Source organism: Actinoplanes sp. NPDC026619, from assembly GCF_040638295.1.
GTDB lineage: Bacteria > Actinomycetota > Actinomycetes > Mycobacteriales > Micromonosporaceae > Actinoplanes.
In genome coordinates this window covers 787,585-843,722 of sequence record NZ_JBEZYA010000001.1, presented here as the reverse complement: position 1 = coordinate 843,722, position 56,138 = coordinate 787,585, and the positions used below count along the sequence as shown (strand labels likewise).

At 70.8% G+C, this 56,138-nt stretch carries 55 protein-coding genes (2 of these 55 only partly in view); 31 read left to right on the top strand and 24 right to left on the bottom strand.

Features of this window, described 5'->3' with window-relative positions; genetic code table 11:
* Nucleotides 1–22 carry the beginning of a COX15/CtaA family protein gene (locus tag AB0E90_RS04050; protein ID WP_360398756.1) on the bottom strand. 902 nt of this gene lie to the left of the window's left edge, so 22 of the gene's 924 nt are visible here — the first part of the coding sequence; it begins with the start codon at nt 20–22; its stop codon lies beyond the left edge, outside the window.
* A gap of 217 nt (nt 23–239) precedes the next feature.
* Here AB0E90_RS04050 and AB0E90_RS04045 point away from each other — a divergent pair, with 217 nt between their 5' ends.
* The 8 genes from AB0E90_RS04045 to AB0E90_RS04010 all read left to right on the top strand — a co-directional run bounded on the left by AB0E90_RS04045 (nt 240) and on the right by AB0E90_RS04010 (nt 7,000).
* Nucleotides 240–971: a transcriptional regulator gene (locus tag AB0E90_RS04045; protein ID WP_360398753.1), complete on the top strand. Its 732-nt coding sequence runs from the start codon at nt 240–242 to the stop codon at nt 969–971.
* Nucleotides 968–2,389, top strand: coding sequence for a Fe-S cluster assembly protein SufB (sufB, locus tag AB0E90_RS04040; RefSeq protein ID WP_360398750.1), 1,422 nt, complete (start codon nt 968–970; stop codon nt 2,387–2,389). Before AB0E90_RS04045 ends, sufB begins: the two co-directional genes overlap by 4 nt.
* A gap of 49 nt (nt 2,390–2,438) precedes the next feature.
* On the top strand, nt 2,439–3,569 hold the full coding sequence (gene sufD, locus AB0E90_RS04035; protein ID WP_360398747.1) for a Fe-S cluster assembly protein SufD: 1,131 nt from the start codon (nt 2,439–2,441) through the stop codon (nt 3,567–3,569).
* Between the two features lie 85 nt (nt 3,570–3,654).
* Entirely contained in the window at nt 3,655–3,987 is a 333-nt protein-coding gene (locus AB0E90_RS04030) for a non-heme iron oxygenase ferredoxin subunit (RefSeq protein ID WP_360398744.1), read from the top strand.
* Complete coding sequence (gene sufC / locus AB0E90_RS04025; protein WP_360398741.1) at nt 3,984–4,745, top strand: Fe-S cluster assembly ATPase SufC; 762 nt, start codon at nt 3,984–3,986, stop codon at nt 4,743–4,745. The genes AB0E90_RS04030 and sufC overlap by 4 nt, the downstream gene beginning before the upstream one ends.
* A 14-nt stretch (nt 4,746–4,759) precedes the next feature.
* On the top strand, nt 4,760–5,989 hold the full coding sequence (locus AB0E90_RS04020; RefSeq protein ID WP_360398738.1) for a cysteine desulfurase: 1,230 nt from the start codon (nt 4,760–4,762) through the stop codon (nt 5,987–5,989).
* Nucleotides 5,989–6,444 (top strand): Fe-S cluster assembly sulfur transfer protein SufU, encoded by a 456-nt coding sequence (gene sufU / locus AB0E90_RS04015; RefSeq protein ID WP_360398735.1) that lies wholly within the window; start codon nt 5,989–5,991, stop codon nt 6,442–6,444. Before AB0E90_RS04020 ends, sufU begins: the two co-directional genes overlap by 1 nt.
* Nucleotides 6,445–6,529: 85 nt before the next feature.
* On the top strand, nt 6,530–7,000 hold the full coding sequence (locus tag AB0E90_RS04010; protein ID WP_360398732.1) for a metal-sulfur cluster assembly factor: 471 nt from the start codon (nt 6,530–6,532) through the stop codon (nt 6,998–7,000).
* Nucleotides 7,001–7,045: 45 nt separating this feature from the next.
* Here the strand turns inward: AB0E90_RS04010 and AB0E90_RS04005 are convergent, their stop codons facing one another.
* Together AB0E90_RS04005 and AB0E90_RS04000 are read right to left on the bottom strand one after the other, a co-directional pair.
* Nucleotides 7,046–7,429: a hypothetical protein gene (locus AB0E90_RS04005; RefSeq protein WP_360398729.1), complete on the bottom strand. Its 384-nt coding sequence runs from the start codon at nt 7,427–7,429 to the stop codon at nt 7,046–7,048.
* Nucleotides 7,430–7,432: 3 nt separating this feature from the next.
* Nucleotides 7,433–8,167: a hypothetical protein gene (locus tag AB0E90_RS04000; RefSeq protein WP_360398726.1), complete on the bottom strand. Its 735-nt coding sequence runs from the start codon at nt 8,165–8,167 to the stop codon at nt 7,433–7,435.
* An 85-nt stretch (nt 8,168–8,252) separates the two neighbouring features.
* On the opposite strand from AB0E90_RS04000, the gene AB0E90_RS03995 reads away from it, so the two are divergent.
* Entirely contained in the window at nt 8,253–9,008 is a 756-nt protein-coding gene (locus AB0E90_RS03995; protein ID WP_360398723.1) for a maleylpyruvate isomerase family mycothiol-dependent enzyme, read from the top strand.
* Here AB0E90_RS03995 and AB0E90_RS03990 read toward each other — a convergent pair.
* Complete coding sequence (locus AB0E90_RS03990) at nt 9,000–9,695, bottom strand: histidine phosphatase family protein (protein WP_360398720.1); 696 nt, start codon at nt 9,693–9,695, stop codon at nt 9,000–9,002. The two genes, AB0E90_RS03995 and AB0E90_RS03990, sit on opposite strands and share 9 nt — an antisense overlap.
* 119 nt (nt 9,696–9,814) lie before the next feature.
* On the opposite strand from AB0E90_RS03990, the gene AB0E90_RS03985 reads away from it, so the two are divergent.
* Both AB0E90_RS03985 and AB0E90_RS03980 read left to right on the top strand, forming a co-directional pair.
* The gene (locus tag AB0E90_RS03985) at nt 9,815–13,303 is read left to right on the top strand and encodes a hypothetical protein (RefSeq protein ID WP_360398717.1); all 3,489 of its coding nucleotides are present in this window, start codon (nt 9,815–9,817) and stop codon (nt 13,301–13,303) included.
* Between the two features lie 209 nt (nt 13,304–13,512).
* The gene (locus AB0E90_RS03980; RefSeq protein ID WP_360398714.1) at nt 13,513–14,112 is read left to right on the top strand and encodes a LysE family transporter; all 600 of its coding nucleotides are present in this window, start codon (nt 13,513–13,515) and stop codon (nt 14,110–14,112) included.
* 93 nt (nt 14,113–14,205) lie between these two features.
* On the opposite strand, the gene AB0E90_RS03975 is transcribed toward AB0E90_RS03980, so the two are convergent.
* Nucleotides 14,206–14,886 (bottom strand): DNA alkylation repair protein, encoded by a 681-nt coding sequence (locus tag AB0E90_RS03975; RefSeq protein ID WP_360398712.1) that lies wholly within the window; start codon nt 14,884–14,886, stop codon nt 14,206–14,208.
* A gap of 33 nt (nt 14,887–14,919) precedes the next feature.
* On the opposite strand from AB0E90_RS03975, the gene AB0E90_RS03970 reads away from it, so the two are divergent.
* Nucleotides 14,920–15,552 (top strand): acVLRF1 family peptidyl-tRNA hydrolase, encoded by a 633-nt coding sequence (locus AB0E90_RS03970; protein WP_360398710.1) that lies wholly within the window; start codon nt 14,920–14,922, stop codon nt 15,550–15,552.
* On the opposite strand, the gene AB0E90_RS03965 is transcribed toward AB0E90_RS03970, so the two are convergent.
* Complete coding sequence (locus AB0E90_RS03965) at nt 15,549–16,490, bottom strand: neutral zinc metallopeptidase (RefSeq protein WP_360398708.1); 942 nt, start codon at nt 16,488–16,490, stop codon at nt 15,549–15,551. The two genes, AB0E90_RS03970 and AB0E90_RS03965, sit on opposite strands and share 4 nt — an antisense overlap.
* A gap of 211 nt (nt 16,491–16,701) precedes the next feature.
* Between AB0E90_RS03965 and AB0E90_RS03960 the strand changes: the two genes are divergently transcribed.
* The 4 genes from AB0E90_RS03960 to AB0E90_RS03945 all read left to right on the top strand — a co-directional run bounded on the left by AB0E90_RS03960 (nt 16,702) and on the right by AB0E90_RS03945 (nt 21,796).
* Nucleotides 16,702–18,306 carry an ABC-F family ATP-binding cassette domain-containing protein gene (locus AB0E90_RS03960; RefSeq protein ID WP_360398706.1) on the top strand — a complete coding sequence of 535 codons (1,605 nt, stop codon included), beginning with the start codon at nt 16,702–16,704 and terminating at the stop codon, nt 18,304–18,306.
* A gap of 438 nt (nt 18,307–18,744) precedes the next feature.
* Nucleotides 18,745–18,972, top strand: coding sequence for a helix-turn-helix domain-containing protein (locus AB0E90_RS03955; protein WP_014441759.1), 228 nt, complete (start codon nt 18,745–18,747; stop codon nt 18,970–18,972).
* Entirely contained in the window at nt 18,969–19,769 is an 801-nt protein-coding gene (locus tag AB0E90_RS03950; RefSeq protein WP_360398704.1) for an enoyl-CoA hydratase/isomerase family protein, read from the top strand. The genes AB0E90_RS03955 and AB0E90_RS03950 overlap by 4 nt, the downstream gene beginning before the upstream one ends.
* A gap of 104 nt (nt 19,770–19,873) precedes the next feature.
* Complete coding sequence (locus AB0E90_RS03945) at nt 19,874–21,796, top strand: ABC transporter ATP-binding protein (RefSeq protein WP_360399456.1); 1,923 nt, start codon at nt 19,874–19,876, stop codon at nt 21,794–21,796.
* A 138-nt stretch (nt 21,797–21,934) separates the two neighbouring features.
* On the opposite strand, the gene AB0E90_RS03940 is transcribed toward AB0E90_RS03945, so the two are convergent.
* From AB0E90_RS03940 to AB0E90_RS03925, 4 genes are all read right to left on the bottom strand, one after another.
* Complete coding sequence (locus AB0E90_RS03940) at nt 21,935–22,492, bottom strand: TIGR03086 family metal-binding protein (protein WP_360398702.1); 558 nt, start codon at nt 22,490–22,492, stop codon at nt 21,935–21,937.
* Nucleotides 22,493–22,540: 48 nt separating this feature from the next.
* Nucleotides 22,541–23,059: a G/U mismatch-specific DNA glycosylase gene (mug, locus tag AB0E90_RS03935; RefSeq protein WP_360398700.1), complete on the bottom strand. Its 519-nt coding sequence runs from the start codon at nt 23,057–23,059 to the stop codon at nt 22,541–22,543.
* A gap of 106 nt (nt 23,060–23,165) precedes the next feature.
* Nucleotides 23,166–23,927: an SDR family oxidoreductase gene (locus AB0E90_RS03930; RefSeq protein WP_360398698.1), complete on the bottom strand. Its 762-nt coding sequence runs from the start codon at nt 23,925–23,927 to the stop codon at nt 23,166–23,168.
* A 58-nt stretch (nt 23,928–23,985) separates the two neighbouring features.
* Nucleotides 23,986–24,732, bottom strand: a complete 747-nt coding sequence (locus AB0E90_RS03925) for a helix-turn-helix transcriptional regulator (protein ID WP_360398696.1) — start codon at nt 24,730–24,732, stop codon at nt 23,986–23,988.
* Nucleotides 24,733–24,831: 99 nt separating this feature from the next.
* Here AB0E90_RS03925 and AB0E90_RS03920 point away from each other — a divergent pair, with 99 nt between their 5' ends.
* A complete protein-coding gene (locus AB0E90_RS03920) occupies nt 24,832–25,194 on the top strand; it encodes a nuclear transport factor 2 family protein (protein ID WP_360398694.1) in 363 nt (120 codons plus the stop codon).
* A gap of 8 nt (nt 25,195–25,202) precedes the next feature.
* Here the strand turns inward: AB0E90_RS03920 and AB0E90_RS03915 are convergent, their stop codons facing one another.
* Genes AB0E90_RS03915 through AB0E90_RS03900 form a run of 4 tightly spaced genes read right to left on the bottom strand, consistent with a single transcriptional unit; the run spans nt 25,203 to nt 28,023 of the window.
* Complete coding sequence (locus AB0E90_RS03915) at nt 25,203–25,661, bottom strand: hypothetical protein (protein WP_360398692.1); 459 nt, start codon at nt 25,659–25,661, stop codon at nt 25,203–25,205.
* Nucleotides 25,658–26,476, bottom strand: coding sequence for a DUF692 domain-containing protein (locus AB0E90_RS03910; protein WP_360399453.1), 819 nt, complete (start codon nt 26,474–26,476; stop codon nt 25,658–25,660). Before AB0E90_RS03910 ends, AB0E90_RS03915 begins: the two co-directional genes overlap by 4 nt.
* Nucleotides 26,477–26,495: 19 nt before the next feature.
* Nucleotides 26,496–27,413: a TIGR04222 domain-containing membrane protein gene (locus AB0E90_RS03905; RefSeq protein WP_360398690.1), complete on the bottom strand. Its 918-nt coding sequence runs from the start codon at nt 27,411–27,413 to the stop codon at nt 26,496–26,498.
* A gap of 31 nt (nt 27,414–27,444) precedes the next feature.
* Nucleotides 27,445–28,023, bottom strand: a complete 579-nt coding sequence (locus tag AB0E90_RS03900; RefSeq protein ID WP_360398688.1) for a helix-turn-helix domain-containing protein — start codon at nt 28,021–28,023, stop codon at nt 27,445–27,447.
* A gap of 165 nt (nt 28,024–28,188) precedes the next feature.
* Here AB0E90_RS03900 and AB0E90_RS03895 point away from each other — a divergent pair, with 165 nt between their 5' ends.
* Both AB0E90_RS03895 and AB0E90_RS03890 read left to right on the top strand, forming a co-directional pair.
* Entirely contained in the window at nt 28,189–28,836 is a 648-nt protein-coding gene (locus AB0E90_RS03895; RefSeq protein ID WP_360398686.1) for an HAD-IA family hydrolase, read from the top strand.
* A 148-nt stretch (nt 28,837–28,984) separates the two neighbouring features.
* Entirely contained in the window at nt 28,985–29,890 is a 906-nt protein-coding gene (locus AB0E90_RS03890) for an RIO1 family regulatory kinase/ATPase (RefSeq protein WP_360398684.1), read from the top strand.
* A gap of 69 nt (nt 29,891–29,959) precedes the next feature.
* Here AB0E90_RS03890 and AB0E90_RS03885 read toward each other — a convergent pair whose 3' ends face one another.
* Complete coding sequence (locus AB0E90_RS03885; protein WP_360398682.1) at nt 29,960–30,205, bottom strand: DUF2630 family protein; 246 nt, start codon at nt 30,203–30,205, stop codon at nt 29,960–29,962.
* Between the two features lie 61 nt (nt 30,206–30,266).
* Here AB0E90_RS03885 and AB0E90_RS03880 point away from each other — a divergent pair, with 61 nt between their 5' ends.
* The 4 genes from AB0E90_RS03880 to AB0E90_RS03865 are packed head-to-tail and all read left to right on the top strand — an operon-like array spanning nt 30,267 to nt 35,390.
* Complete coding sequence (locus tag AB0E90_RS03880; protein ID WP_360398680.1) at nt 30,267–30,947, top strand: response regulator transcription factor; 681 nt, start codon at nt 30,267–30,269, stop codon at nt 30,945–30,947.
* Nucleotides 30,944–32,281, top strand: a complete 1,338-nt coding sequence (locus tag AB0E90_RS03875) for a HAMP domain-containing sensor histidine kinase (RefSeq protein WP_360398678.1) — start codon at nt 30,944–30,946, stop codon at nt 32,279–32,281. Before AB0E90_RS03880 ends, AB0E90_RS03875 begins: the two co-directional genes overlap by 4 nt.
* Nucleotides 32,282–32,337: 56 nt before the next feature.
* Nucleotides 32,338–33,210, top strand: coding sequence for an LmeA family phospholipid-binding protein (locus AB0E90_RS03870; protein ID WP_360398676.1), 873 nt, complete (start codon nt 32,338–32,340; stop codon nt 33,208–33,210).
* Nucleotides 33,207–35,390, top strand: a complete 2,184-nt coding sequence (locus AB0E90_RS03865; protein WP_360398674.1) for an MMPL family transporter — start codon at nt 33,207–33,209, stop codon at nt 35,388–35,390. The genes AB0E90_RS03870 and AB0E90_RS03865 overlap by 4 nt, the downstream gene beginning before the upstream one ends.
* Before the next feature lie 51 nt (nt 35,391–35,441).
* Here the strand turns inward: AB0E90_RS03865 and acnA are convergent, their stop codons facing one another.
* Entirely contained in the window at nt 35,442–38,240 is a 2,799-nt protein-coding gene (gene acnA, locus AB0E90_RS03860; protein ID WP_360398672.1) for an aconitate hydratase AcnA, read from the bottom strand.
* A 124-nt stretch (nt 38,241–38,364) separates the two neighbouring features.
* Complete coding sequence (locus AB0E90_RS03855; RefSeq protein ID WP_360398670.1) at nt 38,365–40,158, bottom strand: glycosyltransferase; 1,794 nt, start codon at nt 40,156–40,158, stop codon at nt 38,365–38,367.
* A 99-nt stretch (nt 40,159–40,257) separates the two neighbouring features.
* On the opposite strand from AB0E90_RS03855, the gene AB0E90_RS03850 reads away from it, so the two are divergent.
* Together AB0E90_RS03850 and pulA are read left to right on the top strand one after the other, a co-directional pair.
* A complete protein-coding gene (locus tag AB0E90_RS03850) occupies nt 40,258–40,647 on the top strand; it encodes a hypothetical protein (protein ID WP_360398668.1) in 390 nt (129 codons plus the stop codon).
* A 31-nt stretch (nt 40,648–40,678) separates the two neighbouring features.
* Nucleotides 40,679–43,933, top strand: coding sequence for a pullulanase-type alpha-1,6-glucosidase (gene pulA, locus AB0E90_RS03845; RefSeq protein WP_360398666.1), 3,255 nt, complete (start codon nt 40,679–40,681; stop codon nt 43,931–43,933).
* Here pulA and AB0E90_RS03840 read toward each other — a convergent pair.
* Nucleotides 43,930–45,441: an alkaline phosphatase D family protein gene (locus AB0E90_RS03840; RefSeq protein WP_360399450.1), complete on the bottom strand. Its 1,512-nt coding sequence runs from the start codon at nt 45,439–45,441 to the stop codon at nt 43,930–43,932. The genes pulA and AB0E90_RS03840 overlap by 4 nt on opposite strands.
* A 95-nt stretch (nt 45,442–45,536) precedes the next feature.
* Between AB0E90_RS03840 and AB0E90_RS03835 the strand changes: the two genes are divergently transcribed.
* Entirely contained in the window at nt 45,537–46,073 is a 537-nt protein-coding gene (locus AB0E90_RS03835; RefSeq protein WP_360398664.1) for a DUF6174 domain-containing protein, read from the top strand.
* 33 nt (nt 46,074–46,106) lie between these two features.
* Here AB0E90_RS03835 and AB0E90_RS03830 read toward each other — a convergent pair whose 3' ends face one another.
* Entirely contained in the window at nt 46,107–47,570 is a 1,464-nt protein-coding gene (locus AB0E90_RS03830; protein WP_360398662.1) for an aminopeptidase P family protein, read from the bottom strand.
* 286 nt (nt 47,571–47,856) lie between these two features.
* On the opposite strand from AB0E90_RS03830, the gene AB0E90_RS03825 reads away from it, so the two are divergent.
* Nucleotides 47,857–49,113, top strand: coding sequence for a VanW family protein (locus AB0E90_RS03825; protein ID WP_360398660.1), 1,257 nt, complete (start codon nt 47,857–47,859; stop codon nt 49,111–49,113).
* Between the two features lie 35 nt (nt 49,114–49,148).
* Here the strand turns inward: AB0E90_RS03825 and AB0E90_RS03820 are convergent, their stop codons facing one another.
* Nucleotides 49,149–49,706, bottom strand: coding sequence for a superoxide dismutase family protein (locus AB0E90_RS03820; protein WP_360398658.1), 558 nt, complete (start codon nt 49,704–49,706; stop codon nt 49,149–49,151).
* Nucleotides 49,707–49,803: 97 nt separating this feature from the next.
* Between AB0E90_RS03820 and AB0E90_RS03815 the strand changes: the two genes are divergently transcribed.
* On the top strand, nt 49,804–50,742 hold the full coding sequence (locus tag AB0E90_RS03815) for a carbohydrate kinase (protein WP_360398656.1): 939 nt from the start codon (nt 49,804–49,806) through the stop codon (nt 50,740–50,742).
* On the opposite strand, the gene AB0E90_RS03810 is transcribed toward AB0E90_RS03815, so the two are convergent.
* The 4 genes from AB0E90_RS03810 to AB0E90_RS03795 are packed head-to-tail and all read right to left on the bottom strand — an operon-like array spanning nt 50,739 to nt 53,224.
* Nucleotides 50,739–51,134, bottom strand: a complete 396-nt coding sequence (locus AB0E90_RS03810; protein WP_360398654.1) for a hotdog domain-containing protein — start codon at nt 51,132–51,134, stop codon at nt 50,739–50,741. The genes AB0E90_RS03815 and AB0E90_RS03810 overlap by 4 nt on opposite strands.
* 9 nt (nt 51,135–51,143) lie before the next feature.
* Nucleotides 51,144–52,502 carry a PH domain-containing protein gene (locus tag AB0E90_RS03805; protein WP_360398652.1) on the bottom strand — a complete coding sequence of 453 codons (1,359 nt, stop codon included), beginning with the start codon at nt 52,500–52,502 and terminating at the stop codon, nt 51,144–51,146.
* Complete coding sequence (locus AB0E90_RS03800; RefSeq protein ID WP_360398650.1) at nt 52,499–53,005, bottom strand: PH domain-containing protein; 507 nt, start codon at nt 53,003–53,005, stop codon at nt 52,499–52,501. Before AB0E90_RS03800 ends, AB0E90_RS03805 begins: the two co-directional genes overlap by 4 nt.
* A 9-nt stretch (nt 53,006–53,014) precedes the next feature.
* Nucleotides 53,015–53,224 (bottom strand): hypothetical protein, encoded by a 210-nt coding sequence (locus tag AB0E90_RS03795; protein ID WP_360398648.1) that lies wholly within the window; start codon nt 53,222–53,224, stop codon nt 53,015–53,017.
* Between the two features lie 572 nt (nt 53,225–53,796).
* On the opposite strand from AB0E90_RS03795, the gene AB0E90_RS03790 reads away from it, so the two are divergent.
* The 3 genes in view from AB0E90_RS03790 to AB0E90_RS03780 are tightly spaced (at most 8 nt apart) and all read left to right on the top strand, a layout consistent with a single transcriptional unit that may run on beyond the window.
* On the top strand, nt 53,797–54,894 hold the full coding sequence (locus tag AB0E90_RS03790; protein ID WP_360399447.1) for a MoxR family ATPase: 1,098 nt from the start codon (nt 53,797–53,799) through the stop codon (nt 54,892–54,894).
* Between the two features lie 8 nt (nt 54,895–54,902).
* Nucleotides 54,903–55,871: a DUF58 domain-containing protein gene (locus AB0E90_RS03785; protein ID WP_360399444.1), complete on the top strand. Its 969-nt coding sequence runs from the start codon at nt 54,903–54,905 to the stop codon at nt 55,869–55,871.
* On the top strand, nt 55,868–56,138 hold the 5' portion of the coding sequence (locus tag AB0E90_RS03780) for a VWA domain-containing protein (protein ID WP_360398646.1). The gene runs 680 nt beyond the window's last position; the window shows 271 of its 951 coding nt (coding positions 1–271); its start codon is at nt 55,868–55,870; its stop codon lies beyond the right edge, outside the window. Before AB0E90_RS03785 ends, AB0E90_RS03780 begins: the two co-directional genes overlap by 4 nt.

The window sequence follows — 56,138 nt, the reverse complement described above, 5'->3', positions numbered from 1 at the left end:
GGCGCAACGCGGGAAGCTTCACCTTTGGCATGCTACGCAGCGATTCCGGAGGCGGGTGAGCCGGGATTCCGGAGGCGGGTGAGCCGGGATTCCGGAGGCGGGTGAGCCGGGATTCCGGAGGCGGGTGAGCCGGGATTCCGGAGGCGAGCGAGCTGGGATTTCGGAGGCGGGCGAGCCGTGGTCCGGATCACCGGGGGGTTGGTTTGCAGCGGCCGCCGGAATTACGTAACGTTGGCGTAGTGAAAACCGAGGTGTTGATCCAGATCGGGGCGCCGGCGTCGGCCAGCGCCTCCGACGGTCGCACCCGTGACCGGGTCGCTCAATTGTTGCTCGAGCGGGGCGCGGCAACCGCCGCCGACCTCGGCGCTGAGCTGGGCCTGAGCCCGGCGGCGATCCGCAAGCACCTGGACGCCATGCTCAGCGAGCATCTCGTGGAGACCCGTGAGGTGCGCCACCAGGGTCCGCGCGGGCGTGGCCGGCCGGCCAAGGCGTTCGTGCTGACCGCCGCGGCGCGCGAGACGTTCCCGCATTTCTACGACGGCATCGCGATGGCGGCGCTGCGCTGGATCGCCCAGCGGCACGGGCCGGACGCGGTGAGCGAGTTCGCCGCCGCGCAGGTCGCCGCGCTCGAGGAGCGTTGCGAGGCGGCGATGCGTGAGGCCGGCGACGACCCGATCGCCCGGGCGGAGGCGCTCGCCGAGGTGCTGACCGCCGAGGGTTACGCTGCCAACGCTTCCACGATCGCGTCCGGCGGGCAGCTGTGCCAGCACCACTGCCCGGTGGCCCACGTGGCTGCCGAGTTTCCCCAGCTGTGCGACGCCGAGACCGCGGTCATCTCGCGGCTCATCGGCACCCACGTGCAGCGTCTCGCCACCATCGCGCACGGCGACGAGGTGTGCACCACGCACATTCCCGGCCCGGCGCGGTCCGCTGCAACCACCGCTGCAACCACGGTTAGGACAGATACATGACCGACCAAATCGTCACTCAGGAAGAGCACCTCGCCGCCCTGGGTAAGTACGAGTACGGCTGGGCCGACACGGACACCGCCGGGGCGCTCGCCCAGCGCGGCCTGTCCGAGGCTGTGGTGCGCAACATCTCCGCGCTGAAGAGCGAACCGCAGTGGATGCTCGACCTGCGGCTCAAGGGCCTGCGGCTGTTCGACCGCAAGCCGATGCCGTCGTGGGGCGCCGACCTCACCGGGATCGACTTCCAGAACATCAAGTACTTCGTGCGCTCGACCGAGAAGCAGGCGGCCAGCTGGGACGACCTGCCCGACGACATCAAGAGCACGTACGACAAGCTGGGCATCCCCGAGGCGGAGAAGCAGCGTCTCGTCTCGGGTGTCGCCGCTCAGTACGAGTCCGAGGTGGTCTACCACAAGATCCGTGAGGACCTCGAGGAGCAGGGTGTCATCTTCGTCGACACCGACACCGCCCTCAAGGAGCACGAGGAGCTCTTCCGGGAGTACTTCGGCACGATCATCCCGGTCGGCGACAACAAGTTCGCCGCGCTGAACACGTCGGTCTGGTCGGGTGGCTCCTTCATCTACGTGCCCAAGAACGTCAAGGTGGACATCCCGCTGCAGGCGTACTTCCGGATCAACACGGAGAACATGGGCCAGTTCGAGCGGACCCTGATCATCGTGGACGAGGGTGCCTACGTGCATTACGTCGAGGGCTGCACCGCGCCGATCTACTCGTCGGACTCGCTGCACTCCGCGGTCGTCGAGATCATCGTCAAGAAGAACGCCCGCTGCCGTTACACGACCATCCAGAACTGGTCGAACAACGTCTACAACCTGGTCACCAAGCGCGCCACCTGCGAAGAGGGCGCGACCATGGAGTGGATCGACGGCAACATCGGTTCCAAGGTGACGATGAAATACCCGGCGGTCTACATGACCGGCCCGCACGCCAAGGGCGAGGTCCTGAGCGTCGCGATGGCCGGCGAGGGCCAGCACCAGGACGCCGGCGCGAAGATGGTGCACGCCGCGCCGTACACGTCGTCGACGATCGTCTCGAAGTCGATCGCGCGCGGCGGTGGCCGTACCTCGTATCGGGGTCTTGTTCAGGTTCTGGAGGGCTCTTCGCACTCGAAGAGCACCGTCAAGTGCGACGCACTCCTGGTCGACACGATCTCGCGGTCCGACACCTACCCTTATGTCGACATTCGCGAGGATGACGTGTCGATGGGGCACGAGGCGACCGTCTCCAAGGTCTCCGAGGACCAGCTCTTCTACCTGATGAGCCGCGGTCTCACCGAGGACGAGGCGATGGCGATGATCGTGCGTGGCTTCATCGAGCCGATCGCCAAGGAACTGCCGATGGAGTACGCCCTCGAGCTGAACCGCCTGATCGAGCTCCAGATGGAAGGGGCTGTGGGCTAGCGCCCACAGCCGGGCTCCCAATGGTCAAGCTGGAAAAACTAAGGAAGAAATGACTACCGAGGCCATCGCTCCGCCGCCCAGCACCAAGTCGCAGGTGCTGCGCTCCTTCGACGTCGCCGACTTCCCGGCTCTCAACGGGCTGGAGGAGGAGTGGCGTTTCACCCCGCTCAAGCGGCTCGGCGACCTGGTCAAGGCGACGAAGCTGACCGGGGTCGCGCCCGCCGTCGAACACGGTGAGCTGCCGGCCGGCGTGACGGTGTCGCACGCGGACAAGACCGACGCGGTGCTCACCCCGTTCGACCGGATCAGCGCCCTCGCCTACGGCTCGGCCGACGGCGTCACCGTGATCGAGGTGGCGCCGGAGACCGAGCCCGCCGAGGCCGTCGTCCTGCGCCTGGTGGGTAAGGGCGGCGATGCCGCCGCGGCCCGGACCCTGGTCAAGGTGGGTGCGTTCGCCAAGGTCACGATCATTCTCGAGCAGACGGGTACGACGACCCTCGCCGACAACATCGAGGTCGTGACCGCCGACAGCGCGCAGCTGACGTTCGTCACGGTGGCCGAGTGGGACGCCGGCGCCGTGCAGGCCCAGCACATCAAGCTCGTGGTCGGCAAGGACGCCCGGGTGCAGCACGTGCAGGTCTCGCTCGGCGGTGACCTGGTCCGCCAGTTCACCAGCGTCGAGTACACCGGCCGCGGTGGCGACGCCGAGCTGTGGGGCCTCTACTTCGCCGACGCCGGTCAGCACTTCGAGCACCGGCAGCTGGTCGACCACACCGTGCCGGACTGCCGCAGCTACGTCGGTTACCGGGGCGCGCTGCAGGGCGCGTCGGCGAAGACCGTCTGGGTCGGCGACGTGCTGATCCGGGCCACCGCGACCGGCACCGACACGTACGAGATCAACCGCAACCTGATCCTCACCGACGGCGCTGTTGCTCACTCCGTACCCAACCTGGAGATCGAGACCGGCGAGATCGTTGGCGCCGGGCACGCGAGCGCAACCGGCCGCTTCGATGACGAGCAGTTGTTCTACCTGATGGCCCGCGGCATCCCCGAAAGGGAGGCCCGGAAGCTGGTGGTCCGCGGGTTCTTCGCCGAGCTGCTCAACAAGATCCCGGTCGAGGAGCTGCGCGAGCGCCTGGGCGACGCCGTCGAGGCACGTTTGGCGGAGTATTCGTCATGATCGCCTGCACCGAGCGGCACCCAGCTGCACGTGCGGACGGCCCCGCAGGCGAGGGCCAGAAGAGCATGACAGAGGTGGGCTCAGAGTGAGTTTCGAGCTCGTCGGCCCGGCGGCCGACATCGCGAAGGGGACGGCGATCCGGGTGGAGATCGCCGACCTCGAGATCGCGGTGGTGCATGCCGACGACGACAACTTCTATGCCGTACGCGATGAATGCAGTCACGCCGCGGTCGCCTTGAGCGAGGGCGAGGTGGACGGGTGCACGCTGGAATGCTGGTTGCACGGGTCCCGCTTCGACCTGCGCACCGGCGAGCCGACCGGACTTCCCGCCACCGAGCCGGTGGCGATCTTCCCCGTCGAGATCCGCGACGGCGACCTCTACGTTTCGACCACACCGAGTAATGGAGTAAAGCCGTGAGCACCCTGGAGATCCGCGACCTGCAGGTGTCGGTGAAGCTGCCCGAGGGCGAGCTGAAGCCGATCCTGGCCGGTGTCGACCTGACGGTCAAAGCCGGCGAGACCCACGCGATCATGGGTCCGAACGGCTCGGGCAAGTCGACGCTGGCCTATTCGATCGCCGGCCACCCGAAATACCAGATCACCGGCGGCTCGGTCACCCTGGACGGCGCCGACGTGCTGGCCATGACCGTGGACGAGCGGGCCCGCGCCGGCCTGTTCCTGGCCATGCAGTACCCGGTCGAGGTGCCCGGCGTCTCGGTGGCGAACTTCCTGCGCACCGCGAAGACCGCGATCGACGGCGAGGCGCCGAAGCTGCGCACCTGGGCCGGCGAGCTGCGCGGCGCCATGGAGAAGCTGCAGATGGATCCGGCGTTCGCCCAGCGCAACGTCAACGAGGGCTTCTCCGGCGGCGAGAAGAAGCGGCACGAGATCATGCAGCTCGAGCTGCTGAAGCCGAAGGTCGCGATCCTCGACGAGACCGACTCCGGCCTCGACATCGACGCGCTGCGGATCGTCAGCGAGGGCGTCAATCGGGTCCGTGAGACCGGCGAGACCGGCCTGCTGCTGATCACCCACTACACCCGGATCCTCCGCTACATCAAGCCGGACTTCGTGCACGTCTTCGTGGCCGGCAAGATCGTCGAGCAGGGTGGCCCCGAGCTGTCCGAGCAGCTCGAAGCCGAGGGCTACGAGCGCTACGTGGCCGCGCGCGCCTGACAGGGGACAGAACAATGACGTTCGACGTGGCCCGGATCCGAGCCGACTTCCCGATCCTGTCGCGGGAGATCAACGGACATCCGCTGGTCTATCTGGACAGCGCCAACACCTCGCAGAAGCCTCGCCAGGTTCTCGAGGCCATGCGCGTGCACCACGAGCGGCACAACGGCAACGTGTCCCGCTCGGTGCACACGCTCGGCACCGAGGCCACGACGGCGTACGAGGAAGCCCGCGCCAAGGTCGCGTCCTTCGTCAACGCCGGCACCCCCGACGAGATCGTCTTCACGAAGAACTCGACCGAGGCGCTCAACCTCATCGCGCACTCGGCCGGGCAGATGCTCGCGCTGAAGCCCGGCGACGAGATCGTGATCTCCGAGATGGAGCATCACTCCAACATCGTGCCGTGGCAGCTGCTCTGCGAGCGGACCGGCGCCACACTGCGCTGGTTCGGCATCACCGACGACGGCCGGCTCGACCTCGCCGCCATCGGTGACCTGATCAACGAGCGCACCAAGCTGGTGTCGGTCGTGCACATGTCGAACACGCTCGGCACGATCAACGACGTGTCGGAGATCGTCACACGGGCCCGTTCGGTCGGCGCCCTGGTCGCTCTCGACTGCTCGCAGTCGGTGCCGCACCTGCCGGTCGACGTGCGCGGACTCGGTGTCGACTTCATCGCGTTCACCGGCCACAAGATGCTCGGCCCGACCGGCATCGGCGTGCTGTGGGGGCGGTTCGAGCTGCTCGCGAAGATGCCGCCGTTCCTGGGTGGCGGCTCGATGATCGAGACGGTCACGATGGCCGGAACCACCTACGCGGCGCCGCCGGCCCGGTTCGAGGCCGGCACGCCGCCGATCGCCGAGGCGATCGGACTGGGCGCGGCGGTCGATTACCTGAGCGATCTGGGCATGGCCGAGGTCCATCAGCACGAGCAGGACATCACCGCGTACGCGCTGAAGACCTTGATCGATGTTCCGGGTGTTCGCATTTTCGGGCCCTCGACTCCCGAAGGGCGGGGCGGCACGGTGTCGTTCGCGGTCGACGGGGTACACCCGCACGATGTGGGACAGATCCTGGACGCCCTCGGTGTCGAGGTGCGGGTCGGGCATCATTGCGCCAAGCCGACCTGTGTGCGGTTCGGCGTGCCGGCGATGACCCGCGCGTCCTTCTACCTCTACACGACCACGGACGAGATCGACGCGCTGGCGCGGGGCCTCGACCAGGTGAAGAAGGTGTTCGGCTGATGATGCTCGACGCGCTGTACCAGGAGATCATCCTCGACCATTACAAGCATCCGCACGGCCGTGGCCTGCGTGATCCTTACGACGGCGAGGCCCATCACGTGAACCCGACGTGCGGCGACGAGATCACCGTACGGGTCGCTTCGGACCTTTCTGATATTTCGTACGATGGTGTGGGTTGCTCGATCAGCCAGGCCTCCGCGTCGGTGCTGCACGAGTTGCTCGTCGGCAAGTCCACCGGCGAGATCGCGGGAATCCACGAGGCCTTCGTCGCGCTCATGCAGGGGCGCGGCCAGGCCGAACCGGACGAGGACGTGCTCGGCGACGCGGTGGCGTTCGCCGGGGTGGCAAAGTTTCCGGCGCGGGTCAAATGCGCGCTGCTGCCGTGGATGGCTTTCAAGGACGCCGCGGTCCGTGCGGGTGTGGACGTGGGCGCAAGCCCGGAGGTGAAGGCATGACCGCCTGCACCGAGCGGCACTCAGCAAAAGCTGCGGACGGCCTCGCAGGCGAGGGCCAGAAGGGCATGCCAATGGGAGGCACAGAATGACTGACACTGACAAGACTGTCGACGAGGTTCCCGCCTGGCTGGCCGAGGAGCGCGCCGAAGCCGGCACGCCCGCCGAGGAGGTGCCGGCGGTGGAGGTCAGCGCGCCCGCCGAGGCACCCGCCAAGGTCCCGTTCACCGGCAAGATCGCGACGCTCGACGACGTCGAGGAAGCGATGAAGGACGTCGTCGACCCCGAGCTCGGCATCAACGTGGTCGACCTGGGCCTGGTCTACGGCGCGTTCGTCGACGAGGACAACGTCGCCACCCTCGACATGACACTGACGTCGGCGGCCTGCCCGCTGACCGACGTGATCGAGGAGCAGACCCGGGCGGCCCTGACCACCGGCCCGGGCGGCGGCCTGGTCCAGGACTTCCGCATCAACTGGGTGTGGCTCCCGCCGTGGGGGCCCGACAAGATCACCGACGACGGCCGCGAGCAACTCCGAGCCCTCGGCTTCAACGTCTGATCGGCTTTGCTTTACGCCGGGAGCGGCCCGCCGCTCCCGGCGTTTTCATTCCCAGTGCCAGCGCTGCGCGGTCGGCGGCGCCTGCGCGATGACCTCGCGCAGCATCTGGGCGACCGCGCGGAGAAACTCCAGCGCGCCCGCGTCCGACGGGTCGTCGAGGACCCAGTTCGCGTCCCAGGCAACCAGCCGAGCGAGGACGTTCGGTTCAGCCGGCGGGTCGGCGAGCACAGCCTCGAGTGCGCGTAGGTCCTCCTGATGCAGCCGGATGTTGGTCTGAGCCAGGCCGGCAAGGTCGGCGCGGACCTCGTCGAGGGTCTCGGCGTCGTTGAAGGAGGAACCCAGAAAGGAACTCACGGTTTCCAATGGCGGCCGTGAAAAGCGTTCCTCGATGTTCTGGCGTGCCCACTCGGGCAGGCGCGAGAGGTCCATGGCTCACCCTAACGCTGTGGGGAAAGCGGTCACGATGTAAGGCTGCGGCGGATCAGTCCCCGGTGCAACGCGAATCGTGATCCGCACCGTGCTGGTGACCGTGTATTGCGCCTGGGGAGGCCCAGCGCCATACATACCCCTGTTGACGAAGCCCTCGCCGATCTTCTGGCGCGCGTCGAACACGTCGCGGTGAAGCCCGTCGATCGCCAGGTCGTTGCGGATTCGCGTCCAGTTCTCTGCTACGTAGTCGTTGATGACTCGATGCATGGTCGTGTGATCGGTCCACTTCAACGACGCGGTGGCTGCGCCATGCCAATCCGTGCCGTTGTAGATGCGGCCCTCGATTGTCTTTCTGCTCGGGTCCAGCCGGAGCGGGATGTCGGGTCCATGACGGTCCAGGGTGTGTGCGTTGTGATGCTGATGGGCGGCGTGCGCTGCGTCGTTGGCAGCCATGTTGAATCGCGGGGGATCGTTGTCGAGCTTGGCGTGCTGGTCCTCCCACAAGCTCAGCTCGATGTCGTCGGGAGTCTGCGGGCGGGTCTGAGGAGGGCCGCCGATCGCTGGGGCCGCCGCTTCCCGGACGCCTCCGATTTGTCCCTTCTTGATTTCGCTCAGCGTCAGCTCTTGGAACCTGGCGACGCTGCCGAGGCCGCCCCCACCACCCGACGGATGGGAGTGCGGCCCTCCGCCGTCGTCGGGCGGGTCGTCGTCGTTGTGGTGAGGCCTGGAGCGGGGCACCGGCTCGTCCGTTCGACGGGGCTTTGAGTGACCACAGTAGATACGTACAGCAAACTTGTCGTACCCCGCTGATAGAACTTGGGGCATGACTGACACAGTGCCGTTTCAGCAGCTTCTGGTGCAGATCGAGGACAGGTCGGCGGTGCTGCGCGACGCCGCGGCGGCCGCGTCCGGGTTCGATGCGCGGGTGCCGGGGTGTCCTGACTGGACGCTTCGCGATCTGGTGACGCACATCGGCGAGGTGCAGCGTTTCTGGGCCGCCGTCACGACGACGGCCGACGCGGCCGGGCCGCCCGGCGAGGAGCAGCTCGGCGACCGCGAGCCGCAGGGTGACCTGCTGGCCTGGTTCGGCGAGTCGACCCGCCTGCTGGTCGAGGCGCTCATCGCCGCCGGCCCGGAGAGTCCGGCCTGGGCCTGGTGGGGTTCCTCGGAGGCGCCGCTGACCGCCGGGGCCATCGCCCGGCACCAGGTTCAGGAGGCGGCCGTGCACGCCTTCGACGCGCAGGAGTCGGCCGGCAAGCCCGAGCCGCTGCCCGCCGCGATCGCGGTCGACGGGGTCGCCGAGTTCATCCAGGTCGGCCTGGGCGCTTCCGGGCCGTGGCCCAAGCGTCCGGCGCGCATCGTGTTCAGCGCCACCGAGGGCCCGTCCTGGGTTCTCGACCTGTCCCCGTCCGGCGCCCGGCTCAACCCGGCGGCGAGCGGCGAGCCGGTCGCGACCGTGCACGGCTCGGCCAGCGACCTGGTCCTGGCCCTCTACGGGCGCGTTCCCTTCGACGACCTGCGGGTCGACGGCGACCGTTCGGTGCTGACCGAGCTGATCGAGTGGCAGCCGTCAGAGTGAGGTGAGGTGGTCGACGTCGTTGTAACGGACGATCTCGAGCCGCCCGTCCCGCTCGAGGAACTGGGAGATCGACGCGTTGCGGACCGTTCCCTCGGCCCGCTCCATGGCGATGACCTGGTCCCAGTCGAGGCCCTCGACGACCGCCCGCATCATCAGCACGACCGCGTCGTGGGCGACCACGACCACCCGCTCGCCGACGTGGTCGCGGTTGAGATCGGCCAGGAAGGAGGCGAGCCGAGCCTCCACGTCGGCGAAGGACTCGCCGTTCGGCGGGGCGTAACGATATTCGCCGGCCTCGGAGCGGCGCCCGGCCTCGTCCGGGAAGCGTTCCGCGATCGCCGCCCGGGTGAGCATCTCCAGCTCGCCGAGCAGGCGGTCGACGAGGCGGTCGTCGGTGACCGGCGCCGGCAGGTCGAGCCCGGAGGTGTCCGCGGCGATCCGCCAGGTTTCCTTGGCGCGCAGATAGGGCGAGGTGATCACGACCTGTGGCCGCTGCTCGGCGGGGAGCGCGGACAGCCAGGCCCCGACCGCGGCGGCCTGCGCCTGCCCGGTCGAGGTCAGCGGCACCTCGGCGTCGCGCCCGCTGATCTCGGCTTCGAGCAGGCCTTTCGCATCCGCCGCCGGAAACGCCACGTTCGACAGGCTCTGCCCGTGCCGAACCAGAATCAGCTCACCAACCACGCTCATGATCGGACCATATCCAGCCCAAGGGGTCCTACGCAGCGTTGTGTGCAGTGCCACTGATGGTCGACCGGGTGAAAAGTGGGGGCAGACGGGGGTGGGGTCGGGTCGCAACAATCGGTGGCGTGGCGAAAACGATCAGTTATGCCGATGCGGTCCGGATCCTGGGTGGCGGCCCTGAGTCGGCGGTCTTCCAGCGGCTCAACACGATCACCGGCGGCGTGCTGGCGGGCGCTGCCGTCGCCGTGCCGCAACTGCTCGCGATGCTCGATCTGCGGGCCGAGCTCGCCCGGCTCTCGACGGAGCTGGTCGGCAAGGCGTCGCGGGCGATGGCCGGGTCGGCGCGGCGGGACCGCACCGAGCGGCTCGCGGCCGCGCACACCGTGGTGGTCGTCGCCGCCTACTTCGATGCCATCTCCGACGTCGACCTCGACTGGGCCAGGCTCACCCGCGACGACCAGTTGCGGCTGGCCGGCGGCGCGGACGGCGCTCGCGACCTGACCTCGGCGGCGCTGCGATCGGGGCTCGCGCTGCCGGAACCGCACGTGCCGCACGAGCGCTATCTGGCCGACCTCGAGGCCTTCTATGCGGGGCTTTCCGAGGCGCTTTTCCGATTTCTGAGCGGGCTCGCGCCCTTCGACTTCCTCAGCGACGGCGAGCGCAACGTCCTCTACGGGGAGATCACCGCCGGCGGCCGGCGGGCCCGGCAGAGGTACGAGGAGATGCTGCTCAACCTCATGGCCGACTGCCCGGACATGGCACTGTGGATCGACCGCCGCCACCAGATCGCCGTGGAGGAGCGCCTCGACGTGTTCGAGCCGTCGCTGCGCGAACTCGAGCGGCTGCTGCGGGCGGTGGCGAGCGCGGCCACGACCGACGGGGTGCCGGACGCGCTGCGACGGGCACATGCGGCCCTGCTGCAGCACCGCATCGTCGAATCGGCCGATCTGCCCGACGGCCTCGACGTGCCGACGCTGGATCGCGCCTACATCCCGCCCGCTTTCCAGATCGTCGAGCGTTCCGGCACCCGATCGCCGGCCGACGAGGCCACCTGGCTCGGCGTCGAGGTGCGGCACGACATCGACCGCTTCCTGGCCGGCTATCTCGGCTCCCCGCGAGCGCTGCGCGCGCCCCTGCTCGTGCTCGGGCAGCCCGGGGCGGGCAAGTCGGTGCTAACCCGCATTCTCGCCGCGCGGCTGTCCGAGACCCGGTTTCTGCCGATCCGGGTTCCGCTGCGCGACGTGGACAGCTCGGTGCTCCTGCAACGGCAGATCGAGCAGGCGATCCTGGCCGCCACCACCGAGGAGGTCAGCTGGTCGCAACTGGCCCGCAGCAGCGAGGCCCTGCCGATCGTCATCTTCGACGGCTTCGACGAGTTGCTGCAGGCCGGCGGCGTCAGCCAGACCGATTTTCTGCAGAAGGTCGCCGACTTCCAGCAGCGGGAGCAGGAGCAGGGCCGGGCCGCCGCGGTGATCGTGACCAGCCGGATCAGCGTCTCCGACCGGGCCGCGCTGCCACCGGAGACTCTGCTGCTGCGTCTCCAGCCGTTCGACGAGCCGCGCATCCGCTCCTGGGTGAGCGCCTGGAACGAGATGAACACCGCCGGCCTGGCCGCGCGCGGATGCGCGCCGCTCGATCCCGACGCCGTCCTCGCTCACCCCGACCTGGCCGGCCAGCCACTGTTGCTGCTCATGCTGGCTCTTTACGACAGCGACGCGAACGCGCTGCGCGGCCGCGGCCGGCTGACCACCGGCGAGCTCTACGAACAGCTCCTGCTCGGCTTCGCCCGGCGCGAGCTGGCCAAGGAACACCCCCACCTGCACCCGTCCGCGCTGGAGCAGCTCGCGGAGCGGGAACTGAGCCGCCTGGCGGTGGTGGCGTTCGCGATCCTCAACCGGTCGGCGCAGTTCGTCACGGAGGAGGCGGCGGCCCAGGACCTCAAGGTCACCTTGGGGGAGCCCTCGGCCGGGCCGGGCGCCGGCGCGCTCTCGCCATCCGAGCTGATCTTCGGCCGGTTCTTCTTCATCCATCGGGCTCAGGCGGTCCGGAACGGCACGACCCGGCGGACCTATGAGTTCCTGCACGCCACCTTCGCCGAGTACCTGGTGGCCCGATTCACCTGGCGGCTGCTGCAGGAGACCGTGGCCCGGGAGGCCGTGACCCTCGCGGTGCGGCCGATGACCGGCAACAGCCTGCTGGCCGACCTGCTCTCGGTGGCGTCACTGACCGCGCGCGCGCCGGTGGTGCAGTTCCTCGCCGGGATGGCCGACCGGCTGCCCGCTCACGAGCGGGAGACCTGGACCGGGGTGGTGGTCCGGATGTTCCGGCAGTGCGACCGGGAGGGCGCCTGGCCGGCCTCCGGCTACCAACCGGTGCCGGGAAAGAACGTGGCCTCGAAGTTCGCGGCCTACACCGCCAACCTCACCCTGCTCGCCGTGCTGACCTCGGGCGGCCTTCGTTTCGGTGAGCTGATCGAATTACCGGCGGATGCCGCCGATGACGCGTTCTGGCATTGGCACAACTACACCATGCTCTGGCACGGGCAGCTCAGCGCGGATGACTGGGGCGCCCTGGTCACCACGCTGGCGATCGAGCGGTGTTTCGGACCGGCCAGCCGCGACGTCCGCCTCACCCTCGATGACGGAACCCCGCAGCCACCCCAGGTGGACAGTTTCTTCATGTTCGCGGTTCCCGGGAGCGAGCTGTTCGGCAACCGCGACGGGAACGCCGGCCCGATGACGGCCATCCTCGACGGCTTCGAGCTCGACAATCGGCGCCGGCGGGCGCAGTTTCAGTGCTGCATGAGCGTGGACGTCATCCGGCACCTGGCCGACCCGCTGCTGGATTCCCGGCTGAGCACCGCCGCCAGGTCCTTCTACCAGCAGGGACACGACGCGTTCCCGTCGGCGGCGCATGCCCTGCTCGCGGTGTGGCTGCTGCCGGTGTCCGAGGTGGACCCGGCCGGGGCTTACCTTCGGTGCCTGAACATCGCCGCCGAATTCCCCTACTGGGACGGGACGCTCCGGGGCGAGTACGCGAACCAGCTTCTCGCCGCGCTGATGTCGGATCACGACGCTCCGCTGCCGGCGGCCCACCACATTCTCTTCCGGTTCGCGACGGAGGCGGTCGGGTCCACCGAGATGTGGCTGCGTACGGCCGGTGCCGTGCTGAGCCGCGCCGACCGGGCGGACCCGCACACCACTCAGATCGCCGAGCTGGTGCTGCGCTTCGTGCAGGCCGCTCCGGTCACCTCCGATCCGCCCGGGCTGCTGGCCGCGGTCCTCCGGGCGGTGGTTCTGCTGCAGCGTCCGCGCCGCGGGCCCGACGTGGTCGGCAAGCTCAACCGCATCCGCAGCCAGGCCTCGCCGGACGAGATCCGCGGCGAGCTCGAGTCGTTCCGGGTGCTGCTCGCCGGGCTGCGTGGCGGCACCGACCGGTGGCGGGCCGATCTGCACACCGCGTTCGACGAGTTCAGCTGGCTGGCCGCCGGCTCCGAGCAGCTGCGCTCCGCCCTGGTCGCGCTCGCCGCCATGCCGGATGTGATCTCCGACGTCGAGGCCGCGCTCACCCACGTCGACGAGCGCATCGCCACCTGGCTCGCCGACAACCCGTAAAGCCGACAACCCGTAAAGCCGACAACCCGTAAAGCCGACAACCCGTAAAGCCGACAAGCCGTAAATCAGTGGCTGCCGGCGACGGGCAGAGCCGATGATGGCCGCGTGACCACGCTGCTGACGCCTCACCGAGTCTCTGTCGCCGCGGCCGATCGGGCCGTCCGACAGCAGACTCGTCTCACCGGAGGGGCCGTCGACCAGCAGCTGTCGTGAGCGCGCCGTTCCTGGCCGGCGTCGTCGCCGGTTACGGCGTCGCCGTGCCGGTGGGCGCCATCGGCGTCCTCATCGCCGGCCTCTCCGCCCGCACGAGTCTGCGGGTGGGCGCGGCGGCGGGCCTGGGCGCGGCCGCCGCCGACGGCATCTACGCCACCATCGCGGTGCTCGGCGGCGCGGCCGCGGCGGCCCTGATCGCGACGATCGCCACCCCGCTGCGCTGGCTGGCGGCGGCCGTCCTGCTGGTCCTGGCCGCGGTCACGGCGCAGGGCGCCTTCCGCCCGCCGAGCCGGGCGCGCCAGGAGCGACCGGCCACGCCGGCCCGGGCGTTCACCGGGATCCTGGCCCTGACCCTGCTCAACCCGGCCACCGTCATCTATTTCGCCGCGCTGGTGCTGGGCGGGGCCGGCGAGGGCGGCGGCGTCCGGTTCGTCGCCGGCGCCTTCCTGGCCTCGGCGAGCTGGCAGTTGCTGCTGGCCGGCGGCGGCACCCTGATCGGCCGCGTGCTGACCGGCGACCGCGGCCGCCTGATCACCGCCCTGGTCTCCAGCGCGGTCATCGCCATCCTGGCGATCCGCCTCCTGACCAGCTCATAGCGCCGCCGCACCCGAGCACCGCGTCGCCCCGGCACCGGCCGCCGGCCGTGCCATCGGCAAGTGCGAAGAGGCGGGCGGAGGTGGCCGGCGCGATCAAAGGTGCTTCGCAGCCTCCCGGATCGACAGCGGCGACAGCTGGGTGCGGTGCGCGTCGAGGAAGGCGCGCACCGCGGCCGGGTCGGTCCGGGCGAACTGCCGGAGGGCCCAGCCGATCGCCTTGCGCACGAAGAAGTCGGGGTGTGCGGCCTGGCGCCGGCAATATCCGAAGAGGCGGTCGGTGTCGGTCGACGTGCCGTAGTTCAGTTGGTGCAAGATCGCGGTGCGGACCAGCCACATGTTGTCGTCGGCCGACCAGGCGTCCATCACCTCGGTCAGCAGCGGATGCCGGCGGACCAGATCGCCGACGAACCGGGTGGCGAGTGGGTCGACCGTGTCCCACCACGACTTCGTGACGATCAGCTCGCGGGCCACCGGCAGGAACTCGGCATCGGCGTCCGGCTGGTGTTTTCGCAGGTAGTCGACGGCAGCGTATTGGAACTCGCGCTCCGGGCGCGCCCAGCACGCCCGCGCGAACTCTCGCAGGTCCTCGGCCGACGGCCGGGGGAGACCGGCGAAGGCCGAGCGCTCGACGGCGCGCAGGGCCGGCGCCGGCAAGCCGGCGAAGGAGAACTGATCACGCATGTACGCCGCCATCGCCGCCGCCCGCACCGGATCGCGTTCCGCCGCGAAGTCGTTGTCGAGCCGCGCCAGCAGGGTGGATGCCAAGTCCGTCACGCCCGGAGATCCTGCCACCGTAGTCTGACAAGAATGGGTGAGCGGGCGGCTGCGGGCGGCGGAAAATGGGTGGACGTCGCACCCGAGCGACTGCCACGGTGGCTGGAGAACTTCGCGACCCGTCATGGGACGTACACCGAAGAGGGTTTGACCTTGATCGCGGCGGACGGCGCGACGGCCGCGTGGGAGACACCGCCCGGCGCCGGCCCGGCGCAGACGATGGCCGAGCTGATCCGCCTGGCGCAGCAACCGCGGCGCCTGGGCCTGCTCCTTGCCCGCAAGGGCGCCGTGGCGGCCGGCATCGCCGAGGGCGCCGAGTTGATCGTGTCCAAGGTGGACAGGAATTACGTGCAGGGCCGCACCGCGGCGGGTGGCTGGTCGCAGCAGCGTTTCGCGCGCCGCCGCGACAATCAGGCAAAAGCGGCGGCTGCCGACGGCGCCGGCATTGCGGGGCGCATTCTGCTTCCGGGTGTACGCGACATGGCCGCGCTCGTCACCGGCGGCGACCGTTCCGCGGTGGAAGCGGTTCTCGGGCCGCCCCAGCTGAAATCGCTGCTCGACCTGCGGGCCGATCGGTTCCTGGATGTGCCGGAGCCCCGGCACGCGGTGCTGGTGTCCGCGATCGCCGGGGCCCGGGCGGTGTCGGTGCTGGTGCGCGAGCCTTAGTCGCCCTCGACGACCGCGCCGCTGGCGAACGTGTCGCAGGACTTCACCGGGTCGCCGGAGTCGAAGCCCGCCTTGAACCACTTCTGCCGGTCGGCGGAGGTGCCGTGGGTGAACTCGGCCGGGTTGACGCTGCCGCCGCTCTGCTTCTGGAGGGTGTCGTCGCCGATCTGCTTGGCGGTGTCGAGACCTTCCTGGATGTCCGAGTCGGTGATGCTCTTGAAGATCGGCTGGCCGCCCTTCGACTTGGTCTCGGTGGCATGGTTGGCCCAGACGCCGGCGTAGCAGTCGGCCTGCAGCTCGAGCTTGACCGACAGCAGATTCTTCGCGGCGTCGCCGTTCGCGCTCTCCTGCAGCTTGCGCATCTTGGCCTCGGTGCCGACCAGGTCCTGGATGTGGTGTCCGTACTCGTGCGCGAGAACGTACGGCTGGGCGAACTCGCCCGGCGCGCCCAGCTGCTTCGCGAGCAGCTGGTAGAAGGTGAGGTCGATGTACACCCGGTCGTCTTCGGGGCAGTAGAACGGGCCGACGCCGGAGTCGGCGGCGCCGCAGCCGGTGCTCACCCGGTTGGAGAAGAGCACGGTCTTGGCCGGCGAGTACTCCTTGTTGAAGTACTTCGGTTCGGCGTCGGTCCAGAACGCCTGGATCGAGTTGACGAACAGCACGTTGCGGCAGTCGAGCTTGGTGCGCGCGGTGCTCTTGTCCGAGCACTCCTGCTGGATGTTGGTGTTGTCGCCGGAATTGCTGCTAGTGCTGCCTCCGCCGAGCTGATTGACCCCGAAGTAACCGCCGACCAGGGCGAGGACGACGGTGATGATGATGCCGATGAGGCCGCCGCCACCGGGGATGGGCAGGCCGCCGAAGCCACCGCCTCCGCCGCCGGAGCCACGCTGGTCCTCGACCTGACTGGTGTCGACGTCGGCGTTCTCGTTGAGTTCCATCTCATCCTCACAGAGGCCAATACGGCACGGGTGCCGAGCGGATACCCGTTGATCTTGATAACTAATCGATTGGGAGGTCGCAGCGGCTGCCCGGTAGTATGGCGGAGTGCTGCTCTGCGAAGGCTGACCCGCCCCGCGCCGACCATCGACATGGCCGGCGCTGATTTGTGTCCGGAGCCAGCCCTTCTATCTTCCCGAGAGCGAGCCATTGATGATCACCGCCACCGGACTCGAACTGCGCGCCGGCAGCCGGATCCTGCTGTCCCCGGTCACCCTGCGGGTGCAGCCCGGCGACCGGATCGGCCTGGTCGGCCGCAACGGCGCCGGCAAGACGACCACGCTGAAGGTGCTGGCCGGCGAGGGCACTCCGCACGCCGGGACCGTCGAGCGCACCAGTGAGATCGGCTACCTCCCGCAGGACCCGCGCACCGGCGACCTCAACGTCACCGGCCGCGACCGGGTGCTGTCCGCCCGTGGGCTCGACACGATCCTCGCCGAGATGCAGAAGCTCGAGGTCGAGCTCGAGGAGAGCTCCGAGGACAAGCTGATCCAGAGGTACGGGCAGCTCGAGGACCGTTTCTCCGCCCTGGGCGGTTACGGCGCCGAGGCCGAGGCGGCCCGGATCTGCGCGAACCTGGGCCTGCCCGACCGGGCCCTGGCCCAGACGATCGGCACCCTGTCCGGCGGTCAGCGCCGCCGGATCGAGCTGGCCCGCATCCTGTTCGCCAACTCCGGGCAGAACGGCAAGGGCATCCTGCTGCTCGACGAGCCGACCAACCACCTCGACCAGGACTCCATCGCCTGGCTGCGCGGCTACATGGCCCAGCACAAGGGCGGCCTCATCGTGATCAGCCACGACGTCGAGCTGCTCGACGCCGCGGTCAACAAGGTCTGGTATCTCGACGCCAACCGCTCGGTCGTCGACATGTACAACATGGGCTGGAAGACCTACCTCGAAGCCCGCGAGACCGACGAGCGCCGCCGCCGCCGCGAGCGGGCGAACGCCGAGAAGAAGGCCGGCGCCCTGATGGCGCAGGCCGACAAGATGCGGGCCAAGGCCACCAAGACGATCGCCGCGCAGAACATGGCCCGCCGCGCCGAGAGGCTGCTCGGCGGGCTGGAGGAGGTCCGGACCTCGGACAAGGTGGCGAAGGTCCGATTCCCGGCACCGGCTCCGTGCGGCAAGACCCCGCTCACCGCGAGCGAGCTGTCGAAGTCGTACGGATCGCTGGAGATCTTCACCGACGTCAGCGTGGCGGTCGACCGCGGCTCCCGGGTCGCGATCCTCGGGCTGAATGGCGCCGGCAAGACGACCCTGCTGCGTATGCTCGGCGGCCTCCTCAAGCCGGACACCGGCGAGGTTCGCGCGGGGCACGGGCTGCGGCTGGGCTATTACGCGCAGGAGCACGAAACTCTCGACGTGGACCGGACGATCCTGGAGCACATGCGCAGCGCCGGGTCCGAGCAGACCGACACCGAGCTGCGCAAGATCCTCGGGGCGTTCCTCTTTTCGGGTGACGACGTCGACAAGCCCGCCGGGGTGCTCTCCGGTGGCGAGAAGACCCGCCTGGCCCTGGCGACGCTGGTCTGTTCGGGCGCGAACGTGCTGCTGCTCGACGAGCCCACCAACAACCTCGACCCGATCAGCCGCGAGCAGGTGCTGGACGCGATCGCCAACTATCCGGGCGCGATCGTGCTGGTCACGCACGATGCGGGCGCCGTGCAGGCGCTGAAGCCGGACCGCGCGATCCTGCTGCCGGACGGCGACGAGGACGCGTGGAGCGACGATCTGCTGGAGCTCGTCGAGCTGGCCTGACACCCGTTCGGGCGCGGTGCGGACCGATCGTCAGTTGTCAACTGGTGCCCACACAGACAGTGCGACGTTCGGGCGTTTGCGGTCAGGCCGGGCATCGGCTCGGGCACGGCCAAGTTGGCACAACCAACCCGACGCCGGTACGTGTTCGGCGCATCGACGGTGCGTCATGTCCCACGCGTCGATGTCCTCGATCAAGTGTTTTCGCAGGTGATCGATGGTCTTGGCGGAGCCGCCCCGGCTACCTACCGAGCGGTCGGAATTGCACTCTGCCTAACGTCAGTTAACTGTCTGACATTGATGCCGATGGTCAGGGTCAAGTTCCTGACAGTGATAAATGGGCACGTTGGCTAAGCCAGGATGCCTAGCGCATGATCGTTGGAGGCGGTCTAATAGGTGGGACCGTATCGAACCGCACAGTCTGGGACGTGAGGATTCAACATGGCAGCCACGGGCACAGCCACCAGCACCGAGAAGGGTCGCCGAATCGTCGGCTCCGAGCGGCAGTCACTAGCGAAGGATCTGGTCAAGCGTTACACCTCTGGCGAGAGCATTCGTGCACTCGCGGCTTCGACCGGCCGTTCCTACGGATTCGTTCACCGTGTTCTTACCGAGTCCGGCGTTCAGCTTCGCCAGCGTGGCGGCGCTCGTCGGCGCAAGAAGGCGTGACGACCGACAACGCCGAGCCCGGCACCGCACTTCCCGCCGACGAGGCGGGTGTTCGCCTCGACCTGGACGGGCCGGTCGCAACGGTGACGTTGTGCCGGCCCGAGGTGCTCAATGCGCAGACGCCGGCGATGTGGGCAGAGCTTGCGAACATTTCCCGGAAATTACCGGGAGACGTGCGAGTCGTCATTGTCCGGGGCGAGGGACGCGCGTTTTCCGCAGGGCTCGATCTGTCGGTCGCGCGAGGCGACGGCGATTCTTCACTGGCTCGACTCGCGCACCTATCACCGCAGGAGAGCGCGGATCGCATTGCCGGCTTCCAGAGTGCCTTCACCTGGTTGCGTAACCCGTCGATCGTGACGATCGCAGCCGTACACGGACATGCGATCGGCGCCGGATTCCAGCTCGCGCTGAACTGCGACATGCGAATCCTGGCCGACAACGCGAAGTTCTCGATGGCCGAGGTGACCTTGGGCCTCGTACCCGATCTCGGCGGCACCAAACGTCTCGCCGAGCTGGTCGGGCCGTCGAGGGCACTGGAGATCTGCCTGACCGGCCGGCGCATCCCCGCCGACGAGGCCGACCGGATCGGTCTGGCCACCGCGGTGGTCCCCGCCGCGGAATTGTCCGGCGCGGTCGCCGACCTGGCCGCGGCGGTCGTCTCCGCCGACCCGGGCGCGGTCGCCGAGATCAAAGCCCTGCTCGCGGGCGCGTCCCAGCGGTCGTACCCGGAGCAGGACCGGGCCGAGCGGGAAGCCCAAACCCGCCGCGTACGGGACCTGCTGGGCTCGGGCGAGTAAGGACCGGAACGGAATACATTCCTCACCTCCCGGGTTCTTGTCGTACCCGCGGTGCAGACTGTTGCCTGCCCGTCGAACGACGACCCGGGAGGTGACGGATGAGCATGTCGAGCTGGAACATGCTGCGTTCGATCCAGAACTCGGACCGGGTTGCCCAGCATCAGCTCACCCGCGGCACCACCCGGCGGATCCTGCGCTTCGCCCGGCCGTACCGGCGCGACATCGTGGTCTTCCTGTTCACCGTCGTGCTCGACGCCGTGATCGGGGTTGCCACCCCGCTGCTGGCCGGCCATGTGGTCAACGCGATCACCGGCGGCGCCGCCGGGGCCGCGGCCCTCATCGTCAAGCTCGCCCTGGCCATCGCCGGGCTCGCCGTCATCGACGCGTTCCTGTCTCTGGCCCAGCGGTGGTACTCGGCTCGGATCGGCGAGGGTATCATCCTCGACCTGCGCACCCGGGTGTACGACCATGTGCAGCGCATGCCGTTGCAGTTCTTCACCCGCACCCAGACCGGCGCCCTGGTCAGCCGGCTCAACAACGACGTGACCGGCGCGCAGCGGGCCTTCACCTCGACCCTCTCCGGCGTGGTCAGCAACGTCATTCAGCTGGTGCTCACCGCGGCCGTCATGTTCAGCCTGTCCTGGCAGATCACCACGCTGTCGCTGCTGCTGCTCCCGCTGTTCATCATCCCGGCCCGGCGGGTCGGCAAGAAGCTCGCCGAGATCACCCGCGAGTCCTACAACCTCGACGCCCAGATGAACGCGACGATGACCGAGCGGTTCAACGTCTCCGGCGCCCTGCTGGTCAAGCTGTTCGGCCGGCCCGACGCGGAGGCCGCCCGGTTCGGCGAGCGGGCCACCCGGGTCCGCGACATCGGCGTGCAGCAGGCGATGTTCTCGCGCACCTTCTTCGTGGCGATGCTGCTGGTCGCGTCGCTGGCCCAGGCCCTCACCTACGGCCTCGGCGGCTGGCTCGCGGTCACCGGCAGCGTCACCGCCGGCACCGTCGTCACGCTGGCCCTGCTGCTGACCCGGCTCTACGGGCCGCTCACCGCGCTCAGCAACGTGCGGGTCGACGTGATGAGCGCGCTGGTCTCGTTCGACCGGGTCTTCGAGGTGCTCGACCTGCGGCCGGCCATCGAGGAGAAACCCGGCGCGGTCGACGTGCCGGCCGGGTCGGGCCGCGTCGAGTTCCGCGACGTGCACTTCCGCTACCCGAGCGCCGCCGAGGTCTCGCTGGCCACCCTCGAGGACGTGACCACCCTCGACCGCACCGAGAACGCCCCGGTGCTCAAGGGCGTCGACTTCACCGTCGAGCCCGGGCAGCTGGTGGCGCTGGTCGGTCCGTCCGGCGCCGGCAAGTCGACCACGTCGATGCTGCTGTCGCGGGTCTACGACGTCACCGAGGGCGCCGTCCTGATCGGCGGGGTCGACGTGCGCGAGGCCTCGCTCGCGTCCCTGCGCGACACCATCGGCGTCGTCACCCAGGATTCCCATCTGTTCCACGAGACCATCGCGGAAAACCTGCGGTATGCGAAACCCGGCGCGACCGATGAGGAGCTGTGGGCGGCCCTGCGCGCTGCCCAGGTCGGCGGCCTGGTGGCGAGCCTGCCCGACGGCCTCGACACGGTGGTGGGGGAGCGGGGCTACCGCTTCTCCGGCGGTGAGAAGCAGCGCATCGCGATCGCCCGGCTGCTGCTCAAGCACCCGTCGATCGTGATTCTCGACGAGGCGACCGCCCACCTCGACAGCGAGTCCGAGGCGGCCGTGCAGCGGGCGCTCACGGCCGCGCTGGAGGGCCGCACCGCGCTGGTCATCGCGCACCGGCTCTCCACGGTCCGCGACGCCGACCTGATCCTGGTGCTCGACGACGGCCGCGTCGTCGAACGAGGCCGCCACGACGACCTGGTCGCCGCCGGCGGCCTCTATGCCGAGCTCTACCGAACCCAGTTCGCGGTGGCGTCCGCACCGCTGGCCCCCGACGTCGAGGTGGTCCCGGTCCCGACCACCCGCGAGGTCGCCCCGTAACCAGCCGCGCGCCGGGCTGGCCGCGCGCCGGGCTGGCCGCGCGCCGGGCTGGCCGCGTGGGCGGGGTGGCCGCGTGGGCGGGGTGGCCGCGTGGGCGGGGTGGCCGCGTGGGCGGGGTGGCCGCGTGGGCGGGGTGGATCAGTCTGGCTTGCGGCCGGTCAGGGCCAGTAGGCGGGTGAAGTCGTCGGCGTCTGGCGGGAAGGCGGTCATGGCGGCGAAGACGCCCATTTCGCGGGCTTTGGGGGCCATCTGCTCGGCCAGCGGCCGGAGGCTGGCCACCGCTGCGTCGTCGGGGCGGTAGGGCTGGCCGGTGCCCTGGGCGAGGTCCCAGCCGTGCACGGTCAGGTCGAGCAGTGCCATGCCGCCCACGACCTGCTGCGGGAAGCCCATGCCGGGGGAGTTACCCTCGTGCGCGGCCGGGTCGGACCATGCCTCGATGAGCGTCCGCGTCTCGATGGCGAACCGCTCCCGCCAGTCGGCCCGGACGAAGTCGGGCGCCGAGGAGAAGTCGGGGGCGCCCTTCGTGGCGAGGACCTGGAAGTTGGTCACGACCTGGAAGAGGTGGTTCACCAGGTCGCTCACGTTGAAGTCGGTGCACGGTGTCGCGTCGAACAGCTGCTTGTCGTCGATGCCCTGAACCACCGGAACGGTCCGCTCGGCGGCCGCAGCCAGCAACTCGCTGATCCTGGTCGTCATGACCAGCCACCGTAGCGGAGGCAGCCGCGACCCTCCCCAAAGGACGAGTTATTCGGTGGCGGCTCGTAGGGCGGCGAACTCGGTGGCCAGGTCGTCCAGCTGGAAGTGTGCGTTCAGGCCGCTCGGGTTGGGCAGCACCCAGACCGGCACGCCGCCGATTGACTCCGGCTGGGGGCCGATTGCCGCCTTTCGCCGGCCGAACGCGGTCCGGTAGGCGGTCACGCCGAGTACGGCCAGGTAGCGGGGGCGCCAGTGGGTCGCCAGCGCGGCCAGGATCTCGCCGCCCGCGATCAGCTCGGCGGGGGTGAGCTCGTCGGCTCGGGCGGATGCGCGGGCCACCACGTTGGTGATGCCCAGGCCCATCGCGGGCAGCTCGAACTGCTCGGACGGGTGCAGCTGCCGCGGGGTGAAGCCGGAGCGGTGCAGAGCCGGCCAGAAGCGGTTGCCGGGGCGGGCGAAATGATGGCCGGTCGCGGCCGAGTACAGGCTCGGGTTGATGCCCGAGAACAGCACCCGCAGATCGGGCCCGACCAGGTCAGGGATGGTGTGCCCACCCGCGGCCGCCACCTCGGCCGGGGTAGGCCGCCGAAAATCGGCTGCGGGCTGGGCCGGCGTCGGGCGGAGGCGGGCGGACGCTGCGCGGCGGGGCGAAGGCCGCGCCGGCTGGGGGTGGTCAGAGGGCACGCAGGGAGCCGCCGTCGACGGGGACGGTGATGCCGGTCAGGTAGCCGGCGGCGGGGGAGAGCAGGAACGCGGCTACCCGGCCGAAGTCGGCTGGGTCGCCCAGGCGGCCCAGGGGGACCTCGGCGGTGGCCTTCGCCTCGGCGGCGGCGGGGTCGTCGGTGGCGGCGAACATTTCGCGGTTGCGGTCGGTGAGCAGGCGGCCGGGCAGCAGGCTGAGCACCCGCACGCCGCGCGGCCCGAACTCGTCGGCCATGTCCTTGGCTGCCATGGCGAGGCCGGGGCGCAGACCGTTGGACAGGCCGAGGCCGGTCAGTGGTGACTTCGCCGAGGTGGAGAGCACCAGGCCGATGGCGCCGCCGTCGGGCATCGCGGCCGCGAACGTGCGGGCCGCCCGGATCGAGCCGAGGAAGACGGTCTCGAACGCGGCCCGCCACTGGTCGTCGGAGATCGACGCGACCGTGCCGCGTTCCGGGCCGCCCACCGAGACGAGGCCGCCGTCGAGGCGGCCCCATCGGGACGTGGCCAGGTCGACCAGGGCGGCCGGCGTGCCGGCGTCGGTCAGGTCGGCGACGACGCCCTCGGCGCGGTCGGCGCCGCCGAGCCGTTCCACCGCCAGGCCGACGCCCTCCACCGAGCGGGACGAGATCACCACCCGGGCGCCCTCGGCGACGAGCACCTCCGCGGTGGCGAAGCCGAGCCCGCGGGAGGCTCCGGTGAGGATGAAGACGCGACCGTCCAGCCCGAGATCCATGGTGATGATCCTGCCACCTCAGAGAGAACGCAGCCGACTCAGAGAGAACGCAGCCGACTCAGAGAGAACGCAGCCGGGCAGCGGTGGACTCGTCGGCGGGCAGGAACGACTCGACGGCCAGCTCCGACAGGGTGACGTCCAGCGGCGTACCCAGAATGGAGGTGACGCTGAAGAAGGACAGGTCGTCGATGCGCAGGGGGACGACCAGGCCGGTGGGCCGGGTGGCGCTCGCGCCGCCGGGATAGCCGGCGAGCTCGGTGTGCAGTTCCCGCAGCACCGGATCGGCCAGGTGGGTGGCCTGCTCGTCGAGCCGGTGCAGCAGGTGGGTGCGCCACTCGGCGAGGTTGCGGATGCGTGGCGCCAGGCCGCCGGGGTGCAGCGACAGGCGCAGCACGTTGACCGGGGGTTCCAGCAGCTCGGCGGCGCACCCGGCGGTCAGTGAGAGAACCGCCTCGTTCGCGTCGATCATCGTCCAGTGCCGGTCGACCAGCAGCGCCGGCGCGGGCGCGTGCGCGGCGAGCACGTCACGCAGCGACGACAGGACCGCCGCGAGCGGCGGCCCGTCCAGCGCGGACTCCGGGTGGGCCGGTGCGTAACCGCCGGCCAGGAGCAGCTCGTTCTGCTGCCGCAGCGGTACGCCGAGCCGGTCGGACAACCGCAGGATCATCTCCGGCGTGGGCCGCGACCGGCCGGTCTCCACGAACGACAGGTGTCGCGCCGACACCCCCGCCTCGGCCGAGAGCTCGAGCTGGCTCATCCGCCGGGTCGTCCGCCATTCGCGCAGAAGCTGTCCCACGTCCGCCATGACCGCAGCGTAAGCCTTACCTCCGAGGTAATCGACGCCATTACCTGCGCCGGGCGATGGTGGTCCGGCAAGCACCGATCGCGAGGAAAGGACCTGACCATGAGCGACTTCGACACCGTGGTGGACCGCTACCTGGCCACCTGGAACGAGACCGACCCGGCCCGGCGGCGCGCGGCGATCGACGACCTGTGCGCCGACGACGTCCGCTACGTCGACCCGATGGCGGCGGTCGACGGCCGGGCGGCGCTCGACGGGCTGATCGGCGCCGTCCAGCAGCAGTTCCCGGGCCTGGTCTTCAGCGCGGCCGGGCCGGTCGACGCCCACCACGAGCAGGCCCGGTTCACCTGGAATCTGGGCGCGCCGGGCGAGGAGCCGCTGGTCGTCGGCTTCGACGTGGCCGAGCTCGACGCCGGCGGCCGGATCCAGCGGGTGCTCGGCTTCCTCGACCGGGTGCCGGGTTAGGCCGTGCTTCAAAAAACGGGCTGGGAAAAGGGGCGGATCACGCGTACTCGGCCGGCTATTTGAATCACGACGGCGCCGGCGGCCGAACGCATTGCCGGTGTCCGCCGGGGCCGGGGCGCGGAGGCGCCGTCGTAGCGCATCGCCGCCTCGCGCTCGGCCAGCTCCTCCGCGGCCGAGCCGGTCAGCTCGCCGCGGGAGCGCAGGTCACGGGCCAGGTCCCAGCCGTCGCGCAGCGAACCCTGCGTCGGGCGGGCCGTCGCCCACTCGGCGAACGTGTGCTTCCAGCGCGCGCCGAGCGACGCGGCGAGCAGCGGCCACTGCCGGGAGACCTCACCGGCCCGCTTGCGCAGCAGCGCCACCCGGGCCGCCTCGAACCGAAAACCATCGAAGCCGGCCGGTACGGGTTTCCCGGCGGTCAGCGCCTCGACGAGTGCGGCCTGCCGCGCGGCCAGGTCATTTCCGGTCATGTGACCACGGGGTAGCCGGCCGCCGCGGCGATCGCGTCGAGCTCGGTGCGCAGCTCGGCGGCGGGTGGGTAGTCGCCGTCGCGTTCCAGCATCAGGGCCGGCGGGCGATGCCGGCGGCACAGCTCGGCGACCAGGTCGAGCACCGGCTGCGGCGTGGCATGGGTGTGGGTGTCGTGGTAGAGGCCGTCGTGCTCGTCGCCGCCGGCCACATGCACGTAGGCGACCCGGTCGAGCGGCAGCTTGTCGAGCAGCTCGAGCGGGTCGTCGCCGCGGTTGCGGGCGTTCGCGTAGACGTTGGCGATGTCGAGCAGCAGGCCCGCGCCGGTGCGGTCGAGGATCTCGACGAGGAAGTCGGCTTCGGAGAGCTCGTCGTCGGGCCAGTCGAAGAGGGCGGCGATCGGCTCCAGCGCGATCGGCACCGGCAGCTCCGCCTGGGTGCGCTTCACGTTGGCCACCACCGCGTCGACGGCCTCCCGGCTGCGGGGCAGCGGCAGCAGGTGGCCGGCCTCGATGCCGCCGGCCCGGACGAACGCGATGTGCTCGCTGACCAGCGGCGCTTTCAGTCGCTCGGCGACGGTGGCCAGGTGCCGCACCCGATCGGGGTCGACCGGCTCGGCTCCGCCGAGCGACAGGCGAACGCCGTGCGGGATGACGGTGACGCCACGGGCGATCAGCTCCGGCAGGCCGGCCGGCAGGTCGCCGTGTGCGTGCACCGACTCGGCCACCACCTCGGCGAAGCGCAGGCCGGGCAGCTCGGCGACGAAGCCGGAGATCTCCGGGCGCCAGCCGATGCCGACGCCGTACTCCTCAGCCACCTCAGCCACCTCAGCCACCTCAGCCACCGCAGCCGCCGCCTCCACCGCAGGAGCTGCCGCCGCCGCACGAGCTGCTGCTGCCGCCGCAGGAACTGCCGCTGTCCGAGCTGCTGGAGCTGCAGGAATAGCTGGCCATGTCGCCTCCGCCGCCGGCCGTGACGGCCCGGTGGATCTCCGCCTCGGCGGCGAACGCCGGGTCCATCGTGTACAGCGACGCGGCGCCGAACAGGGCGACACCCATGGCCGCGCCGGTGGCGCCGTAGGTGGCGTAGGCCGGCGACTGCCGCGGCGAGAGGTGGACGTGCCGGCTGCGCATCTCGCGCATGCCGCGCAGGGCGGCGGCGGTGGCGGTGCGCTTGGTCCGCCGGATCCCGATCAGCACCGCCAGCGCGACGAACACCGTCGGGAAGAGGAAGCCGACCGGCTTGTCGTTCATCGTGCCGGCGATCCCCCGCAGGACACCGATGACGACCAGGATGCCGGCCGCGACGGACCAGAGCCGCAGCCGGGCCAGGGCCGGCTTGCTGACCGCGAGGCCGCGCCGCTCGAGGCCCTCGCGGAGCTGGTCGAGCGCCGAGCGCACCCACTGGTCGTCGGCGACGTCGCGGGTGCGGACCTGACGGCCGGCGGCGTTGTGGACGGCGGCGTCGAGCGGGGTGACGCCGGCCGGCAGCGGTCCGGTCTGGACGAGAGTGTGCTGCGGGCCGGCGCCGATCAGGCCGGCCGCGCGCAGGCCGCCCAGGGCGGCATAGATGGCGAGCTGGTCGCCACCGTTCAGATAGGCGACCTGCTGCGCGCCGAGGGCATCGACACGGGCGCTGCGGTCGCCCCGGAACGCGATGGTCCGGTGGATGGCGTACGCGATCGCGATGCCGGCGGTGGCCGCGAGGAACAACGCGATGAAGGCCGGGCCAGGAATCCCCCACGTGGGCTGCATGGCCTCATTGTGCAGGTCGATGCAACACTGCCTAGGGCTGGCGGACGGCTTCCTCGACCACGTCGAGCACCCGGCTCAGCTCTCCGGGCGGGCGGCCGGTGGCCAGATGGAGGACGAGGCCGTCGTAGGCGAGCTCGAGGAACTGGGTGAGCACCTCGACCGGCACGTCGTCGCGGAGCACGCCGGCGTCGCGCTGGCGCTGCAGGCGGTCGCGGGTGGCGTCGGCGATCGCGGCCGACCGCTCGGCCCAGCGCTTGGCGAACTGCGGGTCGGTGCGCAGCCGGCGGGACACCTCGAGCTGGGTGCCGAGCCAGCCGGCCGTCTCGCCGTCGCTGCCGCCGGCCCGGCTCAGCAGGTCGCGCATCACCTGGACCAGGCCGTTGCGGGTGACGGTCTCGACCATGGTGGCGGCATCGTCCTCGGCCACGGCCAGGAACAGCGATTCCTTGTCACGAAAATGGTGGAAAATCGCGCCGCGGGACAACCCGGTGGCATCCTCCAGCCGGCGGACCGTGGCGCCCTCATAGCCGAACCGCGCGAAGCAGTCGCGGGCCGCCGCGAGGATCTCGTGGCGTCTCGCCTCCAGCTGGTCCTGACTTACTCTGGGCACGCTCTGGATCGTGTCACGCAGGCGCTTTCTTATGCAATCCGTACGTACGTCTTGCCAGCGACGCCGGACGGCCCGACCGGATGGTGCGAAATCCACCATCCGGGGCAGAAGTTGTTAACAGTCCTGGACTGTTCGCTTCCGTCCCCGCTCACGTAAAGTGCGCGGGTGCCTCTCGTCCTGATGGCTCTCGACGACACCCTGCTTGACCGCAGCGGTGCGTTCAGGCTGTGGGCGAAGGGATTCCTGGACGAGATCGGAGCACCACAGGATGATCTCGACTGGTTACTCTCCGTTGATGCGGATGGCCTGACCACGCGCTGGGACCTGTCCGACCTGATCCGGGACCGCTACCACCTCAACATTCCCTCGATCGATCTCCTCGAGGAACTGCACGAGGGGCCGCTCGCCTTCGAGCGGCTCGACCCGATGGTGGGTTGCGCGCTGCAGATCGCGGCCGACGCCGGCCTGGTGCCGGTGGTGGTCACCAACGGGCAGACCGAGCGGCAGGACAGCCGGATCCGGCGCACCGGCCTGGACCGCTACGTCGCCGATTGGGTGATCTCCGAGCAGGCCGGGGTGAGCAAGCCCAACCCGCGCATCTTCGCCCTCGCCGCCCAGCGGGTGCGGATGCGGCTCGGCGGGGCCTGGGTGGTGGGCGACAGCCCGGAGTCCGACATCGGTGGCGCGGCCGCGATGGGCCTGCCCAGCGTGTGGCTGCACCGGGGCCGGGACTGGATGGACAACCGGTTCGCACCGACCAAGGTCGTGGGCAACGTGATCCAGGGCCTGTCCGCCATCATGGCGGCGCAATAAATCAGTTGCGCTCTTCCGCGGGTCACCGGCAAAGTGACCCCCGCACCACGAAAGCACTGGAGAAGAAGGGGGTGGACCGCATGGCCGTCTTTGTGATGACAGCTGCCCAGCGTCCGAAACCCTTTTCTTTTTCCGAGGAGACCCTCCAGTGCGAGAGCACGAAGACACCATGCGCCGTGGCCGGCGCAAGTTCGACGACGACGAATCTGACTTTCTGAAGCGGGGCCGGCTCGAGCCGCTGCTCGCCGAGGAACCCGATCTGCCCGAGACCGGTGACAACTGGTCCACCTGGGACGGCGCTCTGCACGGTCCCGAACCCCGGCCCGACTGGGTCCGCACCGAGCACGGTGCGGTCGACGACGAGCTGGGCATGCTCAAGACCGGCAAGGAAGCCGACGTCTTCCTGGTCCGCCGGCACGTGCCCGGCACCGCCGACGTCAGCATGCTGGCCGCCAAGCGCTACCGCGACGGCGACCACCGGCTGTTCCATCGCGACGCAGGCTACCTCGAAGGCCGCCGGGTCCGGCGGTCGCGCGAGATGCGGGCGATGACCAACCGCACCTCGTTCGGCAAGGAGCTGATCGCCGGGCAGTGGGCGGCCGCCGAGTTCGGCGCGCTCGGTCAGCTGTGGGAGATCGGCCGGGTGAGCGGACTGGTCCGGGTGCCCTACCCGGTGCAGCTCATCGGCACCGAGGTGATGCTCGAGTTCATCGGCGACTGGGAGACCGGCGAGGCGGCGCCCCGGCTCGCCCAGGTGCGGGCCGACCCGGACGTGCTGGCCGGCCTGTGGCAGCAGATGACCGACGCGCTGAGCGTGCTGGCCCGGGCGCAGGTGGCGCACGGCGACCTGTCGCCCTACAACACTCTCGTGCACGACGGTCGGCTGGTGCTCATCGACCTGCCGCAGATCGTCGACGTCGTCGCCAACCCGCAGGGCGCCGACTTCATCGCCCGGGACGTGCGCAACGTCGCCGGCTGGTTCACCCAGCGCGGCCTGCGTGTGGACGCGGACGAGCTGCTCGAGCGCCTGCTCTACGAAGCGGGCCTGAAATGAGACGCTGCGGGCCTGAAGTGAGACGGTCCGGGCCGCGGCCGCCCAGAACTCGGCGGCCGCGACCCCGGATCACTGGATGTATCCCTCGACCTCGTTGACGGCGTGGGCCTGCTCGGCGTTCGGGTCGTTCCCCACCTCACGGGCGGCCCGGCGCCGGCGCAGCAGGTCCCAGCACTGGTCCAGCGCCTCCTCGAGCTCCTTGAGGCGCGCGTGCTCCTCGTCCGACGAGATCTCGCCGCGGCCCAGTTGCCCGCGGAGCTTGTGCTCCTCGTCGACCAACCCGTGGATCTTGCCCAGCACAGTGTTGTCATCCATCCCCGAAGCCTATTCACTCGCGAAGCGGTCTCTCATCCGACTCTCATCCGGGCGTGTTGTGATGAGGGCGATGACCCGCATCCTCGTCGTCGACGACCAGCCCAACATCGTCGACCTGCTCGCCACCGTGCTGCGCTTCCACGGCTTCACGGTCGGCACCGCAGGCACCGCCGCCGAGGCCCGGAAACAGGTCGCCGAGCAGCCGCCCGACCTGGTGCTGCTGGACGTGATGCTGCCCGACGGCGACGGCCGCGAGCTGTGCCGGGAGCTGCGCGGGCCGGCGGTGATCTTCCTGACCGCGCGGGACGCCCGGGACGACATCATCGCCGGGCTCACCTACGGCGGGGACGACTGGATCACCAAGCCGTTCGACGTGGAGGTGCTGCTCGCCCGGGTGCGGGCGGTGCTGCGCCGCACCGGGGCCGCCCCGGTCGAGAACCGGGTGCTGCGCTACGCCGACCTGGAACTCGACCCGGACACTCTCGAGGTGCGGCGGGCCGGTGAGCCGGTGCAGCTGTCGCCGACCGAGCTGAAGCTGCTGCGCTACTTCCTGCAGAACCCCGGGCGGGTGCTGTCCCGGCAACAGATCCTGCGGGCGGTCTGGGAGTACGACATCGAGGCCGGCTCGAACGTGGTCGACACGTACGTCGGCTATCTGCGCCGCAAGCTCGACCGGTTCGGGCCGCCGCTGCTGGTCACCCACCGCGGCTTCGGCTACGCGCTGCGCGAGACGACGCCGTGACGCTGCGGCGCTCCCTGCTGCTCGTGGTGGCCGGGCTGACGGTGGCCGCCCTGCTCCTGGTGACCGGCACCGCCGTACTCGGGATGCGGTCCTATCTTCTGAATCGCACCGACGAGCAGTTGGACGCCGCCGCCGAGCTGGCCAGATCGCGCACCGCGATGCTGGTGGGCGACCCGGAGCTGCGCGGTCAGGCGATCCGCCAGGTCGTCTCGGTCACCGACTACGTGATCGAGGTGCGGGCCGCCCCCACCGGCATCATCCGGATCGTCTCCGGCGCGCCGCTGCCCGCGAAGCCCCTGCTCGACCAGGCCGAGGACGACCCGCGACCGCAGAACGTGGCCGGTTACCGGGTCGTGGTCACCCACGACGGCGCCTACACGGTGCTGGTCGCGCTCTCCCTGCAGCCGTTGCGGGACACCGTCGCCCGGCTGCTGCGGGTCGCCGGGCTCACCTCGCTCGTCGTGCTCGTGCTGCTGGTGCTGATCGCCCGGCTCCTGATCGCCCGCCGGCTGCGGCCGCTGGACGCGATCGCGGCCGCCGCCACCGACCTCGCCGACGGCCGGCTCGACCGCCGGGTGCCGGGCTCCGGCAACCCGCGCACCGAGGTGGGCCGGCTCACCACCGCGATCAACGGGATGCTCTCCCGCATCCAGGGCGCGCTCGCCGCCCGGGAACGCTCCGAGTCCCGGATGCGCGAGTTCGTCGCCGACGCGTCGCACGAGCTGCGCACCCCGGTCACCTCGATCCAGGGATATCTGCAGCTCATCCGCTCCGGCGTGGTCGACACCCGGGAACGGCCGGACGTGCTGCGCCGGATCGAGGAGGAGTCGACCCGGATGGGGTCGCTGGTCAACTCGCTGCTCTACCTGGCCCGGCTGGACGCCTCGCCGCCCGCCCGGCGGGAACCGGTCGATCTGAGCCGGCTCGCCCGGGACGCGGTGGCGGACGCGTCGGCGGTCGAGCCGGACCGGCCGCTGACCGCGGAGACCCCGGCCGAGTGCCTGGTCACGGCGGACGCGGACGCGGTGCGCCAGGTTCTGGCCAATCTGCTGGCCAACGTACGGGCGCACACCCCGCCCGGGACGGCCGCGCGGGTGCGGGTCGCCCCCGATGCGGCCGGTGCGCGGGTCGAGGTCGCCGACGACGGGCCGGGAATGGGGGAGGAGGCCGCCGCGCACGCGTTCGAACGGTTCTGGCGGGCCGACCCGGCCCGGTCAGCTGGGGGCGGTGCCGGCCTCGGCCTGGCGATCGTGGCCGACGTCGTGCACGCGCACGGCGGGTCGGTCGGCGTCGACGGTTCGGCCGTGTGGTTCACGCTGCCCCGCGACTCTTGACGAACTCTCATCTTTCTCGCATGTGACCGGCATCCGCGGCCGGTTTCATCGATCTGGTGCGAAGACGACTGATCACCAGCGTGGCGGTGGCGGCGCTCCTGCTGCCGATCGCGGCCGACCGGATCGCGGCGGGCGTGATCGAGCATCGGGTCGCCGCCCGGGTCCGGTGCGTGGCCGGCCTGACCGCCGCCCCCGACGTCGACCTGCGCGGATTCCCCGCGCTCACGCAGCTGGCGAGCCGCTCGTTCGGCGAGATCCGGGTGACGGCCGACGAGGTGCAACTCCCCAAGATCGCCCTCGGTCATGTCGAGGCCGACGCGAAGCGGGTGAGCCTCGCCGCCGGCGGCGCGAGTGCGGGCTCGGTCACGGTCGACGCGACGGTCCCCTACAGCGCGCTCACCGGGCTCGGCGCCGCGGCGAAGGGCGGCCCCGCGACGGGCGGCCCCGCGACGGGCGGCCCCGCGACGGGCGGCCCCGCGACGGGCGGCCCCGCGACGGGCGGCCCCGCGACGGGCGGCACGGCGGCGGACGGCACGACGGCGGGTGGGGCTCTGGCGGGCAGCAACATGCGGATCGTCGGGGCGGACGACGCGCAGCGGCTCGTCGTGCAGGCCGACATCTCGGTGCGCGGGCTCACCGTCCCGGCCACCGTCTACGCCGACGTGAAGCTCAGCGGGAACCGCCTCGCGATCACCCCCGTCGAGGTCGAGCTCTCCTCGATCGGGCTGCGGGTGCCCGCGTCCCGGCTGCCCGCGGCGGCGTCGGCCGAGCGCGCCGTCGACCTGCCGGCCCTGCCCGGAGGCCTCACCTACCGATCGGTGACCCCGGCCGCCGACGGCCTGCACGTCATCGCCGGCGGCGCCGATCTCCACCTGACGAACACCAACAAGATCAACAGCAACGACAAGACCTGCGGAGGTACGGCGTGAGCGCCATCGAGGACGGCCCACTGCACGCGGTGATGGGCCGGGTCGGCCGGTTCAGCACGCGGCGGCCCTGGCTGACGGTCGGCGCCTGGCTGCTCGTCGCGGCCACGGTGGCCGGTCTGGTGCTGACGTTCGGGCGGCCTGCCGACGAGAACGCCTCACTGCCCGGCGCCACCTCCCAGCGCGGCCGGGACCTGCTCGAATCCCACTTCGCCGGCGCGCAGGACGCCACCGGCCAGGTCCTGTTCCGCTCGCCGGACGCGGCGCTGGACACCGCGGCCGTCACCGCGGCCGGGCAGCGGATCGCCGGCGTCGCGCACGTGTCCTCGGTGGCGAAGCCGGTGCTCAGCGCGGACGGCCGCACCGCCTACCTGAACGTGCAGCTGGACCTCGGCCCGCGGGACGTCACGACCGAGCTCACCACGACCGTGATGAACGCGGCGGTGACCACCGGCATCGAGACGTTGCCGGCCGGGGCGCTGGCCAAGCCGCAGGCCGACACCCGGCGCAGCGAGGCGCTCGGCATCGTGGTGGCGCTGGTGGTGCTGGTGATCGCGTTCGGCGGCCTGATCGCGGCGAGCCTGCCGCTGCTGACCGCGATCATCACGCTGGTCTGCGGGGTCGGCGCGATCGGGCTGGCCGGGCACCTGACCGGGATCCCGGCGGTGGCCACCACGCTCGGCACGATGATCGGACTGGGCGTCGGCATCGACTACGCCCTGTTCCTCATCACTCGATATCGAGCCCTCCTGGCCACTGCCCCGCCCGCCGTCGAGTCCACCCGGCCCGCGCTTTCGCGGGGAACGGCGACGGCGGGGGAGTCGGTGGACCCGGGGCGCTTGGCCGGGCCGGGGCCGCGCTCCTGGCGCGAGGCGGCGATCGTGGAGACGGTGGCCTCGTCCGGAAGCGCGGTGGTGTTCGCGGGTGGGACCGTGATCGTGGCGCTCGGCGGGCTCGCCGTCGCGGGGGTTCCGATTCTCGCCACGCTCGGCTGGACGGCCGGGCTTGTGGTGCTCGTTGCGGTCGCCTCGGCGACCACCCTCCTGCCGGCCCTGCTCGCGCTGGCCGGCCACCGGATCTCGGCACCGCGGGTGCGGTCACGACGGTCCGTCTGGGGCAACCTCGCCGGCCGGGTCACGCGGCGGCCCTGGAGATATGCGGTGACCAGCGTGATCGTGCTGCTCGCGCTGGCCGCGCCGGTGGCGGCGATGACGCTCGGGCAGACCGACGCGGGTGACGACCCGGCCGGTTCGGACACGCGTGCCGGATACGACGCGATGGCGGCGGCCTTCGGGCCGGGCGTCAACGGACCGCTCACCGTGATCGCCCAGCTCGGCAGCCCGGCTACCGTGGCGGCCGATCCGCGGCTCACGCGGCTGTCGGCGGCGGTGGCGGCGACAGCCGGGATCGCCTCGGTGCAGCCGGTCCGGCTCTCGCCGGACGGCACGGTCGCGTCGATCCAGGCCGTTCCCACCACCGCGCCCAGTGACCCGGCCAGCCTGGCGACCGCCGACCGGCTCGACGACCTGCACGTGGACGACCTCACCGTCTCGGTCACCGGGATGACCGCGATCCGCGGGGAACTCGCCGGCCGGGTCGGCTCACGGATGCCGTACGTCATCGGCCTGGTTGTTCTGCTCAGCGCCCTGCTGGTGTTCGCCGCCTTCCGTGCCCCCGTCGTGGCGGCGAAGGCCGCCCTGATGAACCTGCTGTCCGTGGGGGCTGCCTACGGGGTGCTGACCGCGGTGTTCCAGTGGGGGTGGGGCGTGCGGCTGACCGGGCTGGACGGGCCGGTGCCGATCGAGGCGTACGTGCCGATGATGCTGTTCGCCCTGCTCTTCGGGCTGTCCATGGATTACGAGGTGTTCCTGCTGACCGCGGTGCGTGAGTCGTGGGTGCGGACCGGGGACAACGCGCGCTCGGTGCGCGACGGGCTGGCCGGGACCGGCGTGGTGATCACCTCGGCCGCCCTGATCATGGTGTGTGTCTTCGCGAGTTTCGTGCTCAGCTCGGACCCGATCGTGAAGATGATCGGCCTGGGGCTGGCCGTGGCGATCGCGGTCGACGCCACCGTGATTCGCGGTCTGCTGGTGCCGGCGACGATGGCCCTGCTGGGCCGGGCGAACTGGTGGACGCCGGGCCGCCGGCAACCGGCGCCCGAGAGGGAGCTCGTCTCCTCCTGAACGCGGAGAAGCCCCGCCCGTTGCGCAACGGGCGGGGCTTCTCGCGGTCGATCAGCTGTTCAGCATCTTGCGGAGCACGTACTGCAGGATGCCGCCGTGGCGGTAGTAGTCCGCCTCGCCGGGGGTGTCGATGCGCACGTCGGCGTCGAACTCGACGCCGGTGTCCGTGCGGACCTTGACCGTGCCGGGGATCTCGCCGTCGTTCAGCGCCGTGACGCCGGTGATGGTGAAGGTCTCGGTGCCGGTCAGGCCGAGCGACTCGGCGCTGGTCTTGGGCGGGAACTGCAGCGGCAGCACGCCCATGCCGATCAGGTTGGAGCGGTGGATGCGCTCGTAGCTCTCGGCGATGACCGCGCGCACGCCCAGCAGCATGGTGCCCTTGGCCGCCCAGTCCCGGGACGAGCCCGAGCCGTACTCCTTGCCGGCCAGGATGACCAGCGGGATGCCGGCCTCCTGGTAGGCCACCGACGCGTCGTAGATCGTCGACTGGTCGCCGGTGAGGTGGTTGACCGTGAACCCGCCTTCCGGCAGAGCTCCTCGACTCGATTGAATCTGGTTGCGCAGCCGGATGTTGGCGAACGTGCCGCGGATCATGACCTCGTGGTTGCCGCGGCGGGAGCCGTAGCTGTTGAACTCGTGCCGCGGGACGCCGTGCTCGGCCAGGTATTTGCCCGCGGGGGAGTCCGCCTTGATCGAGCTGGCCGGCGAGATGTGGTCGGTGGTCACCGAGTCACCCAGCTTGGCCAGCACCCGGGCGCCGCTGATGTCGTTCACCGGCGACGGCGAGGCGGACATGCCCTCGAAGTACGGGGGCTTGCGGACGTAGGTCGAGTCGTCGGCCCAGTCGAAGGTCTTGCCCTCGGGGGTGGGCAGCGACTGCCATTGCTCGTCGCCGGCGAAGACGTCCTGGTAGGCGGTGGCGAAGCCGGTCGCGCCGATCGCCTGGGCGATGGTGTCGTCGATCTCCTTGGCGCTGGGCCAGATGTCGGAGAGGAAGACCGGCTTGCCGTCACTGCCCGTTCCCAGGGGTTCGGTCGTGATGTCCAGGTCCATCGTGCCGGCCAGCGCGTACGCCACCACCAGCGGCGGCGAGGCCAGGTAGTTCATCTTGATGTCCGGGTTGATCCGGCCCTCGAAGTTGCGGTTGCCGGAGAGCACGCTGACCGCGGTGAGGTCGGCCTCGTTGACCGCGGCCGAGATCTCCTCGGGCAGCGGGCCGGAGTTGCCGATGCAGGTGGTGCAGCCGTAACCGACCAGGTTGAAACCGAGCTTGTCCAGATAAGGAGTGAGGCCGGCCCGCTCGTAGTAGTCCATGACCACCTTGGAGCCCGGCGCCAGGGTCGTCTTGACCCACGGTTTGCGGGTCAGGCCCCGGTCGACGGCGTTGCGGGCGAGCAGCGCCGCACCGATCATGACCTGCGGGTTCGAGGTGTTGGTGCAGGACGTGATGGCGGCGATGCCGACGAAGCCGTGGTCCAGCTCGAACTCCACGCCGTCCTCGCCGACCACGCGGGTCGGCTTCGACGGCCGGCCCGCGGCGTTGTCGGCGGCGCTGAACATGTGCGGCTTGTCGGTGGCGTCGTCGACGTCGTTGGCCGGCGGGTCGCTGGCCGGGAACGACTCCTCGCTGGCCTCGTCGGCGTGGCCGTTGGGCTGCACGTAGTTGCCGAGCGCGTCGCGGAACATGCTCTTGGCCCGGTCGAGCGGCACCCGGTCCTGCGGCCGCTTCGGGCCGGCCAGGGACGGGACGATCGTGGCGAGGTCGAGCTCGAGCTTCTCCGAGAAGTCCGGCTCGGCGTTCGGGTCGAGCCAGAGGCCCTGGCGCTTCGCGTACGCCTCGACCAGCGCGACCTGCTGCTCGCTGCGGCCGGTCAGCTTGAGGTATTTGATCGTCTCGTCGTCGATCGGGAAGATCGCGGCGGTCGAACCGTATTCCGGCGACATGTTGCCGATGGTGGCCCGGTTCGCCAGCGGCACGGCGGTGACGCCGGGGCCGTAGAACTCGACGAACTTGCTGACCACGCCGTGCTCGCGGAGCATCTCGGTGATCGTGAGCACCAGGTCGGTGGCGGTGGTGCCGGCCGGCATCTCGCCGGACAGCTTGAAGCCGACGACCCGCGGGATCAGCATGCTGACCGGCTGGCCCAGCATGGCCGCCTCGGCCTCGATGCCACCGACGCCCCAGCCCAGCACGCCGAGGCCGTTGACCATGGTGGTGTGCGAGTCGGTGCCGACGACCGTGTCCGGGTACGCCTGGCCGTTGCGCTCCATGATCGTGCGGGCCAGGTATTCGATGTTGACCTGGTGCACGATGCCGGTGCCCGGCGGGACGACCTTGAACTCGTTGAAGGCGGTCTGGCCCCAGCGCAGGAACTGGTAGCGCTCCCGGTTGCGCTGGTATTCCAGCTCGACGTTGCGCTGGAAGGCGTCCGCGCGGCCGAACAGGTCGGCGATGACGGAGTGGTCGATGACCAGCTCGGCCGGCGCGAGGGGGTTGACCTTGGTGGGGTCACCGCCCAGCTCCTTGACGGCCTCGCGCATGGTGGCCAGGTCGACCACGCAGGGGACGCCGGTGAAGTCCTGCATCAGCACCCGCGCGGGGGTGAACTGGATCTCGACGCTGGGGTCGGCGGTCTGGTCCCAGCCGCCGAGCGCGCGGATGTGGCCGGCGGTGATGTTCGCGCCGTCCTCGGTCCGCAGCAGGTTCTCCAGCAGGATCTTCAAGGAGTAGGGCAGGCGTTCGTGCCCCTCGACCTTGTCGATCGCGTAAATCTCGTAGCTCGCGTCTCCGACGCGCAGCTCGCTCTTCGCACCAAAGGTGTCGAGGCTGGCCACCGTCATCTCCTTCACCCAGCGACTGTGAGGTCAAGTCTTTCGCACCGGTCAGGGCGCCCCGGGAGTTAGGCAATCCTAACTCTCGGTTCACGTTTCCCGTAAACCGTACGTCCGTCTTGTAAGCCCGCGCAAGGCGGGGTCAGCTCGTCGCGCGGATCGCGAACTCGTTACTCTCCGTGTATTTCGGCTGCAGGGTTACGCCACTCACGGTGGCGGCCGGCAGCACGAACGCGGTCCGCTTGTCGACGATGTCGTCTCGGAATCTTCCCAGGGTCACGGGGGTCGCGTCGGCCGCATGGCGCAGCCGGAAGGTCCAGATGCCCGGCGGCAGGGCCGGGATCGAGACGCCGAAGTCGAGGCCGTCGGCGGTCACCGTCAGCTCCCGGGTCTCCGGTCCGTTGGATGCCTCGAGGGTCGGCGAGTCGAACATCGCGCCGTACAGGCGGCCGGTCAGATGAATGCCGTCCGTGTCGGCCGAGATGTCGCCGACCTCGGCATAGGCCGGCTGGTCCCAGACCCGGACACCGAGGATGCCCTCGGCGCTGCGGAACGGGAGCTGGATGCGCTGCCCGACCGGGCCGTCCAGCAGGTCACGGGTGTCGCGGACGCCGGCGAGCACGGTCTTGCCGGCGGCGTCCCGGATCTGCCCGATGCCCGATTTGTCAAAATTAACCGTGACGCCGTCCGGCAGCGGGCCGGCGCCGTCCCAGTCGACCATCGGCTGCGTGACCGAAGGCGCCGGGCCGAGCGCGGAGACTGGCTCTCGCCGCCGCCACGGCTTTCGCTTTTTGTCCGAAATTTCGAGAAATAGCTGTTCATATTGTTCAGCTATCGGCGCCGGGTCGTACCGCGCCGAATGGGCCAGCGCCGCGGCCGCCATCGAGTGGCGCAGGTCGTCGTCGTTGATCAGCTGGAGCAGGGCGTCGCCGAACGCGTCCGGGTCGCCGACCGGCGTGAGCAGACCGTCCTCGCCGTGCCGCAGGATCTCGCCGGGCCCGTACGGCGCGTCGGTGCTCACCACCGGCACCCCGCAGCGCATCGCCTCGACCAGCGTCATCCCGAACGGCTCCCGGTCGGCCGAGACCGCCGCGATCGACCCCTTCGCCCACTCCGACTCGATCGGCGTGAAGTTGCCCATCATCCGCACGTGGTTGTGCAGCCCGAGCTCGAGCACCAGCGCCCGCAGCGCCGGCGTCTCCTTGCCGTCGCCGTAGACCCGCAGCTGCCAGTCCGGCCGCTCGGCGACCACCTTGGCGAAGGCGCGGATCAGCACGTCGTACCGCTTGCTCGGGACCAGCCGGCCGGCCGCCACCACGAGCTTCGCCCGGCCGTGCGACGGCGGGACCGTGGGCTTGGGCACGCCGTTCGGGATGAACATCAGGCGGGTGCGGCGCAGGCGCAGGTGGGCGGCGTAGTCGTCGGCGTCGCGCTGGGACACCGTGACGAACGCGTCGAGTTTGCGCAGGTATTTCGGCATCAGGTGGCGCAGCGCCGCCCGGTGCTGGCCGCGCACCAGGTGCTCCTGGCCGATGCGGACCATGTGCTTGGGGGCGAATTTCACCGCGTACGTGATCAGGCCCGGTCTGGTCGCGACGACCACGTCGGCGTCGGAGGCCCGGAGGTATTCGCGGTAGCGCCGCTCGACGTGCCGGTCGTAGTCCATCGACTTGAAGTCGGACCGCGGGTAGACCCGGGCCGGCTTGCCGCGGCCGGGCGGGTCCGGCTCGTGGTCGGGGTGGCCCGGCCGGATCTCGACGAGCGACATCAGCCGGATCGCCGGATCGACCGGGAGTTGCGGCACATCCCGGCGGCGTACCGTGCTGAGGACCTCGATGTCGTGGCCGCGCGCCGCCAGAGCGGCGCCAAGATTGAACGTCGTCTTTATCGTTCCGCCGATGCCGAAGGCATCATTGATGAGGAAAAGCACCTTCATGCCGGTTCGCGGGACCTTTCCGTGGCCGGTGAATGTGCCACGTTAGCGGTTACGCGCACGTCGCGTTTACCCCTGTGTTGGATAGGGCACACGGCTGCCGTGCAGGCCCCCACCGACATAGCCGCCCTGACCGACTTCTTCGATCGCTACGGCACCGCCCTGACCACGGGCGATGTCGCGGCGGTGGCCGGCTGCTACGCGCTGCCCGGCATGGTCGTCGCCGACTCGTACAGCTTCACGTTCACCTCGCCGGCGGCGGTCGCCCTCTCGTTCCTCGGCGCCGCTCCGCTGTACCAGGAGCAGCAGATCGTGGCCGCCCACGCGGAGATGCTCGACGTGCAGCCGCTGTCCGCCGCGCTGACCATGGTCGAGGTGGCCTGGGAGTATCTGGACAGCAGCGGCAATGCTCTCACCGGCGGACATTTCCGTTATCTGCTGCGAATTGACGCGAACGGGCCGCGTATCACCACCGTGATCTCGACGCACTGAAATCGTCGTACGCCGGTGCGAGGATGGCCCGGTGACGACGATCGAGATCGCGCCTGCCGCGCCGCCCACCGGCCGCCGCCGCCCGCAGTGGCTGGTCGTGCACTACGCCCGCTCCGACGGCGAATACGCCGCGTGGTGGCTGCACGCGTGGGGCGATCTCGCGCCCGGTCAGGAGCCCGGTTATCCGGGTGGCGCCCCGTTCGCCGGTGAGGACGCCTATGGCCGGTTCGCCTGGGTCCGGCTCGCCGACGGCGCCCGCGACGTCGGTTTCGTGCTGGTCGATCACGCCGGCGCCAAGGATGTCGACGAGGACCGGCACGTCGACCCGGCCGTCACTCCGGAGATCTGGCTGCGCCCCGGCGACCCGGTCGTCTATGACGCGCCGCCGGCTCCCGCGCCCGCCGCCGAGACCGGTGAGGTGGTGATCCACTACCGCCGCCCCGGCGGCGACTACGCCGGCTGGGGCCTGCACGCCTGGGAGGGCACTCCGAAGAAGCCGCGGTGGGACCAGCCGATCCACCCGGCCACCTACGACTCGTTCGGCGCGGTGTTCCGGGTCCCGGTCCGCCCCGGCGCGATCGGCCTGCGCTTCGTGCTGCACCGCGGCGACGGCAAGGACCTGCCGGACGACCAGCGCCTCGACCTGACCCTCGCGCGCGAGGTGTGGATGCTCGCCGGCACCAGCGCGCCGGTCCGCCCCGACCTCGGCACGCTCGGCCCCGAACTCGACCCGGCCCGCCAGCTCGGCGTCTTCCTCGACCGCACGACGATCGCGCTGCCCGAGCTCTTCACCGAGCGGTCGGCCGCGTTCACCCTGGTCGCCTCGGCGAACGGTTCCCTCCGGCGGGCCGGCGACGAGCTGACCGGCGAGTTCACCACGCTGCCGCTGACCCCGCGCCCGGGCGGCCTGTTCCGGGCGCAGAGCCGGCGCTTCCCGCACCTGCGCGCCTACCGCGCGTTCTCGGTGCGCGAGCTGGGCGACGCCGCCCTGGGTTACCTGTTGCGCGGCCAGTTGCTGGTCGTCGGCCGCGACGCCGAGGGCCGGGTCAGCTCGATCACCGGCGTGCAACTGCCCGGTGTGCTCGACGACCTCTACGCCGACGCCGCCGATGCCGAGCTGGGCGTCGTGATGGCCGACGAGCGGCCGCAGCTGTCGGTCTGGGCGCCGACCGCCCGCACGGTCGAGCTGGAGCTGTTCCGCACGCCCGACGACGAGCCCAAGATTCTGCCGATGGACCGTGACGCGCTGACCGGCGTGTGGTCGATCGCCGCCAAGCGCAAGTGGCTGGGCCGCTATTACCGCTACCGCGTCGAGGTGTGGCACCCGGCCGCCCAGAGCATCGTCACCACCAGCGTGACCGACCCCTACTCGGTGGGCCTGGCCGCCGACTCGACGCACAGCCTGCTGGTCGACCTGGCCGACCCCGAGCTCGCCCCGCCCGGCTGGGAGACGCTGACGAAACCGCCGGCCGTCGCGCCCGCCCGGATGCAGATCGCCGAGGTCTCCATCCGCGAGTTCTCGATCTTCGACCAGTCGCTGCCCGCCGGCGACCGGGGCACCTACGCCGCGTTCACCCACGCGGACGCCGATTCCATGCGGCACCTCCGGTCGCTCGCCGACTCCGGCCTCACCCACCTGCACCTGCTGCCGGCGTTCGACTTCGCCACCGTCCCCGACCGCCGCGCCGACCAGAAGGTGCCGGCCTGCGACCTGGCGTCGTTCCCGCCCGACTCCGAGGAGCAGCAGCAAGCCGTCATGGCCGTCGCCGAGGAGGACGGCTGGAACTGGGGTTACGACCCCTGGCACTACACCACCCCGGAGGGCAGCTTCAGCACCGACCCGTCCGGGCCGGCCCGCATCATCGAGTTCCGGCGGATGGTGGCGGCGCTCAACGACGCCGGCCTGCGCGTCGTGATGGATGTGGTCTACAACCACGCCATGGAGGACGGGCTGCACCGCCTCAGCGTGCTCGACCGGGTCGTGCCGGGTTATTACCACCGGGCGCTGGCCGACGGCTCCACCGCCGAGTCCACCTGCTGCCCCAACACCGCCACCGAGCACATGATGATGGGCCGCCTGGTGGTCGACTCGATCGTCACCTGGGCCCGCGACTACCGGGTCGACGGCTTCCGGTTCGACCTGATGGGCCACCACCCGCGGGCCAACATCCTCGAGGTGCGGGTCGCGCTCGACCACCTGCCCGGTGGGAACGACATCTACCTCTACGGCGAGGGCTGGAACTTCGGCGAGGTGGCGTACGACGCGCGCTTCGCCCAGGCCACCCAGGTCAACATGGCCGGCACCGGCATCGGCACGTTCAACGACCGGCTGCGCGACGCGATCCGCGGCGGCGGCTCCTTCGGCAACCCGACCGAGCAGGGCTTCGCCAGCGGGCTCGGCGCGAACACTCCGCTGTGGGTGCACGACCGGATCAAGGTGGGGCTCTCCGGCGCCCTGTCGACCTACCGGTTCGTCACGCACACCGGCGCCGAGCAGAGCGGCGCCCAGATCGACTACAACGGCTCACCCAGCGGTTACGCGCTGACGCCGGACGAGACGATCAACTACGTCGACGCCCACGACAACGAGATCCTCTACGACGCGCTGGCGTTCAAGCTGCCCCGCGACCTCGCGCCGGTCGACCGCGCCCGGATGCAGATCCTCGCCCTGTCGGTGATTGTGCTGAGCCAGGGGATCGGTTTCATCGCTCTCGGCAGCGAGCGCCTGCGGTCCAAGTCGCTCGACCGCAACTCGTTCAACTCCGGCGACTGGTTCAACCAGATCCGGTGGAACCCGGCGCAGGGCAACGGCTTCGGCGCCGGCCTGCCCCCGGCCGAGGACAACGAGAACAACTGGCAATTCGCCCGCCCGCTGCTTGGTGACGCGTCGCTGGTGCCGCCGCCCGAGCTGATCGCGATGACCGCCGAGCGTTACCGCGAGCTGCTGCGCATCCGCCGCTCGTCGCCGGTCTTCGGCCTGCCCACCGCCGAGGAGGTGCAGCGCCGCCTGAAGTTCCCGCTCGGCGGCCCCGGCGAGACCCCGGGCGTGATCGTCATGTGCCTCGACGGCACCGGCCTCGACCCGCGCTGGCGGCAGGTCGTGACGGTCTTCAACGCCACCGAGCACCCGGCCATCCAGACGGTCCCGATGCTGTCCGGCTTCCACCTGAAACCGCACCCCGACCAGGCCGCGTCGGCCGACCCGGTGCTGCGCACCGCCACCGCCAACGCCGGCGTCCTGACCGTCCCGCCCCGCTCGGTGTCAGTCTTCGTCGCCGATCTCTAGAGGCGGTTGACGCCTGGCCGGCCGTCCCGCAGAGCGAAGGAGGCCAGGGTCCGCACGGCGGCGTCCGGCCTGCTCACCGCGTCGACCCCGCGGAAGTCGGCGGTGATCTGCGCCGGCGTGATCGTCGTGCGCACGTAGCCGCGCCGGTCCGAATAGAACCGTAGATGTGGATTGACGTCTCCGGCCGGGATCGACGTCTTCGCGGTGCCGTCCCCGCGTGAGGTGATCGACGTGCAGACCAGTTCGGTGCCGACGACCGGCGAGCGCGGATCGGTGTAATCGGCCTTGAGGTCGTTGGCCCAGCCGGTGTGGATGTCGCCGGTCAGCACCACCGGGTTGCGCACGCCCCGCTGCACCCAGCCCCGCTGGATCCGGTCGCGCGAGGCGCGGTAGCCGTCCCAGGCGTCCATGTTGCCGACGCCCGCCGCGTTGAGCTGGCCGGCGAAGAAGACCTGCTGGCCGATCAGGTCCCAGGCGCCGCGGTGCTGCGCCAGCCCGTCCAGCAGCCACTTCTCCTGCGCGAGTCCCGGCAGGCTGCGACCGGGCCGGTCGGCGTCCGCGCATTTCTTCGACCCGCCGCCGCAGGCCTGCGGGTCGCGGAACTGGCGGGTGTCGAGCATGTGGAACGTGGCCAGCCGGCCCCACGGCACCCGCCGGTACAACTGCATGGCGTTGCCAGCCGGCGCCGAGCGTGGCCGCAGGGGCAGGTGCTCGTAGTAGGCGCGGAAGGCGGCGGTCCGCCGCTGCACCCACTGGGCGGCGGACAGCGGCGGGAGGTTGTCGAGCCGGTGCATGCCGGCCCAGTCGTCCTCGACGTCGTGGTCGTCCGGCACCACCAGCCACGGCGCGCTCGCGTGCGCGGCCTGCAGGTCCGGGTCGACCTTGTACTGCCCGTACCGCCGCCGGTAGTCGGCCAGCGTGAGGATCTCCGGGCCCAGGTGCTGGCGCACGTGGCCGGGTTTGGCGACGCCCTCGTAGATGTAGTCGCCCAGGTGCAGGATCAGGCCGGCGCGTTCCTCCGCCATCCGCCGGTACGCGGTGAAGTAGCCGGCCTCGAAGTTCGCGCACGAGGCGAACAGCATCGTCAGGTCCCGGCCGGCAGCGGCCGGCGGCGGCGCGGTCCGGGTGCGGCCGGCCGGCGAGAGGTGGCCCTGTGCGCGGAACCGGTAGTGATATTCGAAGTCGGGGCGCAGGCCACCGGCGACGACGTGCACCGTGTGTGCCTCGTCGTGGCGGGCGGTGGCCGTGCCGGACGCCACCAGTTGCCGGAACGACGCGTCGGGGGAGACCTGCCACTCGACCGCGACGTCGGCGCGGGGCATGCCGCCGTGCCCGTCCGCGGCGAGCGGAACCGGGGCGAGCCGGGTCCACAGCACCACGCTGTCCGGATCGGGTTCGCCGGAGGCCACGCCGAGCGTGAACGGGCCGGCCACCACCCGGTGCCGGGGAAGGACCACCGCACCGACACCGCCGAGCACGAAGGTCCGTCTTTTCACGCACGTCACCATATCGGACATAAGCTTATCTTCGGCCGAAAACGCAGCCGCCTCGGGAAAGCGTGCGTGGCTGCGCTAGATTGCGCCGCACGTGGAAATTCTTCGCGATGGAGGCTGTGGTGCGGCTCGGTGTGGCCCTGAGCGGGGTAGTTCTGATGGCGGCGATCAGCGGGTGCACCGCGCATCCGGAGGAGTCGCCCAGCTGGAACGGCTCCTCGCCGACCGCGTCGGCGTCGGCGACGGTGAAGGCGGTGCCGGCCGGCAAGGCGCCGGCGTACGCCGAGCCGTTCCAGTACAGCTACACGCTGACCCGCGGCTGCAACGCGAAGAAGCCGCTCGGCCGTTACAACGTGGTGGTCAAATCCGGTGACGTGGTCTCCACCAAGCGCCTCGGCGCCTCGGTGCAGGCGTCCCCGAGCGCCGAGGTCGACCTGGGCCCGGCCGCCGGTCAGGACGGCGAGGAGATCGACGTGCCCAGCCTGGCCGAGCTCATCACGATGGCCCGCACGGCCGCCGACGACGGCGCCGAGGTGCAGGCGAGCTACGACGCGAGCAACGGCCGCCCGGTGAAGGTCGTGATCAAGTCCGACAAGAACGACGTCGAGTGCTTCGCCGTCGCCGACTACGACATCTGGAACTCCTGACGGGGCGGGCGCCGGCCGCCCGCCCCCATCAGATCACTCCGGCAGTCGCGGACCGGCCGCGCGCTGCGCGGCCATCCAGGTCTCGACCTCGGCCGACGAGCGCGGCAGCCCGGCCGACAGGTTGCGGCAGCCGTCCGCCGTGACCAGCACGTCGTCCTCGATGCGCACGCCGACCCCGCGCAGTTCCTCGGGCACCAGCTCGTCCTCCGGCTGGAAGTAGAGGCCCGGCTCGACGGTCAGCACGAAGCCCTCGGCCAGCGTGCCGTCCCGGTAGTTCTGGTTGCGGGCGTTGGAGCAGTCGTGCACGTCGATGCCGAGCATGTGCCCGAAGCCGTGCAGCGTCCACCGACGGTAGACGGTGCTCTTCTCGTCCATCGCCTCGTCGACGCTGACCGGAAGCAGCCCCAGGTCGTGCAGGCCCTCGGCCAGCACCCGCATGCAGGTCTGGTGGATGGACTTGTATTCCACGCCGGGGCGGATCGCGTCCATGCCGGCCTGCTGCGACGCGTGCACGATGTCGTAGACCTGCCGCTGCAGCGGGGTGAACGTGCCGCTCACCGGCAGCGTCCGGGTCACGTCGGCGGTGTAGAAGTTGTTGCCCTCCACGCCCATGTCCATCAGCAGCAGCTCGCCCGGCTTGGTCACGCCGGTGTTGCGCACCCAGTGCAGGATCGTCGCGTGCGCGCCGGCGCCCACGATCGAGCCGTACCCCACGTCGTTGCCGTCGTGCCGGGCCCGCAGCCCGAAAACGCCCTCGAGCAGGCGCTCCTTGACCTCACGGTCGGCCGGCAGCACCCGCGTGACGTCCTCGAAGCCGCGCACGGTCGCGTCGATCGCCGCCTGCAGCTGGGCGATCTCCCATTCGTCCTTGACCAGTTTCAGCTCCGACAGGGTCCAGGCCAGCTCGCGGTCGCGCGGCTTGTCCCGGTCGGGCTCGTAGGCGAGCACGGCCCGGTCGACGTTGGGGTCGAAGCCGCGCAGCACCCGGGTGCGCCCCGGCGCCGTGCCGGCCAGCACCTGGCCCAGGGCCGCGAGCGGCGCCGTGCCCAGCCCCAGCTCGGTGGCTTTCTCGCCGAGCGTGTGCGTGCGCCCGACCCACAACTCGCCGTTGCGGCTGCGGAAGAACGCGTCGGTGTCCTTCGAGTTGCGCTGATGCGTGAACAGGACCGCGTCGTGCCCCGACCCGGTCGGCATCAGCACCAGCACGCTGTCCGGATCGCGATCGCCGGTCAGGTAGAAGAAGTCACTACCGGGCCGAAACGGGTAATCCGTGTCATTCGCCCGAACCTTCTCGTTCCCGCTCGGGATGATCAACGTCTCCCCGGGGAACGCCGCCGACAGGGCCGCCCGGCGCTTCTCGAAGTTGGGCACCTCGGCCAGAGGCGAGACGCTCAGCTCATCCTCCCGCCAACCACCCCGCATGAACTGCAGAAACGCCTCCGGAAAATCCGGATCATGCGATTCGGTCTTGGGCGCCGCCGCGCTTTTCTCGGCCATCGTGCCTCCCGTTCCTGGTTCCCGACGACGTTACCGCCTGCCCTCTCCGGACCGCAGACCCCCCAAGATCAACCACCTTTGCCGGTACGGCGTCGGGGCCCCCGCAAGCACGGTCGCGCCCCCGCCGGCCGCGCCGCGAGCTGCCCTGCGGCCGGACGGCCGTAGCGCGGCCACCGGTCGGCCCGATCCCGAGAGTTCTTCGTCTCTTCCTTCTGGTGCGCCACCGGCGTCGATGATCGAATGTCCGCCGTAAGGCTTACCTGACCCCGCGGCAGGAGATCTGGAAGTGGATGCGACCCTGGCCGGCACCGTCTACGAGCACCATCGCCGGTGGTACGCCCGCCTCTGGGTCCTGATCGTCGCCGCCCTGGTCGTGGTGATCGTCGCGGCCGTGGTCGCGACGGTGGTGATGACGCGGCCGGCGGTGCGGGTGCCGGCCGGCCGGGCGGTCGCCGGTGTCCCGATCGGCGGCCTCGACGAGCGCGAGCTGCGCGCCGCGGTCGAGTCGTCGGTGCGAGCCCGGGTCGAACAGCCGGTCACCGTCCGGGTGACCGGCGCTGACCGGACCTTCACCCTCCAGCCGGCGACAGCCGGGATCTCGCTCGACGCGGACGCGACCGTCCGGGAGGCACTGGCCGGAGCGGAGACCGCGGCGGTGACGGTCGACGCGGCGAAGCTGCGGGCCGTCCTGGCCGCCCAGAAGCAGGCGGCCACCGACACGGTGGTGAAGCTGGCCACGCCGAAGCCGCGGCTCGAGGCCAAGGGTGACGCGTCGTTCACCGCGTCGGCCGCCGGCGTCGACCGGACCGCCGGGACGGCCGGCTGGGCGGTCGACGAGGCGACGGCGGCGCCCGCGGTGGAGGCGGCGGTCCGGGCCGGCCGTGCCGAGGTGTCGATCGCCGGCGCCGAGGTCGCGCCCGGCACCACCCCGGCGGAACTGGCCGGAGTGGACCAGTTGATCGGCACGTTCACCACGTACCACCCCTGCTGTGCGCCGCGGGTGACCAACATCCACCTGATCGCCACGATCGTGGACGGCTCGGTGATCAAGCCCGGGACGACGTTCTCGCTGAACGACAAGGTGGGCGAGCGGACCCGGAAGAAGGGCTTCGTGCCGGCGCCGGCGATCGTCGACGGCGAGCTGGACGACGAGCTCGGCGGCGGCATCTCGCAGTTCTCGACCACGCTGTTCAATGCCGCCTGGTTCGCCGGCCTGCCGATCCTTGCGCACCAGCCGCACTCGAAGTACATCTCCCGCTACCCGCCCGGCCGCGAGGCGACCCTCGACTGGGGCAACATCGACCAGGTCATCCGCAACGACACCGATGCGCCGGTGGTGATCCGGGTGAAGACCACCGGCACGTCGGTGACGGTCGCGCTCTACGGCCACACCGGCGAGCGCCGGGTCGCCTCGGTGACCGGCGCCCGCACCCCGGCCGGCGCCGAGGGCGGTTTCAGCATCCGGGTGACCCGCACCGTCTACGACGACACCCGCCAGACCGGCACGGCCACCCTGCGCTGGACCTACAGCGGCCTGGACTGATCACCGGCCTGGACTGATCACCGGCCTGGACTGACTCACGGGAGCGTCAGGCAGGCCAGCCGGGCACCGGCCTTGCCCGCCTCCCCGGCTGCGGTGTGGGTGTGCTCGGCGTGCAGGACCACCGACCGCGGTGGGGCGGACGGGCGGAAGCTCCAGCCGTGGTGGACCGACGTGGTCGCGGCGCCGGTGGTGTCGGCGGTGAAATCCAGCCAGATCTCGTTCCTCGGGTTGGCGTAGACCGGGTTCACCGACGGCGTGACCGGGTCCGGGTGGTTCTGGTAGTGCGGGCCGGCCGCGTCCGGGTCGGCGGCGCACGGGGCGGTGTGCAGGTGGGCGCCGTACATCCGGTTCGCCGTCAGGCCGGTCACCGCGAGGGCCACTTCCGTGCCGTACCCGGTCGTGGTGATGGTGAGCGTGGCCGTCGCGCCGGCCGGGACCACCGCCGGGTCGTAGGTGATGGCGGTGGAACCCGGCCGGTAGGGCATGAACGTGCCGGCCGTCGCGGCCGGCCGGGACGGGGCGATGTCGGTGGCGCCGGCGACGCCGGTGATCATCGTGAACGGAAGAGCTAGGGCCAGGGCATGGGTAAGCATGGTGAAATCATGCCAAATGCCTACCTATCGGTCCGGGGCTAGCGCGGAATGACGCCGGGCGTAAGGCTGAGGTCCGGTGCGGCGGAAGGGGTCGGTCATGGGCTACGCGGTGGTTATGGGGGAGGCGCTGGTCGATCTCCTCGAGTCCGACCAGGGCGGCGAGCTGATCTACCGGCAGGCCGTCGGCGGCGCGCCGCTCAACGTCGCGGTGGGCGCCACGAAGCTGGGGGGCGACGTCCGGTACGTGGGGGCGCTCAGCAACGACATCCTCGGCGACCGGCTGGCCGCGTTCCTGCGCACGGCCGGGGTGAACATCGGCGGCGTCAAGCGGGTGCCGGTGCCCACGACCCTGGCCGTGACCACCTTCGAGGGGGCCGAGCCGACCTTCACGTTCTACGGCGAGCCGCCGTCCTACGCGCTGCTCGAGCCCGCCGACCTGAACACCGCCGAGATCGCGGGGGCGGACGTGCTCTACGCCGGGTCGATCTGCCTGCTGCGGGAGCCGTTCCGCGAGGCGGCGCGGGCGGCCTGGCGGACCAGCGGGCCGCTGAAGGTCTTCGACCCGAACATCCGGCCCACCCTGTTGCCCGACGCCGCCGCCGTTGAGCGGAACCGGGACCTGGTCGAGGAGTTCTTCGCCACCGCCGACCTGGTAAAGCTCAGCGAGGCGGACGCGATCGTGCTCTACGACGGGGCCACCCCGGCGGCCGCGGCCGAGCACATCCGCAAGCTCGGCGCCCAGGCGGTCGTGGTGACCTGCGGCGCCAAGGGAGCCTACGTCGCGGCCGCGGACGGCACCGCGATGCTGCCGGCGCCGAAGGTCGACGCGATCGACGCGACCGGCGCCGGCGACTCGGTGATGGGCGCGCTGGTGCGCCGGCTGCTCGCCGACGGCTTCCCGGCCGGGCTGGAGGGCTGGCAGCGCAACGTGCGGTTCGCCCTCGCGGTGGCCGGGCTGGTCTGCGAGCGGCAGGGCGGCGCGACCGCGATGCCGACCAACGACGAGCTGACCGCCCGCTGGGGCGCTCTCGTCTAGTTTTCGCCCAGCGCTCTGGCGATGAAGCGCTGCCGGTCGAGCATCATCCGTTCCACCCGGACCTCGGCGACCAGCGTCTCGCCCTCGCGGACCACGACGTCGAAGATCAGTTTGCGCCCGTCCACTTTGGCGAGGGTGGCCAGCGCGGTCACCTGCCGCCCGACCGGGGTGGGCGCGATATGGGAGATCTCGGCGCGGACGCCGACCGTGGTGATGCCGCCGGGGATCTGGCGGGCCGTGGCGGCGACCGTGGCGGTCTCGGCGAGGGCGAGAACTCGCGGTGTGCCCAGCACCGGGACGTCGCCCGAGCCGAGCGACTGGGCCGTGTCGGCGTCGGTGACGGTCAACTCCACCCGGGCGTTGAGACCGGGCGTGAACTCCGGAAGCTCCATGGCAAGAGCTTACGGCCGCGCCGGCGCGTCCCCATGGGACCGGGCCAGGCGGGCCCGCACGGCGAGTTGCTCGGCGAGCGCCCACGCCTCGGCGAGGTCGCGGTCGCGGGCCTGGCCGGAGCGGCCGCCGGCGGTGTCCGCGTAGACCGTGGCCAGGCCCAGGGCCCGCTGCAGCGGGCCCTGGAGGACCCGCACGCTCTGCAGCCGGGCGTACGGCACGAGGCTCATCTCCCGGGTGAGCAGGCCCCACCGGGTCACGAACACCTCGGGGGTCAGGCCGGCGCCCAGGTAGCGCAGCGCGAACGGGTGCAGCCACCGGGCGCGGGCCGGCGGCGGCGTGGTGGCCAGGGTGGCGAGGTCCACTCCGGGCAGCACGTCCCAGACCAGGGCCCGAGCGGTGCCGAACTCGCCGACCGGGAGCAGCCGGTCGGACCGCTTGCTGTCCCGGCCGGGCTCACCCGCGTACCCGGCGATGTCCAGGCGCAGGTGCAGCCACTTCTGCACGCGCCACAGCAGCGGCCAGGTGACGCCGATCGACTGCACCCGGTTGACCGGCACGACCTGGCTGCGGGTCTCCAGCAGGCCGTAGCGCACCACCAGGCGGCCGCCCGGGTCGCGGGCGAGCCGGAAGTCCCAGTCCTGCAGCACCCGCCGCACCGGCTGCAGCAGCACACCGGCCATCGCGGTCATCGTGCTGGCGATGCCGACGAACGTCCACTGCGCCTCGAGGAGCGTCTGGGTGATCACGAACGCGATGCCGATGGGCAGGAAGAACGCCTGCGGCGTGAGCAGCTGGCTGATCACCAGATGGCGATTTTCGACCCGCAGGAGCGGGCGTTCGAGGGTGGGCGCGCCGGGTGCCGCCGCCGGCGCTCCGATGTCGGCCGGCGCTTCCCCCACGGGTGTACGCCCGGCCAGGGCGAGCAGCCGTTCGCGCAGGGCGGCCGCGTCGCGGACGGTCAGGTAGGCCAGCGGGGCCTCGGTCTTGCCGCCCCCGACGACCTCGAGGCGCAGCTCGGCGAGGCCGGTGAGCTGGGCGAGCAGCGGGCGGCGCAGCTCGACGGCCTGCAGGCGTTCGAGCGGGATGGCCCGGTTGCGCCGCCAAATCAGGCCGTCGGAGATCCGCAGCTCCCGGCCGACCACGTGGTAGCCGGTGGTGAGCCAGCCGACCAGCGAGAAGACCACGACGCCGAGGGCGAGCACCAGCACCACGAGCGCGAAGCGTTCGAGACCGACCTGGGACAGGGTCTGCCAGGAGAGGGCGGCCACCACGACCGCGATGCTCTTGGCGCCGTGCAGGAGCGGGCTCAGCGGATGCAGCCGCCGTCGTGGCTCCTCCGGAGTCAGCAGACCGGGCGGACTGGTCACAGTCCTTCGGCCCGGTCCTCGCCGAGGGCGGTGAGCCGGTCGCGCAGCCGGGACGCCTCGGCCGGCGGCAGGCCGGGCACCCGGGCGTCGCTGGCCGCGGAGGCGGTGTGCAGCTGGACGGTGGCCAGGCCGAACGCGCGTTCGAGCGGGCCGGCGGTGACGTCGACGAACTGCATCCGGGCGTACGGGACGATGGACAGCCGCCGGATCAGCAGGCCGTGCCGCACGAGCAGGTCCTGGTCGCGTTCGGCGTAGCCCCAGGCGTGCACGGCCCGGACGGTGACGATCGACCGCCAGATCGCGTAGACGAGCACGGCCGCCATGCCGGCGCCCCACGCCCAGTGCGGGGCGAAGAACCAGCCGATGCCGAGGCCGGCCAGGAACACCACGACCCAGACGACGCGGGCGATCAGCTCCACTGTGATCAGCTTGGGTGACACCGGGCGCCAGTCGACGGTGTCGGGCCAAGGGGTGAGTGCGTCGGGCGCAGACGGTCCGGTCACTGCTTCAGCCTAGGAGACGGCACCGAAGGGCGTCACTTCGCGCAGGAATCCGCGCAGCTCGAGGAAGTTGCCCAGCGATTCGCGGTGCTCGTCACAGGCGAGCCAGGTCTTGCGGCGCTCCGGCGTGTGCAACTTCGGATTGTTCCACTGCAAAGCCCAGACCGCCGCCACACGACAGCCTTTGGCAGAACACTGAGTGCCGAGAACTTCAGAAACCACGACGCAAGCGTAGGCCGAACGATCGTGGACCTGACAAGGCCAGCGCAGGCCGAACGATCGTGGACCTGACAAGGCGAGCGCAGGCCGAACGATCGTGGACCTGACAAGGTCAGCGCAGGCCGAACGATCGTGGACCTGACAAGGCCAGCGCAGGCCGAACGATCGTGGACCTGACGACGCGAGCGCAGGCCGAACGATCGTGGGGCTTCCGGGGGCTCGGCCCCCGGAGCAGATATACAAAAGCCCCCGGTTCGCGCTTTCCGCGAACAGAGGGCTCCTAGGCTTTTGAATCGCCGGGCGACCACGGGGGAAGTCGCCCGGCGACGAAGGGAATGTTACACGTTTTGCTGCGGAGCGCATCCTCCCGGCTTGGGTGCCCGTTCCGGCGTATCGCGCAGAAAGATCGACACGACTGGACCATGGCCGCGACCGGCCCCGGCGCGTTATGTGGCTACACCGAGCGCGCTTTCAGGTAGGTCGTGTAAGTCTTGTTCGTCGGCCTGGCGCCGGCACGGTTAGATAGCAGCTTCAAGCCGACCGCTGTGGAGGACGAACCGGTGGCCCAGCCGCTCATGCCCGAGACCGAGCCGAGTTCCCTCGGCGCGCCCGTGCCCCCGGCACAGGACGCGACCCAACTGGAACGCGCCATGTTCGAGGTCAAGCGGGTGATCGTCGGCCAGGACAGAATGGTCGAGCGCATGTTCGTCGCGCTGCTCGCGCGCGGCCACTGCCTGCTCGAAGGCGTCCCCGGCGTGGCGAAGACCCTGGCCGTGGAGACCCTGGCCAAGGTCGTGGGGGGCACGTTCTCCCGCGTCCAGTTCACCCCCGACCTGGTCCCGGCCGACATCGTCGGCACCCGGATCTACCGGCAGAGCAACGAGAAGTTCGACGTCGAGCTCGGCCCGGTGTTCGTCAACTTCCTGCTCGCCGACGAGATCAACCGCGCGCCGGCCAAGGTGCAGTCGGCGCTGCTCGAGGTGATGGCCGAGCACCAGGTGTCGATCGGCGGGCAGACCCACGAGGTGCCCGACCCGTTCGTGGTGATGGCTACCCAAAATCCGATCGAGCAGGAGGGCGTCTACCCGCTGCCCGAGGCCCAGCGCGACCGGTTCCTGATGAAGATCCTGGTCGGCTACCCGACGGATGCCGAGGAACGCGAGATCGTCTACCGGATGGGCGTGAGCGCGCCCGAGCCCAAGGCGATCTTCACCCCGGAGGACCTGCTCGGCCTGCAGCGCCGCGCCGACCAGGTGTTCGTGCACAACGCCCTGGTCGACTACACGGTGCGCCTGGTGCTGGCCACCCGCGCCCCGGCGCAGCACGGCATGCCCGACGTGGCCCAGCTCATCCAATACGGCGCCAGCCCGCGCGCCTCGCTCGGCATCGTCCGGGCGACCCGGGCCCTGGCGCTGCTGCGCGGCCGCGACTACGCCCTGCCCCAGGACCTGCAGGACATCGCGCCCGACATCCTCCGGCACCGCCTCGTGCTCAGCTACGACGCGCTCGCCGACGACATCCCGGCCGACCACATCGTGGCCCGGATCATGCAGAGCGTCCCGATGCCGTCGGTGGCGTCCCGGCAGGGCACCTCGCCCAACGGTGGCCCGCCCATGGCGGCCCCGGTGAGCGCCGGTCCCCAGGCAGGTGGCGTGTGGCCGGCTCAGCATTAGGTCCGGGCATCGAGGCGCCCGCTCTCGAGGGCGCGGCCCGGGCCGAGGCGGTGCTCGGCCGGCTTCAGCTGCTGGTCACCCGCAAGCTCGACGGCCTGCTGCAGGGCGACTACGCCGGTCTGCTCCCCGGTCCGGGCACCGAGGCGGGCGAGTCGCGGGAATACCGTCCGGGCGACGACGTGCGCCGGATGGACTGGCCGGTCACCGCCCGCACCACGACGCCGCACGTGCGGCGCACGGTCGCCGACCGGGAGCTGGAGACGTGGCTGGCGGTCGACCTGTCGGCCAGCCTCGACTTCGGCACGGCCAAGTGGCTCAAGCGTGACCTGGTGATCGCGGCCGCCACCGCGATGGCCCACCTGACCGTGCGCGGCGGCAACCGCATCGGTGCGGTCGTGGGCACCGGCAACGGCGTACCGCCAAGAAGCCGCAGGAAAAAAGCTGAGCCGGTGGTGAGCGCGCCGACCGTGCGGCTTCCGGCCCGGCCGGGCCGCAAGGAGGCGATGGGGCTGCTGCGGACGATCGCCCGCACCGAGATCCGCCCGGGTCGTGCCGACCTGGGTGAGCTGATCGACATGCTCAACCGGCCGCCGCGCCGGCGGGGCGTCGCCGTGGTCATCTCCGACTTCATGGGGCCGGTGGACGGCTGGTCGCGCCCGATCCGCAAGCTCGGGGTGCGCCACGACGTGCTGGCCATCGAGGTGGTCGACCCGCGTGAGCTGGAGCTGCCCGACGTGGGCGTGCTCGCTCTCGCCGACCCGGAGACCGGCGCGCTGCACGAGGTGCAGACCTCCGACGCCAAGCTCCGCGACCGTTATGCCGAGGCGGCGGCCGAGCAGCGCGGCGAGATCGCCCGTGCCCTGCGCGCGGCCGGCGCCGCCCATCTGCGCCTGCGCACCGACACCGACTGGCTGCTGGACATGGTCCGTTTCGTGGCCGCCCAGCGCCACGCACGCACCCGGGGGACCACCCGATGATCCGTTTCCTGCAGCCGTGGTGGCTGCTGTCGCTGCTGCCGGTCCTCGCGATGGCCGGGGTGTACGTGTGGCGGCAGTTCCGGCGCCGCACCTACGCGATGCGCTTCACCAACGTCGACCTGCTGCGCACCCTCGCCCCGAAGGGGCTGGGCTGGCGGCGGCACGTGTCGGCGACCGCGTTCCTGCTGAGCCTGTTCATCCTGGGCCTGGCGCTGGGCCGCCCGTCGATCGACAAGCAGGAGCCGCTGGAGCGGGCGACCGTGATGC

Excerpts from the sequence above, each read along its gene's own strand:
- AB0E90_RS03820 (WP_360398658.1), bottom strand. The coding sequence starts at position 49,706 with ATGCTTACCCATGCCCTGGCCCTAGCTCTTCCGTTCACGATGATCACC.
- AB0E90_RS03885 (WP_360398682.1), bottom strand. The coding sequence starts at position 30,205 with ATGGATGACAACACTGTGCTGGGCAAGATCCACGGGTTGGTCGACGAG.
- AB0E90_RS03810 (WP_360398654.1), bottom strand. The coding sequence starts at position 51,134 with ATGGAGCTTCCGGAGTTCACGCCCGGTCTCAACGCCCGGGTGGAGTTG.
- AB0E90_RS03940 (WP_360398702.1), bottom strand. The coding sequence starts at position 22,492 with ATGACGACCAGGATCAGCGAGTTGCTGGCTGCGGCCGCCGAGCGGACC.
- AB0E90_RS03920 (WP_360398694.1), top strand. The coding sequence starts at position 24,832 with ATGAGCGACTTCGACACCGTGGTGGACCGCTACCTGGCCACCTGGAAC.
- AB0E90_RS03930 (WP_360398698.1), bottom strand. The coding sequence starts at position 23,927 with ATGGATCTCGGGCTGGACGGTCGCGTCTTCATCCTCACCGGAGCCTCC.
- AB0E90_RS03915 (WP_360398692.1), bottom strand. The coding sequence starts at position 25,661 with ATGACCGGAAATGACCTGGCCGCGCGGCAGGCCGCACTCGTCGAGGCG.
- AB0E90_RS03970 (WP_360398710.1), top strand. The coding sequence starts at position 14,920 with ATGGGTGAGCGGGCGGCTGCGGGCGGCGGAAAATGGGTGGACGTCGCA.
- AB0E90_RS03925 (WP_360398696.1), bottom strand. The coding sequence starts at position 24,732 with ATGGCGGACGTGGGACAGCTTCTGCGCGAATGGCGGACGACCCGGCGG.
- AB0E90_RS03815 (WP_360398656.1), top strand. The coding sequence starts at position 49,804 with ATGGGCTACGCGGTGGTTATGGGGGAGGCGCTGGTCGATCTCCTCGAG.
- AB0E90_RS03995 (WP_360398723.1), top strand. The coding sequence starts at position 8,253 with ATGACTGACACAGTGCCGTTTCAGCAGCTTCTGGTGCAGATCGAGGAC.
- AB0E90_RS03835 (WP_360398664.1), top strand. The coding sequence starts at position 45,537 with ATGGAGGCTGTGGTGCGGCTCGGTGTGGCCCTGAGCGGGGTAGTTCTG.
- AB0E90_RS04020 (WP_360398738.1), top strand. The coding sequence starts at position 4,760 with ATGACGTTCGACGTGGCCCGGATCCGAGCCGACTTCCCGATCCTGTCG.
- AB0E90_RS03830 (WP_360398662.1), bottom strand. The coding sequence starts at position 47,570 with ATGGCCGAGAAAAGCGCGGCGGCGCCCAAGACCGAATCGCATGATCCG.
- sufD (WP_360398747.1), top strand. The coding sequence starts at position 2,439 with ATGACTACCGAGGCCATCGCTCCGCCGCCCAGCACCAAGTCGCAGGTG.
- AB0E90_RS03905 (WP_360398690.1), bottom strand. The coding sequence starts at position 27,413 with ATGCAGCCCACGTGGGGGATTCCTGGCCCGGCCTTCATCGCGTTGTTC.
- sufU (WP_360398735.1), top strand. The coding sequence starts at position 5,989 with ATGATGCTCGACGCGCTGTACCAGGAGATCATCCTCGACCATTACAAG.
- AB0E90_RS03790 (WP_360399447.1), top strand. The coding sequence starts at position 53,797 with ATGCCCGAGACCGAGCCGAGTTCCCTCGGCGCGCCCGTGCCCCCGGCA.
- AB0E90_RS04005 (WP_360398729.1), bottom strand. The coding sequence starts at position 7,429 with ATGGACCTCTCGCGCCTGCCCGAGTGGGCACGCCAGAACATCGAGGAA.
- AB0E90_RS04010 (WP_360398732.1), top strand. The coding sequence starts at position 6,530 with ATGACTGACACTGACAAGACTGTCGACGAGGTTCCCGCCTGGCTGGCC.
- AB0E90_RS03965 (WP_360398708.1), bottom strand. The coding sequence starts at position 16,490 with ATGGAACTCAACGAGAACGCCGACGTCGACACCAGTCAGGTCGAGGAC.
- AB0E90_RS03990 (WP_360398720.1), bottom strand. The coding sequence starts at position 9,695 with ATGAGCGTGGTTGGTGAGCTGATTCTGGTTCGGCACGGGCAGAGCCTG.
- AB0E90_RS03960 (WP_360398706.1), top strand. The coding sequence starts at position 16,702 with ATGATCACCGCCACCGGACTCGAACTGCGCGCCGGCAGCCGGATCCTG.
- AB0E90_RS03945 (WP_360399456.1), top strand. The coding sequence starts at position 19,874 with ATGTCGAGCTGGAACATGCTGCGTTCGATCCAGAACTCGGACCGGGTT.
- AB0E90_RS03855 (WP_360398670.1), bottom strand. The coding sequence starts at position 40,158 with ATGAAGGTGCTTTTCCTCATCAATGATGCCTTCGGCATCGGCGGAACG.
- AB0E90_RS03955 (WP_014441759.1), top strand. The coding sequence starts at position 18,745 with ATGGCAGCCACGGGCACAGCCACCAGCACCGAGAAGGGTCGCCGAATC.
- sufB (WP_360398750.1), top strand. The coding sequence starts at position 968 with ATGACCGACCAAATCGTCACTCAGGAAGAGCACCTCGCCGCCCTGGGT.
- AB0E90_RS03880 (WP_360398680.1), top strand. The coding sequence starts at position 30,267 with ATGAGGGCGATGACCCGCATCCTCGTCGTCGACGACCAGCCCAACATC.
- AB0E90_RS03840 (WP_360399450.1), bottom strand. The coding sequence starts at position 45,441 with ATGGTGACGTGCGTGAAAAGACGGACCTTCGTGCTCGGCGGTGTCGGT.